The 57,671-nt window shown below is 67.7% G+C and carries 44 protein-coding genes, 1 rRNA gene and 1 riboswitch (1 of these 46 running past the window's edge); of the genes, 18 read left to right on the top strand and 27 right to left on the bottom strand.

Annotation, left to right across the window (positions count from 1 at the left end):
• Window positions 1-661 carry the 3' portion of a hypothetical protein gene (locus tag AC5P7I_RS19185; RefSeq protein ID WP_142235030.1) on the top strand. The gene continues 911 nt to the left of window position 1, outside the view, so only the last 661 of its 1,572 coding nucleotides appear in the window; the start codon falls outside the window, past its left edge; the stop codon is at window positions 659-661.
• Between the two features lie 32 nt (window positions 662-693).
• On the opposite strand, the gene AC5P7I_RS19180 is transcribed toward AC5P7I_RS19185, so the two are convergent.
• Window positions 694-1,587 carry a LysR family transcriptional regulator gene (locus tag AC5P7I_RS19180; protein WP_014648872.1) on the bottom strand — a complete coding sequence of 298 codons (894 nt, stop codon included), beginning with the start codon at window positions 1,585-1,587 and terminating at the stop codon, window positions 694-696.
• Between the two features lie 108 nt (window positions 1,588-1,695).
• Here AC5P7I_RS19180 and AC5P7I_RS19175 point away from each other — a divergent pair, with 108 nt between their 5' ends.
• The 5 genes from AC5P7I_RS19175 (at window position 1,696) to AC5P7I_RS19155 (ending at window position 8,391) form a co-directional block, all read left to right on the top strand.
• A complete protein-coding gene (locus AC5P7I_RS19175) occupies window positions 1,696-2,085 on the top strand; it encodes a RidA family protein (protein ID WP_014648873.1) in 390 nt (129 codons plus the stop codon).
• Between the two features lie 241 nt (window positions 2,086-2,326).
• A complete protein-coding gene (locus AC5P7I_RS19170) occupies window positions 2,327-2,659 on the top strand; it encodes a hypothetical protein (protein WP_014648874.1) in 333 nt (110 codons plus the stop codon).
• A 56-nt stretch (window positions 2,660-2,715) separates the two neighbouring features.
• Window positions 2,716-3,969, top strand: a complete 1,254-nt coding sequence (locus AC5P7I_RS19165; protein WP_262087749.1) for a TolC family protein — start codon at window positions 2,716-2,718, stop codon at window positions 3,967-3,969.
• On the top strand, window positions 3,966-5,171 hold the full coding sequence (locus AC5P7I_RS19160) for an efflux RND transporter periplasmic adaptor subunit (protein WP_262087748.1): 1,206 nt from the start codon (window positions 3,966-3,968) through the stop codon (window positions 5,169-5,171). The genes AC5P7I_RS19165 and AC5P7I_RS19160 overlap by 4 nt, the downstream gene beginning before the upstream one ends.
• Before the next feature lie 10 nt (window positions 5,172-5,181).
• On the top strand, window positions 5,182-8,391 hold the full coding sequence (locus AC5P7I_RS19155; RefSeq protein ID WP_262087747.1) for an efflux RND transporter permease subunit: 3,210 nt from the start codon (window positions 5,182-5,184) through the stop codon (window positions 8,389-8,391).
• Between the two features lie 95 nt (window positions 8,392-8,486).
• Here AC5P7I_RS19155 and AC5P7I_RS19150 read toward each other — a convergent pair whose 3' ends face one another.
• The 9 genes from AC5P7I_RS19150 to AC5P7I_RS19110 all read right to left on the bottom strand — a co-directional run bounded on the left by AC5P7I_RS19150 (window position 8,487) and on the right by AC5P7I_RS19110 (window position 16,615).
• A complete protein-coding gene (locus AC5P7I_RS19150; RefSeq protein WP_049442093.1) occupies window positions 8,487-10,259 on the bottom strand; it encodes a DUF885 domain-containing protein in 1,773 nt (590 codons plus the stop codon).
• A 213-nt stretch (window positions 10,260-10,472) separates the two neighbouring features.
• Window positions 10,473-10,820 (bottom strand): lipid-A-disaccharide synthase N-terminal domain-containing protein, encoded by a 348-nt coding sequence (locus tag AC5P7I_RS19145; RefSeq protein WP_014648879.1) that lies wholly within the window; start codon window positions 10,818-10,820, stop codon window positions 10,473-10,475.
• Window positions 10,820-11,542, bottom strand: a complete 723-nt coding sequence (locus tag AC5P7I_RS19140) for a glycosyltransferase family 2 protein (protein WP_005420380.1) — start codon at window positions 11,540-11,542, stop codon at window positions 10,820-10,822. Before AC5P7I_RS19140 ends, AC5P7I_RS19145 begins: the two co-directional genes overlap by 1 nt.
• A 90-nt stretch (window positions 11,543-11,632) precedes the next feature.
• Window positions 11,633-12,598, bottom strand: a complete 966-nt coding sequence (locus tag AC5P7I_RS19135; RefSeq protein WP_014648881.1) for an NAD-dependent epimerase/dehydratase family protein — start codon at window positions 12,596-12,598, stop codon at window positions 11,633-11,635.
• A gap of 45 nt (window positions 12,599-12,643) precedes the next feature.
• Window positions 12,644-13,378, bottom strand: coding sequence for a suppressor of fused domain protein (locus AC5P7I_RS19130; RefSeq protein ID WP_262087746.1), 735 nt, complete (start codon window positions 13,376-13,378; stop codon window positions 12,644-12,646).
• 126 nt (window positions 13,379-13,504) lie between these two features.
• Window positions 13,505-14,428, bottom strand: a complete 924-nt coding sequence (locus AC5P7I_RS19125) for a ParB/RepB/Spo0J family partition protein (protein ID WP_014648883.1) — start codon at window positions 14,426-14,428, stop codon at window positions 13,505-13,507.
• The gene (locus AC5P7I_RS19120) at window positions 14,428-15,225 is read right to left on the bottom strand and encodes a ParA family protein (RefSeq protein ID WP_014648884.1); all 798 of its coding nucleotides are present in this window, start codon (window positions 15,223-15,225) and stop codon (window positions 14,428-14,430) included. Before AC5P7I_RS19120 ends, AC5P7I_RS19125 begins: the two co-directional genes overlap by 1 nt.
• Before the next feature lie 112 nt (window positions 15,226-15,337).
• Window positions 15,338-15,976, bottom strand: a complete 639-nt coding sequence (gene rsmG / locus AC5P7I_RS19115) for a 16S rRNA (guanine(527)-N(7))-methyltransferase RsmG (protein ID WP_014648885.1) — start codon at window positions 15,974-15,976, stop codon at window positions 15,338-15,340.
• A 39-nt stretch (window positions 15,977-16,015) separates the two neighbouring features.
• A complete protein-coding gene (locus tag AC5P7I_RS19110; protein ID WP_046433275.1) occupies window positions 16,016-16,615 on the bottom strand; it encodes a 4'-phosphopantetheinyl transferase family protein in 600 nt (199 codons plus the stop codon).
• 84 nt (window positions 16,616-16,699) lie between these two features.
• Here AC5P7I_RS19110 and AC5P7I_RS19105 point away from each other — a divergent pair, with 84 nt between their 5' ends.
• Entirely contained in the window at window positions 16,700-16,951 is a 252-nt protein-coding gene (locus AC5P7I_RS19105; RefSeq protein WP_014648887.1) for a GlsB/YeaQ/YmgE family stress response membrane protein, read from the top strand.
• 72 nt (window positions 16,952-17,023) lie between these two features.
• On the opposite strand, the gene xth is transcribed toward AC5P7I_RS19105, so the two are convergent.
• From xth to AC5P7I_RS19085, 4 genes are all read right to left on the bottom strand, one after another.
• Window positions 17,024-17,791: an exodeoxyribonuclease III gene (gene xth / locus AC5P7I_RS19100; protein WP_053494539.1), complete on the bottom strand. Its 768-nt coding sequence runs from the start codon at window positions 17,789-17,791 to the stop codon at window positions 17,024-17,026.
• Between the two features lie 170 nt (window positions 17,792-17,961).
• On the bottom strand, window positions 17,962-19,371 hold the full coding sequence (locus tag AC5P7I_RS19095) for a coniferyl aldehyde dehydrogenase (RefSeq protein WP_262087745.1): 1,410 nt from the start codon (window positions 19,369-19,371) through the stop codon (window positions 17,962-17,964).
• A 198-nt stretch (window positions 19,372-19,569) separates the two neighbouring features.
• Window positions 19,570-21,234: an MFS transporter gene (locus AC5P7I_RS19090; protein ID WP_262087744.1), complete on the bottom strand. Its 1,665-nt coding sequence runs from the start codon at window positions 21,232-21,234 to the stop codon at window positions 19,570-19,572.
• Between the two features lie 193 nt (window positions 21,235-21,427).
• Window positions 21,428-22,855 carry a DcaP family trimeric outer membrane transporter gene (locus AC5P7I_RS19085; RefSeq protein ID WP_164076981.1) on the bottom strand — a complete coding sequence of 476 codons (1,428 nt, stop codon included), beginning with the start codon at window positions 22,853-22,855 and terminating at the stop codon, window positions 21,428-21,430.
• 245 nt (window positions 22,856-23,100) lie between these two features.
• On the opposite strand from AC5P7I_RS19085, the gene acs reads away from it, so the two are divergent.
• On the top strand, window positions 23,101-25,044 hold the full coding sequence (gene acs / locus AC5P7I_RS19080; RefSeq protein WP_164076980.1) for an acetate--CoA ligase: 1,944 nt from the start codon (window positions 23,101-23,103) through the stop codon (window positions 25,042-25,044).
• Between the two features lie 110 nt (window positions 25,045-25,154).
• Window positions 25,155-25,820, top strand: coding sequence for a response regulator transcription factor (locus tag AC5P7I_RS19075; RefSeq protein WP_006477308.1), 666 nt, complete (start codon window positions 25,155-25,157; stop codon window positions 25,818-25,820).
• Window positions 25,821-25,922: 102 nt separating this feature from the next.
• Here AC5P7I_RS19075 and AC5P7I_RS19070 read toward each other — a convergent pair whose 3' ends face one another.
• The 4 genes from AC5P7I_RS19070 to AC5P7I_RS19055 all read right to left on the bottom strand — a co-directional run bounded on the left by AC5P7I_RS19070 (window position 25,923) and on the right by AC5P7I_RS19055 (window position 33,258).
• A complete protein-coding gene (locus tag AC5P7I_RS19070; RefSeq protein WP_262087743.1) occupies window positions 25,923-26,378 on the bottom strand; it encodes an REP-associated tyrosine transposase in 456 nt (151 codons plus the stop codon).
• Window positions 26,379-26,524: 146 nt separating this feature from the next.
• On the bottom strand, window positions 26,525-27,100 hold the full coding sequence (locus AC5P7I_RS19065) for a manganese efflux pump MntP (protein ID WP_032957840.1): 576 nt from the start codon (window positions 27,098-27,100) through the stop codon (window positions 26,525-26,527).
• A gap of 88 nt (window positions 27,101-27,188) precedes the next feature.
• A riboswitch (yybP-ykoY riboswitch) is annotated at window positions 27,189-27,278 on the bottom strand.
• A gap of 140 nt (window positions 27,279-27,418) precedes the next feature.
• On the bottom strand, window positions 27,419-30,877 hold the full coding sequence (locus tag AC5P7I_RS19060) for a hybrid sensor histidine kinase/response regulator (RefSeq protein WP_014648893.1): 3,459 nt from the start codon (window positions 30,875-30,877) through the stop codon (window positions 27,419-27,421).
• Window positions 30,878-31,110: 233 nt separating this feature from the next.
• Window positions 31,111-33,258, bottom strand: a complete 2,148-nt coding sequence (locus AC5P7I_RS19055) for a S46 family peptidase (protein WP_262087742.1) — start codon at window positions 33,256-33,258, stop codon at window positions 31,111-31,113.
• Window positions 33,259-33,384: 126 nt separating this feature from the next.
• Here AC5P7I_RS19055 and AC5P7I_RS19050 point away from each other — a divergent pair, with 126 nt between their 5' ends.
• The 3 genes from AC5P7I_RS19050 to AC5P7I_RS19040 all read left to right on the top strand — a co-directional run bounded on the left by AC5P7I_RS19050 (window position 33,385) and on the right by AC5P7I_RS19040 (window position 37,768).
• Window positions 33,385-35,073: a molecular chaperone HscC gene (locus tag AC5P7I_RS19050; protein WP_032957843.1), complete on the top strand. Its 1,689-nt coding sequence runs from the start codon at window positions 33,385-33,387 to the stop codon at window positions 35,071-35,073.
• 305 nt (window positions 35,074-35,378) lie between these two features.
• Complete coding sequence (locus AC5P7I_RS19045) at window positions 35,379-36,524, top strand: heat-shock protein (protein WP_262219415.1); 1,146 nt, start codon at window positions 35,379-35,381, stop codon at window positions 36,522-36,524.
• Window positions 36,521-37,768, top strand: coding sequence for a J domain-containing protein (locus AC5P7I_RS19040; protein ID WP_032957845.1), 1,248 nt, complete (start codon window positions 36,521-36,523; stop codon window positions 37,766-37,768). Before AC5P7I_RS19045 ends, AC5P7I_RS19040 begins: the two co-directional genes overlap by 4 nt.
• A gap of 11 nt (window positions 37,769-37,779) precedes the next feature.
• Here the strand turns inward: AC5P7I_RS19040 and AC5P7I_RS19035 are convergent, their stop codons facing one another.
• From AC5P7I_RS19035 to glyQ, 4 genes are all read right to left on the bottom strand, one after another.
• Window positions 37,780-41,637, bottom strand: a complete 3,858-nt coding sequence (locus tag AC5P7I_RS19035; RefSeq protein ID WP_262087741.1) for a translocation/assembly module TamB domain-containing protein — start codon at window positions 41,635-41,637, stop codon at window positions 37,780-37,782.
• A complete protein-coding gene (locus AC5P7I_RS19030; RefSeq protein ID WP_262087863.1) occupies window positions 41,634-43,430 on the bottom strand; it encodes an autotransporter assembly complex protein TamA in 1,797 nt (598 codons plus the stop codon). The genes AC5P7I_RS19035 and AC5P7I_RS19030 overlap by 4 nt, the downstream gene beginning before the upstream one ends.
• Window positions 43,431-43,642: 212 nt before the next feature.
• Window positions 43,643-45,718, bottom strand: coding sequence for a glycine--tRNA ligase subunit beta (gene glyS, locus AC5P7I_RS19025; protein ID WP_262087740.1), 2,076 nt, complete (start codon window positions 45,716-45,718; stop codon window positions 43,643-43,645).
• Window positions 45,719-45,805: 87 nt separating this feature from the next.
• On the bottom strand, window positions 45,806-46,717 hold the full coding sequence (glyQ, locus tag AC5P7I_RS19020; protein ID WP_169411258.1) for a glycine--tRNA ligase subunit alpha: 912 nt from the start codon (window positions 46,715-46,717) through the stop codon (window positions 45,806-45,808).
• An 83-nt stretch (window positions 46,718-46,800) separates the two neighbouring features.
• Here glyQ and AC5P7I_RS19015 point away from each other — a divergent pair, with 83 nt between their 5' ends.
• Genes AC5P7I_RS19015 through AC5P7I_RS19005 form a run of 3 tightly spaced genes read left to right on the top strand, consistent with a single transcriptional unit; the run spans window position 46,801 to window position 50,315 of the window.
• Entirely contained in the window at window positions 46,801-48,636 is a 1,836-nt protein-coding gene (locus tag AC5P7I_RS19015) for a GspE/PulE family protein (protein WP_014648903.1), read from the top strand.
• A complete protein-coding gene (locus tag AC5P7I_RS19010; RefSeq protein WP_014648904.1) occupies window positions 48,608-49,354 on the top strand; it encodes a glutamine amidotransferase in 747 nt (248 codons plus the stop codon). The genes AC5P7I_RS19015 and AC5P7I_RS19010 overlap by 29 nt, the downstream gene beginning before the upstream one ends.
• A 49-nt stretch (window positions 49,355-49,403) precedes the next feature.
• Window positions 49,404-50,315, top strand: coding sequence for a BPSS1780 family membrane protein (locus AC5P7I_RS19005; RefSeq protein WP_014648905.1), 912 nt, complete (start codon window positions 49,404-49,406; stop codon window positions 50,313-50,315).
• Between the two features lie 85 nt (window positions 50,316-50,400).
• Here AC5P7I_RS19005 and tatC read toward each other — a convergent pair whose 3' ends face one another.
• From tatC to AC5P7I_RS18985, 4 genes are all read right to left on the bottom strand, one after another.
• Window positions 50,401-51,150, bottom strand: coding sequence for a twin-arginine translocase subunit TatC (tatC, locus tag AC5P7I_RS19000; RefSeq protein WP_005420449.1), 750 nt, complete (start codon window positions 51,148-51,150; stop codon window positions 50,401-50,403).
• On the bottom strand, window positions 51,147-51,605 hold the full coding sequence (gene tatB / locus AC5P7I_RS18995; protein ID WP_126411540.1) for a Sec-independent protein translocase protein TatB: 459 nt from the start codon (window positions 51,603-51,605) through the stop codon (window positions 51,147-51,149). Before tatB ends, tatC begins: the two co-directional genes overlap by 4 nt.
• Before the next feature lie 15 nt (window positions 51,606-51,620).
• Complete coding sequence (tatA, locus tag AC5P7I_RS18990; RefSeq protein ID WP_014648907.1) at window positions 51,621-51,848, bottom strand: Sec-independent protein translocase subunit TatA; 228 nt, start codon at window positions 51,846-51,848, stop codon at window positions 51,621-51,623.
• Window positions 51,849-51,923: 75 nt separating this feature from the next.
• Window positions 51,924-52,823, bottom strand: coding sequence for a lipid-binding SYLF domain-containing protein (locus tag AC5P7I_RS18985; RefSeq protein ID WP_111205393.1), 900 nt, complete (start codon window positions 52,821-52,823; stop codon window positions 51,924-51,926).
• A 165-nt stretch (window positions 52,824-52,988) separates the two neighbouring features.
• On the opposite strand from AC5P7I_RS18985, the gene hemH reads away from it, so the two are divergent.
• The 3 genes from hemH (at window position 52,989) to AC5P7I_RS18970 (ending at window position 57,198) form a co-directional block, all read left to right on the top strand.
• Window positions 52,989-53,951 (top strand): ferrochelatase, encoded by a 963-nt coding sequence (gene hemH, locus AC5P7I_RS18980; RefSeq protein ID WP_032957857.1) that lies wholly within the window; start codon window positions 52,989-52,991, stop codon window positions 53,949-53,951.
• Window positions 53,948-54,802 (top strand): alpha/beta fold hydrolase, encoded by an 855-nt coding sequence (locus tag AC5P7I_RS18975; RefSeq protein WP_032957858.1) that lies wholly within the window; start codon window positions 53,948-53,950, stop codon window positions 54,800-54,802. Before hemH ends, AC5P7I_RS18975 begins: the two co-directional genes overlap by 4 nt.
• Window positions 54,803-55,092: 290 nt before the next feature.
• Entirely contained in the window at window positions 55,093-57,198 is a 2,106-nt protein-coding gene (locus AC5P7I_RS18970; RefSeq protein ID WP_262087739.1) for a methyl-accepting chemotaxis protein, read from the top strand.
• 355 nt (window positions 57,199-57,553) lie between these two features.
• Here AC5P7I_RS18970 and rrf read toward each other — a convergent pair.
• Window positions 57,554-57,668 (bottom strand): 5S ribosomal RNA (gene rrf, locus AC5P7I_RS18965).
• Window positions 57,669-57,671: the final 3 nt, after the last annotated feature.

The following is a 57,671-nucleotide window of genomic DNA, read 5'->3' as shown; positions in this document are numbered from 1 at the left end:
CTATGTCAAAAATGGATGGCTTGCCACAATGAAACAAGAGGTGGAGGACGCAAACGGCTACGCTGCCGCGCTCGATCCTGACCTTCCCGAGCAGATACTCAACATACGTTTCCGGACGACGAACGTAAGGCGTATCGACGCTGGCAATCCAATTCCCAGCTGGCACCCTGCACATCGTTTGACGCGCTATTCGCTGTATGGAGTGGAGACACCGCTTCCCGAAAAGCCTGCAAGATGGGCAGGACGTAAGGGTGTACCCGAACTCCCGGACTCCGGTGAACGGCAGCGTAAGCTCCAAGCTGGAATGGCCACCTACTCTCCAGAACATCAGAAGATGCAACGGCTTTTGGAAGCTCGCTTGAAACTTCGCTATCCCGGTGCGGATATCGCCTTTGAGGAAGACTTCATTGACGTCAAGCTTCGAACGGATGACAAGCTCATACTCTATGAGGTCAAATCAGACCTCAGACCATTGAGCGCGATACGTCAGGCGCTCGGCCAGCTCCTCGAGTACGCGTATCACCCGAGACGGACGCACGATCTGGAGCCTTCATTGGTCATCGTGGGGCGTCGGCCATTGGTAGGAGAAGACAAGGACTTCTTTGAGCGCATACGCGCTCAGTTCGGCCTACCAATCAGTTACGAGTTCGTGGAGCTCTAGTCGCCATCAGCAATCGGGGGTGGTGTGCAGCGTCACCCCAGCGCTTCCACCACCCAATCGATGAACACCCGCAGCCGCTGGCTCATGTGCCGGTTCGGCGGGAACATCACATGCATCGGCATCGGCGGCAGCTGCCAGTCCGGCAACACCGGCAACAGCTCGCCGCGCGCCACGTGCGGCTCGGCCATGTAGCTGGGCAGCGCCACCACGCCCAACCCCGCCAACGCAGCGGCCAGATAGGCGTTTCCATCATCGAAGCCGACCGTATAGCGGCCCTGCACTTCAACGCGTTCATCGCCGCGCTGTGCAATGAACACGCGTGCGCGGCCACTGCGCGGGCTGAGGAAGCCAACCATGTGGTGATCGGGCCCTTGCAGCGCGCGCGGATCGGTCGGCAACCCGAAACGCTGCACATAGCCGGGGCTGGCGTGGAAGCCGATCGGCAGCGCCGCCAGCGGCCGCGCTACCAGCGCCGGGTCGGCCGGGGTGCCACCCCGGATCACGCAGTCGACGTTGTCGGCGATGACATCGACTTCGCGGTCACTCACGCCGATGTCCAGCTGGATCTCCGGGTAGCGCGCCTGGAAGTCCGGCAGCGCCGGCACCAGCCGCAGCCGCGCGTAGGGCCCGGGCACATCCACGCGCAGCCGCCCGCGCGGCTGGGTGGCCGCGTCGCCCAGCCCGCCCTCCACTTCTTCCAGCTCGGCCAGCAGGCGGGCGATGCGCGGGTAGTAGGCCGCGCCGTCAGCGGTCACACTGACCCGGCGCGTGGTGCGGTTGAGCAGGCGCAGCCGCAGGTGCGCCTCCAGCTGCTGCACCAGCTGGGTGGCCGTGGTGCGGCTGATCTGCAGGGTCTGCGCGGCGCGGGTGAAGCTGCCGGTTTCCACCACCCGGGCAAAGGCCCGCATCGCCTCGAAACGGTCCATGGCGGGCCATGATTGTTTGGAATTGACAATCAATCTAGGCCGATCATCGCGGTTTATCCAGACAGCGCTGACGGGGAGGATGGCGTTCTCTCCCACGGGATCTTCCCCATGTCACAGCGTGATGTCGTTTTCCCCGCCGGCCGCCAGGCCCTGTACGAGCGCAACCGCTACTCGCCTGCGATCCGTTCCAACGGCTTCCTGTTCGTATCCGGCCAGGTCGGCAGCCGTGAGGACGGCTCGCCCGAGCCAGACTTCGAAACGCAGGTGCGCCGCGCTTTCGAGAATCTCAATGCGGTGTTGGCTGCTGCCGGCTGCACGTTCGATGACGTGATCGACGTGACCGTGTTCCTGGTCGATCCAGAGAAGAACTTTGAGAAGGCCTGGGCAATCGTGCCGGAGTATTGGGGCGAGGCGCCGCACCCGACCCTGACCGGTATCGGCGTGACCTGGCTGTACGGGTTCCAGTTCGAGATCAAGGTGATCGCGAAGCTGCCGTGACACGGGTAGTGCCGGCCGCTGGCCGGCAACGCGGTGGGGTCGAAAAGCGTGTCGACCAAGGTCGACACCTACCAGAGCACATGTGCGCGGCGCACCCGAACGATGTGGTGGGGTCAGAGCCCTTTCCGGAGGAAAGGGATCCGACCCCGCGCCCGGCCCAGCTGAACGGGAGATTCCGACGAATTCCCGAAGCGTCCATTGATATTGTATCCGGCGAAAACCGCTTGCTAGCCTGCCGTCCATGCGCTGGATCACCCGCCACCTCCGTTCGACCCTGCTGATGCTGCTGATGGCGGCATTCGTGGTCGTGCCGGTGGCCGACGCGCTGGCCTGCACGGTGGAACCGCACGCCAGCACGGTGCATGTGGAGTCCGCACCGGATGCCGATGGCGATGCCGACGGCAAGCACGTCGGTGCCTGTGGCCACAACCACTGCCACCACTCCAATCTGAGCCTGCCGGCCAGTACCTTCGCCGCCTTCGGTGCGCCGCTTCCGGCGCGCTGGATGAATGCCGGCGACGCGGCGACCTATGCGGTCGCCCAGGATGAACTGACGCGTCCTCCCCGGGCGTGAGTTGAGCGCGTCCCGCATTCGCGGGCTTCGGTTCCCCTCACCTCCGGAAATTCTTCATGTCGACCCTGACACGTCGGCCGCTGCGTGCGGCCGGGCGGGTCGTCGCCGTGTTGCTGGGCCTGGCCCCGGCGGCATCGGTGATGGCGCAAGCCGCCCCTTCCTACGACACCCTGCTTGAACGCCTGGACCAGCTGCCCGGCACCCGCGTGGGTGCGGCGCTGGCCGAGGCCGCCGACGCGCGCGCCGACCAGGCCCGTGCGTTGCCCAACCCTTCCCTCTCTTACTCCGCCGAAAACGCCTGGGGCACCGGCTCCTATGGCGGCATGGGCAAGGCCGATACCGTGCTCACCCTGTCCCAGCCGCTGGAGGTCTGGGGCCAGCGTGGCGCGCGTGTCCGTGCCGCCCGTGCCGAGGCACAGGCCGCCAACCTGCGTGGTGCCCAAAGCCGCAGCGACGTGGCCAGCCAGCTGGCGGTGGTCTATGCACAGGCGGAAAGTGCACTGCGCCGCTACACCCTGGCCGAAGAAGCACTGAGCCTCACCCGCGCTGACGCCAACGCGGTCAACGCGATGGTCAAGCAGGGCCGCGAGCCGCAGCTGCGCGCCGTGCAGGCGCAGAGCGAAGTCGCCAACGCCAGCGCCGCGCTGGATGAGGCGCAGGCCTTCCGCGATGCCGCGCTGGCCCGCCTGGCCGGTGCCGCGCTGCTGGATGCGCCGGTGCAGTCGATCGGCGACAGCCTGCTCGACCGCGCGCCGCCGTTGCCACGCGGTGCCACCGATACCGCGCTGGCGGTGCGCATCGCCGAAGCCGAAGCGGATGCGGCGGGCAAGCTGGTCGACGTGGAGCGCAAGCGCGCCCTGCCCGACCTGAGCGTCACTGCCGCGCAGACCCGCTTCCGCGAGGGGGGCGAGCGCGCCTACAACCTCGGGGTCAGCCTCAGCATCCCGCTGTTCGACCGCAACCGCGGGGGCATACGCGCCGCCAATGCCGACCAGCGCGCGGCCGAGGCACGCCTGGACCAGCAGCGCCGCGACAGCGAGGCGGCACGCCTCTCCGCGGTGGCCGGTTTGAAGGCCGCCGGCAGCCGTACCCGCGCCGCCGATGAAAGCGTGGTCGCCGCCGAAGAGGCGTATCGCCTGGCCCGCATCGGCTTCGACGCCGGGCGCATCTCGCAGCTGGAACTGCGCAGCACGCGCAGCGCCCTCATCGCCGCCCGCGGCATCGCCGTGGATGCGCGCCTGTCGCGCGTCGGCGCGGAAATCGATCTTGCCCGCCTTGAAGGGCGCGCACCTTTTGTGGAGGTCCCATGACGCTCTCCCGTACTTTCCCGCTGATCGGCGGCGTGCTGCTGGCCGCGCTGCTGGCCGGCTGCGCTGGCAACGCGCAGACACCTGCCAATGAAGACCCGGCTGCGGCCAAGGCCGGCACCGACGATGGCCACGGCCATGCCGCCGACAGCAAGGAGGCCAAGGCCGAATCCACAAAGGCGCCCGCCGATGGCGATGAGGGTGTCGTGCAGCTGACTCCTGAGCAGATCAAGGCGTCCGGTATCGAAGTGGTCGCGGTCGGTCGTGGTGGCGGTAGCTCCACGCGCCTGTCCGGCCGGGTCGAACCGTCGGTCGGTGCACGCGCCTCGGTGGCCTCGACCGTGACCGGCCGCGTCGAACGCGTGCTGGTCGCACCGGGCACCGCGGTGAAGCAGAACCAGGCACTGGCCATCGTGGTCAGCGGCGAAGCGGCGGTGTTCCGCGCCAATGCGCTGGCCGCCTCGGCCGAAGCCGAGGCCGCGCGCCTGGCCTATGGTCGCGACAAGGCGCTGGTCGACCAGGGCGTGGTCGCCCGCCAGGAGATGGAAGCCTCGCGCGCACGGTCGCTGGCGGCACAGGCCCAGGCCGCTGCCGCGCAGGCCCAGGCCGCTGCCAACGGTGCGCCCGATGCCAGTGGCCGCGTGCGCATCACCAGCCCGGTGGCCGGCATCGTCGGCAACGTGCAGGTCACTCCGGGCGGTGTAGTCGCCGCCGGCAGTGCAGTCGCCGATGTCGCCGACCCGACAATGAACGAGCTGGTGTTCACCGCACCGCCGGCGCTGGCCGCACAGGTCACGCCCGGCATGACGCTGGAAGTGAGCGTGCCGGGTGGCAGCTTCACCGCCACCGTCACCGGTTCGGCCGCCGATGTGCGCCAGCAGGGCGGCGTCGCGGTGATCCGCGCCACCCCGGTGGATGCGTCGCTGCCGCCGGCCGGTTCGCCGGTCTCGGCCGTGGTGGTCACCGAAGGCCAGGACGGTTCGCTCAGCGTCCCGGCCGATGCAGTGCAGAACGTTGATGGCAGCAGCGCGGTGTTTGTCGCCGTCGAAGGTGGCTTCAAGGCGCAGCCGGTGCTGGCCGGGCGCCGTGCCGGTGACCGCATCGAGATCCTCGCTGGGCTGACCGGCAGCGAGCGCATCGTCGGTGCCAATGCCTTCCTGCTCAAGGCCGAGCTGGCCAAGGGCGAAGCCGAGCACGGCCACTGAGGAGGCGACCATGTTCAAGCTGATCATTGAAACAGCGGTGCGCCACCGCTGGCTGGTGGTGTTCATGGCCGCACTGATCGCCGCGGTGGGCCTGTTCCAGCTGGGCAAGCTGCCGATCGACGCGGTGCCGGACATCACCAACCGTCAGGTACAGATCAACACGGTGGCACCGGCGCTGACACCGGAGCAGATCGAGCGGCAGGTGACCTACCCGCTGGAAACCGCGCTGGCCGGCATTCCCGGCCTGACCACCACGCGTTCGCTGTCGCGCAATGGTTTCTCGCAGGTCACCGCGATCTTCACCGATGCCACCGACATCTACTTCGCCCGCCAGCAGGTGGCCGAACGCATGCGCGAGGCATCGGAAGACCTACCCGATGGTGCATCACCGATGCTGTCGCCGGTCACCACCGGCCTTGGCGAGGTGCTGATGTGGACGGTGGACTTCACCGCGTTCGATCCGGCCAAACTGGCCAAACCCGATGAAGCGGGCTGGCAGGCCGGCGAGGTCTACCGCACACCGGAAGGCAACCTGCTGCGTACGCCCGAAGAACGTGCGACCTACCTGCGCACCGTGCAGGACTGGATCATCGCGCCGCAGATGCGTTCCAGCCCGGGGCTGGCCGGCGTCGATACGGTCGGCGGCTACGTCAAGGAATACGGCGTGCATCCGGACAGCGCCAAACTGGCCGCGCATGGCCTCGGCCTGGCCGACCTGGTCACTGCGCTGCAGCGTTCCAACGTGCAGGCCGGTGCCGGCTTCGTACAGCGTGCCGGCGAGGGCCTGGTGGTACGTGCCGACGGCCTGGCGCTGACCACCGACGACCTGGCACAGGCCCCGGTGGCGACCCGCAATGGCGTGGTGGTACGCGTAGCCGATGTGGCCACGGTGGAACTGAGCCGCGCGCCGCGGCTGGGTGCGGCCAGCCGCAACGGCCATGAAGCCGTGCTGGGCACCGCGCTGATGATTGCCGGTGGCAACAGCCGCACCGTGGCCCAGGCAGCGGCCGCGCGCCTGGAACAGGTAAACAAGTCACTGCCGGCCGACATCGTGGCGGCACCGGTGCTGGACCGCAGCGTGCTGGTCAATTCCACCATCAAGACCGTCGCCAGGAACCTCACCGAGGGCGCGCTGCTGGTGGTGGTGGTGCTGTTCCTGCTGCTGGGCAACCTGCGTGCGGCAACGATCACCGCGCTGGTGATTCCGCTGTCGTTCCTGTTCGCAGTGATCGGTATGAACCGCTTCGGCATCAGTGGCAACCTGATGAGCCTGGGTGCGCTGGACTTCGGCATCCTGGTGGACGGTGCGGTGATCGTGGTCGAGTCGACACTGCTGATGCTGGGCCAGCGCCGCGCCGAACTGGGCCGTGCGCTGACCGCGATGGAACGCCTGCGCGTAGCCGCCGATTCGGCCATTAAGATGGCGCGCCCTGCGGCCTTCGGCCAGCTGATCATCCTGCTGGTGTTCGCGCCGATCCTCACGCTGGAGGGCGTGGAGGGCAAGACGTTCCACCCGATGGCGGCCACGTTCATGCTGGCCCTGGTCGGTGCCTTCCTGTTTTCCTTCACCTTCGTGCCGGCGATGGCCGCGCTGCTGGTGCGCGAGCCCAAGGTGAAGGACGGCGATGCGCACGCGGACGACGGCGAGCACGAAACCAGGCTGATCCGCGTGCTGCGTGCGCGCATCGAACCGGTGGTGCGCAAGGCCGTGGCGCACCCGCGCACGGTGCTGGCCGGTGCGGTGATGATGGTGGTGGTGGGCATCGGCGCGTTCTCGCTGCTGGGCCGCGAGTTCATGCCGACCCTGGATGAAGGCAACGTGGCGATGCAGGCCCTGCGCGTGCCATCGACCTCGCTGGAGCAGTCACTGGCAATGCAGCTGGCGCTGGAAAAGGCGATTGCCAAGCAGCCGGAAGTGGAAACCGTGTTCTCGCGCACCGGTACCGCCGAGGCGGCGATCGACCCGATGCCGACCAACATTTCCGACAGCGTGATCGTGTTGAAGCCACGCAAGGACTGGCCCGATCCGACGCTGGCCAAGGACGCACTGGTGGCGCGCTTCGAGAAACTGGCCGGGCAGCAGCTGGGCAACAGCTTCGAGTTCAGCCAGCCGATCGAGCTGCGCTTCAACGAACTGATTTCCGGCGTGCGTACCGACCTGGCCGTAATGATCTTCGGTGATGACTTCAGCCAGCTGCAGAAGGTGGCCGACCAGGTGGCGTTGAAGCTGCGTGCGGTGGATGGCGCGGCCGACGTGCGGGTAGAACAGATCTCCGGCCTGCCCACGCTCAACGTGGCGATCGACCACGTGGCGGCGGCACAGTACGGGTTGAGCGCTGCAGATGTGAGTGATGCGCTGTCCACCGGCATCGGCGGTACCACGGCCGGCAAGATCTTCGAAGGCGACCGCCGCTTCAACGTGGTGGTGCGCCTGGACGATGCCTCGCGCAACGATCCGGACCAGCTGGCCTCGCTGCCGATCGCCACGCCATCGGGGCTCGTGATTCCGTTGTCGTCGGTGGCGCGCATTACCGTGAGCGAAGGGCCGAACCAGATCAGCCGCAACAACGGCAGCCGCCGCGTGGTGGTGCAGGCCAACGTGCGCGGTCGCGATCTGGGCGGCTTCGTCGGCGAGGCGCAGGCCGCGGTGGCCGACGTGGCGCTGCCGCCGGGCGCCTACCTGACCTGGGGCGGTCAGTTCGAGAACCTGCAGCGCGCGGAGAAGCGGTTGGCAGCCGTGGTGCCGGTGGTGTTCCTGCTGATCGGCAGCCTGCTGTTCATGGCCCTGCGCAGCGGCAAGGAAGCCATTCTGGTGTTCAGCTGCGTGCCGTTGGCGCTGGTCGGTGGCATCCTCGCGCTGCTGCTGCGAGGCATGCCATTCTCGGTATCGGCGGCAGTTGGCTTCATCGCCGTCTCCGGCGTGGCCACGTTGAACGGCCTGGTGCTGATGCAGGCGATCCGCGAACGCCTGGATGCCGGCGACCTGCCGCTGCAGGCGGCGATCAACGGTGCCTCGAGCCGCATCCGCGCGGTGCTGACCACGGCGCTGGTGGCGATCGTCGGCTTCATCCCGATGGCGATTGCCAGCGGTTCCGGTGCGGAGGTGCAGAAGCCGCTGGCCACGGTGGTGATCGGTGGCCTGATCACCGCCACCGTGCTGACCCTGCTGGTGCTGCCGACCTTCGCAGCACGGGTGGCCAAGCCGCGGCCGGTGGGGTGAGGCGAGAGGGGGTCGGAGCCCTTTCCACAGGAAAGGGATCCGACCCCGTGACCGGGTCGGGTTGCCGGCCAGCGGCCGGCACTACCCTTGCACGGTCAGGCCTTCTTGCGCTCGGCGATGTAGGCCTGGATCTGCTGTTCCAGCACCGGCAGCGGCACCGAGCCCTGCTTGAGCAGGGTGTCGTGGAAGCCCTTGATGTCGAACTTGTCGCCCAGCTCCTTCTCGGCCTGCGCACGCAGGCGCACGATGGCGATCTCGCCCAGCTTGTAGCTCAGCGCCTGGCCAGGCCAGGAGATGTAGCGGTCCACCTCGGTGGTCACTTCATGCTCGCTCAGCGCGGTGTGGTCACGCAGGTAGGCCAACGCCTGCTCGCGGGTCCAGCCCTTGCTGTGCACGCCGGTGTCGATCACCAGGCGCGCGGCACGCCACATCTCGTAGGTCAGGCGGCCGAAGTCCTCGTACGGGGTTTCGTAGATGCCCATCTCCACGCCCAGTTTCTCGCAGTACAGCGCCCAGCCTTCGCCATAGGCGGAGATGTAGGCGTTGCGGCGGAACTCCGGCAGGTTCTTCTGCTCGGCGGCGATCGCGCCCTGCAGCGAGTGGCCCGGATCGGATTCATGCAGGGTCAGCGCCGGCAGGTTGTACAGCGGGCGCGACGGCAGGTTGTAGGTGTTGAGCCAGTAGGTGCCCATGCCACCGCGGCCGGCCGTCCAGAACGGTGCGATGTCCGGCGGCACCGGCACGATGGTGAAGCGCGCGCGCGGCAACGTCATGTACTTGCCCAGCTGGCCATCCGCCCGCTTGGAGATCCACGCGGCACGCGACAGCAGCTCTTCCGGTGTCTTTGCATAGAACTGCGGATCGGTACGCAGGAAGGTCAGGAACTCGGCAAAGCTGCCCTTGAACTTCACCTGCTTGATGATGTCGTTCATTTCCTTCTGGATGCGCGCGACCTCATCCAGGCCGATGCGGTGGATCTCGTCCGGCGACAGGTCCAGCGTGGTGTACTCGTGGATCTGCTGCCGGTAGTACGCCTTGCCATCGGGCATCGCTTCGGCGGCCAGGGTGGTACGCGCCTGCGGCACGTACTCGTTGACGAAGAAGGTGCGCAGCTGCTGGAACGCCGGCACCACCTTGCCGCTGATTGCTTCGCGCGCCTGCGCCTGCAGCCTGGCCTGCTCGGCGGCCGGGATGGTGGTGGGCAGCTTCTTGAACGGCGCGTACAGCGGCGACTCGGTCGGGTCCTTCAGCTCGGCGACGGTGGCGATGGACACTTCGCGGCCATCGAGCACCGCGCGCGGCACGCTGAAACCACGCTTCAAGCCGGCGCGCATGTTCTCGGTCTGCTGGCCGAAGTAGCGCGGTACATCATTCAGGCGTGCGATGTAGTTCTGGTAGTCCTGCACGGTCTTCATCTCGCGCCGGGCCATGAAGGACAGGTTGGACCAGAACGAGGAATCGGCGTTGAACGGCATCTCGTAGCCGCGCAGGCGCGTCTCTTCGGCCAGGTTGAACACCTGGTCGTGGTAGATCGCGTAGTTGACCTGGTTGTCGGCCGACAGGGTCTTCGGGTCGATCTTCTTCAGCGCGGCCAGGGTCTCATCCCACACCTTCAGGCGCGCCTGCTGCGCGGCCGGGCCGACGTCGGGCATGCGGGTGGCGTTGGCCGGGGCGTCCTCGTCCTCGCTGGCCTCGCCACCGCCCTGCTGGCGCCACTTCCATTCCTTCTCGTACAGCGCGCGGAAGGCGGCGTCGGCGGGCGATTCAGTGGCCACGCCGGACGGTGCGGCGGTGGCGGGCGGCGCGGCCAGGGCCACGGCAGGGGCGGACAGGGCGATCAGCAGGGCAACGGCAAGACGGGTTTTCACGAGCACAGGTTCCCGGGAAGGCAGACCCCGATCATGGCACCCCCCATCGCCCGTGGCATGGGACGAAGGTCCTGCCTGCGCAGCAGACCGGGGCCCCGGTAGCCAGGTACGCAGTAGACCCACGTCATGCGTGGATGCGCCGCGGATCCGGACGGGGTGATCCGGACGGGGTCAGAGCCCTTTCCCATGAAAAGGGATCCGACCCCCGGGGCCTCAGTGGCTGGCCTTGTCGCGCTTCCAGCCGCGGTGCTTGATGTCCAGGTGCAGGCTGTACAGCGCGGTGAACGCCGGGAACAGGTTCTGCAGCACGCCCACCGAGTCCTGCTTGGCCGAGAACAGGAAGTAGCTCAGCGTCATCAGGCTGCCGAGCACGCTCATGTACCAGAACAGGCGCGGGATCACCGGCTTGCCGGCGCGCTTGGACGCGACGAACTGGACCAGCCAGCGGCCGCCGAACATCAGCGCGCCGGTATAGCCGATCAGCTTCCAGCCGGTCACGTGCAGGCCGGTCCAGTACAGCCAGGTCAGCGGCTGGTCGAGCCAATGCAGCTCCAGATCCATCAGCGCTCCTCCACCGCGGTGCGCTTGCTGCGGGTGATCAGCCAGGCCACGCCACGCAGGTCGCGGATGCCGACCAGCGCGCGGCCGAGGTTGTTGTACTTGGACACGCCAGCGGTACGGTGGCGGTGGTTGACCGGCACGCTGGTGGTCTTCCAGCCGGCGCGCTGCATCAGCGCCGGCAGGTAGCGGTGCATGTGGTCGAAGTACGGCAGGTCGAGGAACGCGCTGCGTTCGAACAGCTTGATGCCGCAGCCGGTATCGGGCGTATCGTCGCGCAGCATGCGTGCACGGATGGCGTTGGCCCATTTGCTGGCCCAGCGCTTGCTGCCGCTGTCCTGGCGGTTGACGCGCCAGCCGGCGAACAGCTTCACCTGCGCCTCGGCGGCGTCGCGTGCGGCGAGCAGCTTGGGGATATCGGCCGGATCGTTCTGGCCATCGCCATCCAGGGTCGCGATCCACGGCGCGCGGGCGTGCTTGACGCCGGTGCGCACCGCGGTGCTCTGCCCGCTCTGGTTCACATGGTGCAGCACGCGCAGTTCCGGGGTGGTCGCCTTCAGTCCCTGCAGCACCGCCAGGGTGTCATCGCGCGAGTGATCGTCGATGTAGACGATTTCGAACGGCAGCCGGCCACGCAGCGCGGCGGTGATTTCGGCGACCAGCGGGGCGACATTGTCGCGCTCGTTGAATACCGGGACGACAACGGAAAGCTCGGGTTGGCTCATAAGGCACTCGGCCAAAGGGGGGACAAAGACCGCGCATTCTCCGCTGCCGAGGTTATCCGAAGATGAACCCCGCGGCGTGAGGATCCATCCTCAGGCGCGATCGCCAAAATACTCGCGGCACCACTGCACCACAGGCGGCAGGCCTTCTTCGATCGGGGTCACCGCATCGAAGCCGAAAGCGTCATGTGCGCGCCGGGTATCGGCCATCGTGCGCACCATGTCGCCGGGCTGCATGGGCTTGTACACCTTCTGCGCGGGGCGGCCGGCGGCCTGCTCGATCACGCTGATGAAGCGCTCCAGCTCGACCGGCGTATGGTTGCCGAGGTTGAACACCCGGTGCGGCACCGGGCCGTCGGCCGGGTGCGCGAGGGCGCCGAGGATACCGGACACAATGTCGGAGACATGTGTGAAATCGCGCTGCATGCGGCCTTCGTTGAACACGTCGATCGGCCGCCCGGCCAGCACCGCGCGGGAGAACAGCAGCGGTGCCATGTCCGGCCGGCCCCACGGGCCATACACGGTGAAGAAGCGCAGGCCGGTGGCATGCAGGCCGTACAGCTGCGCGTAGGTGTAGGCCATCAGCTCATTGGCCGCCTTGGTCGCCGCGTACAGCGAACGCGGCTGGTCTACGCGCTGGTCCTCGGAGAACGGCGGCGTGGCCGAATCGCCGTAGACCGAGCTGCTGGAGGCATACACCAGGTGCTGCACGCCGCGGTGGCGGCACAGTTCGAGCATGTTGACGAAGCCGACCAGGTTGCTGTCGACGTAGGCGTGCGGGTTTTCCAGCGAATAGCGCACGCCGGCCTGGGCGGCCAGATGGATCACCGCCGTCGGCTGCACTTCATCGAACAGCGCAGCCAGGCCCTCGCGGTCGGTCAGGTCCAGCGCGCGCAGGTCCAGCGACGGGCACAGCGCGGCCACGCGGTCGCGCTTGATCTGCGGGTCGTAGTAATCGTTGAAGTTGTCCAGGCCGACCACGGCCTGGCCGGCCTCCAGCAGTGCGCGGGCGGTGTAGGCACCGATGAAGCCGGCAGCGCCGGTGAGCAGGATGGTCATGGCAGGGGCCTGGAAACGAAGTTCAGGCCCCTGATGTTACCGGTCTCAGAACAAACCGAAACGCTTCTTCGCCACGTTGGTGCGGCCGGGTTCGATTACATCCTGGATCTTCTTCGCGTCGAAGCGGTCGAGCAGCGCCTCGGCGCCCTTCCTCAGCTTCAGGTCCATCTCTTCGGGGTACAGCGGGACCAGGCTCATGAAGCTGATGGTCTTGCCGTCGTCCAGTTCCAGCATGGCAAAGTCCTCCGGGGTGGTTACCGGCGGCAGCACGATGGCGCCGTCGAAGCCCACGCCCGGCGCATAGGGCTCGCTGGGATGGCCGTTGGGAATGGTGTGGCCGAAGCCCAGCCAAGTGTCGTACTCGTGCGGCAACCGCGCCATGCCCTTCAGCAGGCGCACCGGCCAGTAATTGCGCTCGTCCTCGAAGGCGTCCTGGGAGATGGGCCAGTCCGCCGGCAGGGTCACCATCAGTTCCATGTAGCGCGGCACGTCCGCGTCCACCTCGGCGGGCACGGTCATCGGCAGGTCGCTCATGCCGGAGGTGACCAGGCGCAGGTAAGGGCAGTGGTCATTGGCCGGCACCACGTGCACGTCGATGTGCACCAGGTCGGAGATGATCTCGTGGAAGACACCGGATACCGGGCCCAGATGGCGTTCGAGGTGGGCGCTGATCGCCTCGATGTGGCGTTCTTCGCCGGTGGCGAGCACGAAGTCCTTTTCGCGGCGATGTACCAGTATCTGGGTGCCGTCCGGGCTGACGTCCTCGTATTCGTTGCTCATGTCCTGCTCCCTGGATGAGGCCACGGACCGGAAGGCAGTGCATTCCCTCGGCGCGCGCGGCGGTACGTTCCCTGTCATTGGCGGGACACGGCAGGAACGGGCCGCGCCCCTGTCACTGCGCCGGGCTCAGCCCTGGCGCGTGCGCAGCTTTTCCAGCACGCCGTCCAGGGTATCCAGGTCGGTGTAGTGGATGATCAGCTTGCCCTTGCCACCGCGGCCATGATTGATCGCCACCTTGGCGCCCAATGCTTCGGACAGTTCGGTTTCCAGCGAGGCGATGTCGGCCTGCTGCACCTTCGGCGTGGCCGCCGGGCGGTTGCTCGGCACCTTGCCGGCGGCGAAGGCCTGCGCACGGCGCTCGACCTCGCGCACCGACCAGCCTTCATCGGCTGCTTCCTGGGCCAGCTTGCCGGCCAGCTCGGGAGCCAGGGTCAGCAGCGCGCGGGCGTGGCCCATTTCCAGGCGGCGGGTTTCCAGCAGCAGGCGGATCGCCACCGGCAGCTCCAGCAGGCGCAGCAGGTTGGACACCGCCGCGCGCGAGCGGCCGACGGCCTCGGCGGCCTCGGCATGGGTCAGGGTGAACTCGCTGATCAGGCGCTGCAGCGCCTCGGCTTCTTCCAGCGGGTTGAGGTCTTCGCGCTGGATGTTCTCGATCAGCGCCATCGCGATGACGGTGCGGTCTTCCAGCTCGCGCACCACCACCGGCACTTCGTCCAGGCCGGCCAGCTGCGATGCGCGCCAACGGCGTTCACCGGCGACGATTTCGTAGTTGCCTGCCGGCAGCTGGCGCACCAGGATCGGCTGGATCACGCCCTGCGACTTGATCGAGTCGGCCAGCTCGGACAGCTTGCCCTCGTCCATCTCGCGGCGCGGCTGGTACTTGCCCGGCTGCAGCTGGCCGACCGGCAACTTGCGCAGCACTTCACCCGGCAGCGGCTCGATCACCGCGGTGGTGGCCTGCACCTGGCTGACCGCGCCTTTCGGGCCCAACAGCGCATCCAGGCCACGGCCGAGGCCTCGCTTCTTGGCTGCCGGCTTGCTGCTGGTCATCAGACGATCTCCACGGCCTTGCCGGCCTTGTTGCGTTCGTTGTTGCGGCGGATGATCTCGCCGGCCAGGCCCAGGTAGGCCACGCCACCGCGCGAGGCGCGGTCGTAGCCGACGATGCTCTGGCCATGGCTGGGTGCCTCGGCCAGGCGCACGTTGCGCGGCACGATGGTGCGGAACACGCGGTCGCCGAAGTGCTCGGTGAGCTCGGCCGACACTGCGTTGGCCAGGTTGTTGCGCACGTCGAACATGGTGCGCAGCACGCCTTCGATCTCCAGCGCCGGGTTCAGGCTGGTGCGCAGCGCTTCGATGGTTTCCACCAGCGCGCTCAGGCCTTCCAGCGCGTAGTACTCGCACTGCATCGGCACGATCACCGAGTCGGCGGCGGCCAGCGCGTTGAGCGTCAGCAGCGACAGCGCCGGCGGGCAGTCGATCAGGATGTAGTCGTACTCGTCGCGGATCGGCGCCAGCGCGCGCTTCAGGCGCTGCTCGCGCTCGCTCTGGCCCATCAGCTGGATCTCGGCGGCGGTCAGATCGATATTGCCGGGCAGCAGGTCGTAACCCTCGGCAGTCTGCACGCGTACATCGGCAGCGCTGTTCTCGCCGAGCAGCAGGTCACAGGTGGAGGCGGCCAGCTCGCGTTTGTCCACGCCACTGCCCATGGTCGCATTGCCCTGCGAATCCAGGTCGACCAACAGCACGCGCTTGGGTGCGTTGGCCAGGGAAGCGGCCAGGTTGACGGCGGTCGTGGTCTTGCCGACGCCACCCTTCTGGTTGGCGATGGCGATGATGCGGGCCATGCGGGTGTGCCTCGTCGACGTGTGCTGGGACCGGTCATTATGCGTACAACCGGCCCCTTGCGGAAATCGTGGATCGCCAACCCGTTGTTCCACAAGGGGCTGGCGGCGGGAATCAGGGGCCTGTAACAGTGACCAGGTGGCGTTCGCCGGCCAGGCCGGGCACGCTCAACGGGGTCACCTCGCGCACCTGCCAGCCCGCCGGCAGGTCCGCGATCTCCTCATGCGGGTAGACGCCCTTCATGGCCAGCAGTACGCCGCCGGGGCGCAGCAGGTGGCCACCGACGCGGACGATGCCGGCCAGGGTGTCCATCGCGCGCGCGGTCAGCTGGTCGTAGCGGCCGGCCTCGTCCAGCGCCTCGGCGCGCGACTCGGCCACGCGGGCGTTGCCCAGGCCGAGCTGGCGCACGGCTTCGCGCATGAAGCGCGCCTTCTTGCCGTTGCTCTCGACCAGGGTGACCTGCAGGCCCGGGCAGGCGATCGCCAGCGGGATGCCGGGCAGCCCGGGGCCGGTGCCAAGGTCGGCCAGGCTGCCGTCGGCCACGAACGGCTGCATCGCCAGCGAGTCGAGCAGGTGGCGGGTGACCATCTCCTGCGGGTCGCGGATGGCGGTGAGGTTGTAGGTGCCGTTCCAGCGGTGCAGCAGGGCCAGGTAGCGCAGCAACGGCGGCGCCAGCGCGGCGTCCAGGCCCATGCTGGCCAGGCCCTGTTCCAGCGTGGCAGACACGCTGGCGGGAAGTGGGTGTTCGCTCATGCCGGCATTATCGCCGGTTTTGCGCGCCGATTCCCCGCTTCAGTGTGGATACCAGGCCAATGCGGCGCGGAACTGGCCGCTGGCCTGCCACTCGTGCAGGTGCCAGCGCGCGGCCTCGCCCAGTTCCGGGTCGCACCAGCGCAGGTGCAGGGCGCCATCGGGCCCGGGCGCCAGCTGCAGGCGGTGCAGGCCGAACGAGATGCCCTGCCCATGCGCCTTGAGGATAGCCTCCTTGACGCACCACACGCGGAAGAACCAGTGCTCGCGCCCGGCCTCATCCAGGCGTTCCAGCCAGGCCACCTCCTGCGGGTGGAAGAAGCGCCGCACGATTTCCAGCAGGCGCGGTCGCGGCCGCAGCAGCTCCAGGTCCACGCCCAGCCGCACGCCTTCGCCCAGCGCCACCAGCAGCACCTCGCCGCTGTGGCTCCAGCCGGTGCCGTAGTGGGCCAACGGGCCGCTCAGTTCCGGCCGGCCCTTGTCATCACGGACCAGCGGCAGCGTCTGCGGGTCGGCGCCCAATGCCTGCGCCAGCACCTGCCGCGCCTGCGGTTCACCACGCTGGCCCGGCACATGCGGGCGCCGCCAGACCGTCACCGGACCGAAGCGCCACGGGCCATCGAGGGTGGCTGGCAGGCTCATCCGCACACGCCCATCACGCAATTCCACGACGGGTTCACAGCCCTGCGCGTCAACTGGTCACAGTTCCCCACCGGAGGTTCGATCATGGGCATCATCATCTGGCTGATCGTCGGCGGCATCGTAGGCTGGCTGGCCAGCATCATCATGAAGCGCGATGCCCAGCAGGGCATCATCCTCAACATCGTGGTCGGCATCGTCGGCGCGCTGATTTCCGGCTGGCTGTTCGGCGGCGGCATCAACGAAGCGATCACCCTCCGCACCTTCCTGTTCTCGCTGATCGGTGCGGTGATCCTGCTGGCGATCGTCAACCTGTTCACCCGCAAGAGCATACGGTGATCTGAGGGTAGTGCCGGCCACTGGCCGGCAGATGTTCCAGAACGGGCCCGGCAATCTTCGGGCCCCGTTCGTTCAACCGATCTGCACCCAGGCCGGCGCATGGTCACTCGGGCGTTCCCAGGTGCGCGGCTCGCGGTCGATGCCCGAGGCCACCGCACTGCCCTTCAGCGCCTCTGAGACCAGGGTCAGGTCGATGCGCAGGCCCAGGTTGCGGCGGAAGCCGGCGGCACGGTAGTCCCACCAGCTGAAGGTACCCGCCTCGTCGTTGTGCAGGCGGAAGCCATCGTGCAGGCCCAGCTGCAGCAGCTTGTTCAATGCGCCGCGCTCGGCGGTGGAGGTCAGGATGTGGTTGTCGTTCCACACCGCCGGGTCGTGCACGTCGCGCGCGTCCGGGGCGATGTTGAAGTCGCCCATCACGATCAGCTTCGGGTGGCGCTGCAGCTCTTCGGCGATCCAGGCATGCACCGCTTCCAGCCAGCGCAGCTTGTAGTCGTACTTGTCGGTACCGATGTCCTGGCCGTTGACCACGTACAGGTTGATCACCCGCAGGTCGCCAAAGGTGCCGGCGATGACGCGCTTCTGCTCGTCCTCGAAACCGGGAATGCCGATCTGCACGTCCTGCGCCGGCTCACGCGACAGCAGCGCCACGCCGTTGTAGGTCTTCTGGCCGGCGAACACGCTGCGATAGCCTGCGGCGATCAGCGCCGAATCGGGGAACTTGTGGTCCTCCAGCTTGGTTTCCTGGATACCGACGATGTCCGGGCCGAACTCCCTGAGCCATTGCTCCAGGTGCGGCAGGCGGACATTGAGCGAATTGACGTTCCACGAGGCGATCTTCATGGGGGCATTCTACCCGGGTGGGCCACCCATGCCCGGTAGTCGCCAACCTTGGTTGGCGCCGAGGCCCCCATGTGCCAACCAAGGCTTGCACCCACCGGTAGTGCCGGCCGCTGGCCGGCAACCCCATGAACCGTCGGCAAGACCCTGCAGTTGCCAGCCAGCGGCCGGCACTACCGAAGCAGCAGCTTCAACAACCCCGCAATCCTCGAATACGGCGGCCGCAGCCGGTCGCTGGCCGCCCAGCGCGACTGCCACAGCACCGGCAGCCGCTTGCTCATCGCATCGAACCCGGCGCGGCCGTGGTACGCGCCCATGCCGCTGGCCCCTACCCCGCCAAACGGCAGGCCATCGGCGGCGAAGTGCAGCAGCGTGTCATTCACCGTAACCCCGCCGGCCACCACCTGGCCGAGAATGCGCTCCACCGCCGCGCGGTCGTGGCTGAAGGGATACAGCGCCAGCGGCCGGTCGCGGGACAGCACGTCCGCCAGCGCCGCCTCCAGGTCCGGGTAGGCCCGCACCGGAAGGATCGGGCCGAAGATCTCCTCGCGCATCAGGTCCAGGTCGTCCGGCGGGTCCAGCACCACGGTCGGCACCAGCAGGCGCTCGCGGTCGGCGCGCGCGTCATCCACCTGCGCCAACGGAATCACCGGCACCCCGCGTTGCCGCGCCTGTGCCAGATAGCCCTGCAGGCGCCGGTACTGACCTTCATTGATGATGCGGGTGTAGTCGTCGGCATCGCTGAAGTCGCCATAGCGCTCGCGCACCTGCTGCTGCAGCGCCTGTACGAATTCGCGCTGGCGAACGGTATCGATCAGCACGTAATCCGGCGCGATGCAGGTCTGGCCCGCGTTGAACCACTTGCCGGTGGCCAGCCGCGCAGCGGCTTTGTCCAGCGGGAAATCGCGACAGACAATCGCCGGCGACTTGCCGCCCAGCTCCAGTGTGACCGGTACCAGATGCTCAGCGGCGGCGGCCATCACCTTGCGGCCAACCGCCGTCGAGCCGGTGAACAGCAGATGGTCCAGCGGCAGCGACGACACCGCTGCGGCCACATCCGCCCCACCCTGCACCACCGCCACCCGATCGGGCGGGAACACGCTGGCCAGCAGATCGGCCAGGAACGCGCTGGTGCGCGGCGTGTGTTCGGAGGGCTTGAGCAGCACGTGGTTGCCGGCGGCAATCGCGGTGGCCAACGGCACCAGCGCCAGCGTGACCGGGTAGTTCCACGGTGAGATCACCCCGACCACGCCCAGCGGCGTCGGCCGCAGCTGCGCGCGCGCCGGCCACAGCTTCCAGCCGGCCGATACGCGCTGCGGCTTCGACCAGCGCCGCAGGTGGCGGCGCAGGTGGTCGATGGCCGACAGCACACTCATGCCATCGGCCAGTTTCGATTCAACGTGGGCGCGATGCCCGAAGTCCTCGGCGATGGCCTGGGCCATTTCGTCCAGGCGCGGCTTCAATGCCTCGCGCAGGCGGCGCAGGTCGGCTTCGCGCTGGTCGAGCGTCGGGCGCTGGGCCTGCCAGGCGCTGCGCAGGGTGTGCAGGAGGGCGGGAAGGTCTGCCGGCGTGGTGGTGGTCATGGGCCGACTATACGGGGTGCTGCGCAACGCAATGGTAGTGCCGGCCGCTGGCCGGCAAGGGCTTCATGTCCGCGGCGATTCAGGAGGTTGCCGGCCAGCGGCCGGCACTACCGGATGCGGGCCGAGTGGGCACGGCCCACAAGCAGAAAGGCCGCGGTCTGCACCGCGGCCTTTCCTTCACTGCATGGAACCCACCGGTTACTTGGTGATATCCACGTTCTTGGTTTCGCGCAGGAACAGGCCGCCGATCACCACCGACATCAGTGCGATCGCGATCGGGTACCACAGGCCGTAGTACAGGTTGCCGGTACCGGCCACCAGCGCGAACGAGATCGCCGGCAGGAAGCCACCGAACCAGCCGTTGCCGATGTGGTACGGCAGCGACATCGAGGTGTAGCGGATGCGGGTCGGGAACAGTTCGACCAGGTAGGCGGCGATCGGGCCATAGACCATGGTCACGTACAGCACCAGCAGCCACAGCATGAAGATGGTGCCGGCGATGTTGATGCGGGCGCCATCGGCCTTGGCCGGGTAGCCGGCGGTGGTCAGGGCGGTCTTCAGTTCCGCACCGAACGCATCGGCCTTGGCCTTGCCGTCTTCCTTGGTCAGGCCGGCGGCCTCATACGAGGTGACGCTGGCGCTGCCCACGTTCACCATCGCCAGCGAACCGGCGGCGGCGGGCTGCACGTCGTACGGCACACCGGCCTTGGTCAGCGCGGCGGTGGCCACGTCGCAGGAGCTGGTGAACTTGCGCAGGCCGACCGGATCGAACTGGAACGAGCAGGTAGCCGGATCGGCCACGACCAGGGCCGGCGAGCTGCTGCGGGCTTCTTCGATGGCCGGATTGGCGAAGTGGGTCAGGCCCTTGAAGATCGGGATGTAGGTGATGGCCGCCAGCAGGCAGCCGGCCAGGATGATCTTCTTGCGACCGATGCGGTCGGACAGCCAGCCGAAGAAGATGAAGAACGGCGTGCCCAGTGCCAGCGCAGCGGCGATCAGCAGGTAGGAGGTGGTGGCATCGACCTTCAGCATGCTGCTGAGGAAGAACAGCGCGTAGAACTGGCCGCCGTACCAGACCACCGCCTGGCCAGCCGCCGCACCGAGCAGGACCAGCAGCATCAGCTTCAGGTTGCCACCCTTCAGGCTGTCGCGGAACGGGGTCTTGGAGCCCTTGCCTTCAGCCTTCATCTGCTGGAACAGCGGCGATTCGCTCAGCTGCAGGCGGATCCATACCGAAATGCCCAGCAGCAGGATCGAGACCAGGAACGGGATGCGCCAGCCCCAGGCTTCGAAGGCCTCGTTGCCCAGCGTCATGCGGCAGGCCAGGATGATCAGTAGCGACAGGAACAGGCCGAGCGTGGCGGTGCACTGGATGAAGCTGGTGTACAGGCCGCGCTTGTCGTCCGGCGCGTGCTCGGCCACGTAGGTGGCGGCACCGCCGTACTCGCCGCCCATCGCCAGGCCCTGGGCCAGGCGCAGGATGATCAGGATCACCGGTGCGGCGAAACCGATCGAGGCGTAGTTGGGCAGCACGCCGACCAGGAAGGTCGAGATGCCCATGATCAGGATGGTGACCAGGAAGGTGTACTTGCGGCCGATGCGGTCGCCGAGGCTGCCGAAGAAGGCCGCGCCGAACGGACGCACGAAGAAGCCGGCAGCGAACGCCAGCAGGGCGAAGATCATGCCCGTGGTTTCATTGACGCCACTGAAGAACTGCTTGGCGATGATGGCCGCGAGCGAGCCGTACAGGAAGAAGTCATACCACTCGAAGACCGTGCCGAGGCTCGAGGCGAAGATGACTTTCTTGTGGCCCTTGGTCAGGGTGCCCGCCGCATGGTGCGGGCCTGGTGCAGTGCTGGACATAAGACGCTTCCCCTCCGAAGCAATCGTTGTGGGTGGGTGCCGACCGTTGGCCGGCACTCAATTCGGTAGGTGCCAACCTTGGTCGGCGCCCCATCTCGGTAGGTGCCGACCTTGGCCGGCGCCCCATCTCGGTAGGTGCCGACCTTGGCCGGCACCCCATCTCGGTAGGTGCCGGCCGCTGGCCGGCACGCTCTTAGAAGCTGTACTTCGTGGTGAACTGCAACCGGGTGATGTCACCCTTGTTGCCGTTCTCCACTTCGCGGCGGCCGTACATCAGCTCGGCGCCGATATCGACCTTGGGCAGCGGCGAATAGAAGATGTTGCCGCGGATGCTCTGCACGCTCTTGGTCACCAGCGGGCCGAGGATGCTGTCGTTGTCGTAGTCGCTGCGCGCGTAGATCAGGTTGGTGCGCAGCTTCGGCGAGAACGCATGCCGCCAGCCCACGTAGCCGGCCAGCACGCCGGTCGGGTTGAGCTCGTCGCGGGCCACGTCGTAGGCGCTGTCGGCGGTGATGCCCAGGCCGATGTAGCGGGCGATGCCTTCGCCGCCGGTCAGCTGGTAGTGCAGCGAATCGCTGCCACCCATCACCCACTTGCCGCCCAGGGTCAGGCCGCCAGCCACCTTGTCGGCCTTCGCGCCGGTGGCCTGGTTGTCCACCTTCAACTGGCGGACGATGCCACCGACACCAAAGGTGCCCCAGTCGCCCTTCCAGCCATAACGCATGGTCAGGTCGGGCAGGCTGCCACGGTCGGAGTTGGCGCTGGCGTTGGTCCAGGCCCCGGTGACCGGGTTGCGGGTACCGGTGAGGGTGGTGGTTTCCGGGTTTTCCAGTGCGACGCTGAAGCCGCCCTGGGTGTAGCGCACCTGGGCCTGGCGCACGAAGATCACGCCGTCGGTGGGGCCGACGAAGTCGACCGCCTCCGGCAGCGCGGCCGCGTCCATGAAGTTGGACCAGGTCTGGCCGGCCATCCAGTTGTTCCAGTACATGTAGGCGTGGCGCAGGGTCACGCCATAGGTATTGGTGGCGGTCTGGTTGCCCAGCGAGTTGCCGAAGAAGTCCATCTCGAAGAACGCACCGGCCTTGTTGCCCGATTCGCTCACGTTGTCGATGCCCAGGTTGAAGCGCGAGAACTTGGCGTGGGCGTTGAAGTCGGTGCCCGAACGCTTGCCGCTGCCGCCGGCGCCTTCCACCGGGGTCTGGCCCGGCAGGTACAGCGAACGGCCGGTGGCGTCGTCGGCCAGCTGGCCATCGCTGGTCTGGGTGGCCAGGAAGTCGGCCTTGATGAAGCCACCGATCTTGACCGTGGTGCCCGGCGCGGCGCCCGGGGTGATGGTGGTGACCTGGATCGGCTGCTTGCCCGCCGGCACCGAGGCGACCGGCTTCTGCCCGGCCTGCACCGTGCGCACTTCGGTCACCGCCTGCTGGGTCTGGCTGATCTGGGTCTGTTGTTGTTGCTGCGAAGACAGCAGCAGCTGGACCTGGCGCTCCAGTTCGGCAACGCGTGCTTCCAGTGCCTTCTCTTTGGCGGTCTCTGCGAACGCCATGCCCGGTGCGACCAGGGCGACCAACAGGCAGGCCGCCAAAGGTGTGCGCACGGCTTTCAACGTACGGTGGCTCATGTTGCCCTCTCTCCCAAGTGGCAAGGTGATGCCGCGCGTGGGGCACGGTCGAGCCGAGACTGCGGGGCGTTCGCGCACAGCGGCTATTGGCCATTGGTCGAACCCGGCCCTGCTGGGCGCTCACTTTCGACCATGGTCTAACCAGGGTGGTGACGCGGCCGGGGGTGGATGGGGCAAACTGAGGGGGATCGGTCGTTGCGATGCTGCGACCGCACATACAAAGTCAACGTGCAAGTGAGGGTGCCATGGCTGATATCTACCCCGTCGATCCGCAGTTCGCCGCCAAGGCACGCATCGACAAGACGTCGTACGAACAGCAGTACCAGGCGTCGGTGACCGACCCGGATGGTTTCTGGGGCAAGGCCGCCGAGCGCCTGCAATGGATGCGCAAGCCGACGAAGATCAAGAACGTCAGCTATGACCTGTCCGACTTCCACATCAAGTGGTTCGAAGATGGCGAGCTCAATGCCAGCGTGAACTGCCTGGATCGCCAGCTGGAAACGCGCGGCGACAAGACCGCCCTGCTGTTCGAGCCGGACGGCCCGGATGCACCGGCCCAGCACGTGACCTATCGCGAGCTGTACGAGCGCACCTGCCGCCTCGGCAACGCGCTGCGCAACCTCGGCGTCAAGAAGGGCGACCGCGTCACCATCTACCTGCCGATGATCGTCGACGCCGCGGTGGCCATGCTGGCCTGTGCGCGCATCGGTGCGATCCACTCGGTGGTGTTCGGTGGCTTCGCGCCGAATTCGATCGCCGACCGCGTCAGCGACTGCCAGAGCAAGCTGATCATCACCGCCGACGAGGGCCTGCGCGGTGGCCGCAGGATTCCGCTGAAGGCCAACGTTGATGCCGCGCTGAAGCTGCCGGGCACGAATACGGTTGAAACCGTGCTGGTGGTGCGCCACACCGGCGGCGCGGTGGACATGCAGGCCCCGCGCGACCGCTGGTTCCACGATGTGGTGGACAGCCAGCCGTCCACCTGCGAACCGGAACGCATGAACGCGGAAGACCCGCTGTTCATCCTCTACACCTCCGGTTCCACCGGCAAGCCCAAGGGCGTGCTGCACACCACCGGCGGTTACCTGCTGTACGCGGCCTACACCCATGAAGCGGTGTTCGACCTGCGCGAAGACGACGTCTACTGGTGCACCGCCGATGTCGGCTGGGTCACCGGCCACAGCTACATCGTGTACGGGCCGCTGGCCAACGGCGCGACCTCGCTGATGTTCGAAGGCGTGCCGAACTACCCGGACACCTCACGTTTCTGGAACGTCATCGACAAGCACAAGGTGACCATCTTCTACACCGCCCCGACCGCCATCCGTGCGCTGATGCGCGAAGGCGAGGAGCCGGTGAAGAAGACGTCGCGCACGTCGCTGCGCCTGCTCGGCAGCGTCGGCGAGCCGATCAATCCGGAAGCCTGGCGCTGGTACTACGAAGTGGTCGGCGACAGCCGCTGCCCGATCGTCGATACCTGGTGGCAGACCGAGACCGGCGGCATCCTGATCTCGCCGCTGGCCGGCGCGATGGACCTCAAGCCGGGGTCGGCCACCCTGCCCTTCTTCGGCGTGCAGCCGGCGCTGGTCAATGCCGATGGCGAGATCCAGGACGGCCCGACCGAGGGCAACCTGATCATCCGTGATTCCTGGCCGGGCCAGATGCGCACGGTGTACGGCGACCACCAGCGTTTCATCGATACCTATTTCCGCACCTACCCGGGCAGCTACTTCACCGGCGACGGTTGCCGCCGCGACGAAGACGGCTACTACTGGATCACTGGTCGCGTCGACGACGTGATCAACGTGTCCGGCCACCGCATCGGCACCGCTGAAGTGGAAAGCGCGCTGGTCTCGCACCCCAAGGTGGCCGAAGCGGCCGTGGTCGGCTTCCCGCACGACGTGAAGGGCCAGGGCATCTACGCCTACGTGACGCTGGTGGCCGAAGAGGCGCCGAGCGACGAGCTGCAGAAGGAACTGGTCGCCTGGGTGCGCAAGGAGATCGGCCCGATCGCCACGCCGGACCACCTGCAGTGGGCGCCGGGCCTGCCGAAGACCCGCTCGGGCAAGATCATGCGCCGCATCCTGCGCAAGATCGCCGAGAACGCGCCGGACCAGCTCGGCGATACCTCGACCCTGGCCGACCCGTCGGTGGTGGCCTCGCTGGTGGACGAGCGCAAGGTGCGCTGACGTACGGCCCGGGGCCGGATCCCGGGGTTGGATCCCGTTCCGCCAGGAACGGGCTCAGCCCCCCGGAGGATCTGGCCCCATGCAGTTTCCCCCCACGGTTCCCCCCGACCATGACCACCCTCCTGATTGCCGATGACCACCCGCTGTTCCGCGAAGCCCTGCGCGGGGCCGTGCAGCGGGTCATCCCCGGCGTGCAGTTGTTCGAGGCCGACAGCGTGGAAGCGCTGTATGCACTGGCCGACCAGCACAATGACGCCGACCTGGTCCTGATGGACCTCAACATGCCCGGTGCGCAGGGTTTCAACGCGCTGGTGCACATGCGCTCGCTGCACCCGCACCTGCCGGTGGTGGTGGTGTCCGCACGCGAAGAAGCCACGGTGATGCGCCGCGCGCTCGACCACGGCGCGCTGGGCTTCATTCCGAAGTCTGCGGACTCGGACACCATCGGCCACGCACTGGGCACCATCCTCGATGGCGAGACCTGGGCACCGCCGGAAGCGCACAACGTGCCGCCCACCGGCAGCGAAGAACGCGAAGTCGGCCAGCGCCTGCGCGAACTGACCCCACAGCAGTTCCGCGTGCTGCAGATGCTGGGCGCGGGCCGCTTGAACAAGCAGATCGCCTACGACCTCAACGTCTCCGAAGCGACGATCAAGGCCCACGTCACCGCCATCCTGCGCAAGCTGGGCGTGACCAACCGCACCCAGGCCGTGCTGATGGCCGGCAAGCTGGCGATCGACGACGACGCCATCGTGCTGCCGCCGGAAGAAGATTGATCGTAACGGACTGCGGAGCCGAGCATGTGCTCGGCTCCGCAGCCTTCATGATGCCCCTGTAGAGCCGAGCCCATGCTCGGCTGCTCTTGGCCTCAATACCGATTACCCCCAAAGCCGCCATCGACTCCATACATAGGGGTATTCCCCGATGCGCGTGGCCAGCCCAGCACGCACTGGATTGGCTGCAATGTACATCGCCTGCGTGCGCAGGCATTCGTCACTGCGCAGCGCATGATCGTAGAACCCCGCCTGCCAGATCGGTGCGTTCGCATCAACGCGCCTGGCGATGGATCTTCCACTCCGGGACTTCAGGATCTGCATGCAGCCGGCCAGCGTTCCGGTACGCAACTCGACCAACCAATGCAGGTGATCCGGCATGATCACCCAGGCGAGGGAGGAGGTCCGCCGCGTCCGCTCTACGGTGCGCAGCGCTTCGATCAGCAGATCGACATTGGCCTTGTCGTCGAACCAGGGACGGCGTGCGCGTGTCACAGCCGTGATCGCGTAGACATTGCCGGTCTGCGACCAGCGACCAAAGCGGAGTGCGGGACTGGCCATGCGAAGAGGCTATGGCACGCATGACAGCCTCTCCATCAGCGAAATGCCGTGCTGCATGTCGGCGAATGCTCCAATGTAGAGCCGAGCCCACGCTCGGCTGCCATGTGAAGCAGCCGAGCATGGGCTCGGCTCTACAGGGGCGGGCGTTACCCCACGCCGTGCAGGTGTTCGTACAGGATCGTTGCGCCGATGATCACCAGGATCACGCCACCGATGATCTCCGCACGCTTGCCGACCATGCTGCCCAGCACGCGGCCGAGCATGATGCCGACGGTGACCATGGTCAGCGTGCACAGGCCGATGACCGCGGCCATCACGCCGATATGTACATCCATGAAGGCCAGGCCGATGCCCACCGCCATCGCGTCGATGCTGGTGGCGAAACCGGTCAGCGCCAGCTTCCAGAAGCCGTGGTGTTGCGACGGATCTTCGTCGTCCTCAGCACTGTCGGGGCGCAGGCCGTTGTAGATCATGTGGATGCCCAGTGCGCCGAGCAGGCCGAAGGCGATCCAGTGGTCGAAGGCTTCGACGTATTGCAGGGCAGCCCGACCGAGCAGCCAGCCGATGATGGGCGTGATCGCCTCGATGACGCCGAAGATGATGCCGGCACGCAATGCATCGCGGAACACCGGCTTGCGCATGGCCGCACCCTTGCCGATTGCAGCGGCGAAGGCATCGGTGGACATGGCAAAGCCGATCAGGAGGATCGAAATGGGGGACATGGGCGGTGGCTGAGGTCGGGCTGGGACGGACGCACGGCCTGCGCTCGCGCCCAACCTGACGTTGCGCGCGCGGGCCGCTGGTCTCGCCAACCATCATGGTTGTCCACGCCACGGCGCACTGGCCGAGTATGTTGACGTGGACGATTCCTGCGAAGGAATCCGGCTACTCCCCAAGGGGACGCGAAGCTTAGCATCGCGATCCGCACGTGGCGCATTTCCAGCGAAACGCGCAGGCAGGGCTGGTTTGTATAGCGATGGCTATATCGGCGCCGCCATGCGTTCGGGAGCCGAGCACGGGCTCGGCTCTACAATTGCCGATCAGGCATCGCTATTGCCGGCATCGCGCAGCGCGCCCAGGAAGGCGCGCAGCGAGGCTGGCTTGATCGGCTTGGTCAGCACGCGGTAGCCGCGTTCGCGTGCCATCCGCTTCAGTTCGTCGCGGCCATCGGCGGTCAACAACGCACCCGGCAGCGGGTAACCGGCGGCTTCACGCAGCGCCACCAGCGCATCCAGGCCGTCCATGCGGTCGTGCAGGTGGTAGTCCACCAGCATCACCTGCGGCCGCTCGGCCACTTTCTCCAGCGCCTGATCCACCGTCGATGCCGTAATCACCTGCACCTGCCAGCGACCGAGCAGCGCGCGCATGCCGTCGAGGATCTCTTCGTCGTTGTCTACGCACAGCACGCGCAGGCCCGCCAGCGAATCGCTGCGCAGCGGCGCGGCTGCGGCCTGTACCGGCGCGGCCAGTTCGGTATAGCCCGGCAGCGGCGCCACCCGCGGCAGGATGATCGAGAACATCGAGCCCTTGCCAACCCGGCTGCGCGCATTGAGGCGATGGTCAAGCAGGCGGGAGATGCGCTGGCAGATCGACAGGCCCAGGCCCAACCCTTGTTCGCCCCAATCGAACGGCTGCTGGTAGCGGTGGAACTCGTCGAAGATCTGCCGCATGTGGTGCTCGGGAATGCCCGGGCCGGTATCCCATACCTGCAGCTCCACTTCGTTGCCACGCTGGCGCACCGCCAGCACGATGCGGCCCTGGCGGGTGTAGCGCAGCGCATTGGCCAGGAAGTTCTGCAGCACGCGGCGCAGCAGGCGGCGATCACTGCGCACCCAGGCCGGACGCGTGAACAGGTCCAGGCGCAGGCCACGGCCGGCGGCGACCGGCGTGTACTGCGCGGCCAGTTCGCGCATCAGCGCGCTCACGTCGAACTCGCCGATCACCGGGTGCAGGCCACCGGCATCCAGCCGCGACACGTCCAGCAGGCCATCAAGCAGTTCTTCGGCAGCACGCAGCGACGCATCCACGCGCTCGGCCAGGTGCTTCTGCTCGTCGCTCACATGGTCGCTGTCGCGCAGCGCCGAAGCAAACAGCCGTGCGGCGTTCAACGGCTGCAGCACGTCATGGCTGATCGCCGCCAGGAAGCGGGTCTTCGACTGCTGCGCGACCTCGGCCTCGTGCGAGCGCTCGGCCACGCGCTGTTCCAGCGTCTCGTTGGCCTCCAGCAGTGCTTTTTCCGCGTGCTTGTAGTCGGTGATGTCGTTGTAGCTGGTCACGTAACCGCCGCCGGGCAGCGCCTGGCCGCGCATCTCGATCACCTTGCCGTCGCTGCGGGTGCGCTCGAACACGTGCGGTGAGCCGGCGCGCATGTAGCCGATGCGGCGGTTGATCTGCACTTCGATATCGCCCTCGCCCAGCTCGCCGCGCTCGGCGTTGTAGCGGATCAGGTCGGCCACCGGGCGGCCCACGTAGAGCATGCCGTCGGGGTAGCCGAACATGTCCTGGTAGCGGCGGTTCCATGCGGTCAGGCGCATGTCCGGATCAACCACGCTGACCCCGGCGCTGATGTTCTCCAGCGTGGTCGACAGGATCTCGCGGTTGAAGCGCAGCTCCTGCCCCGCTTCGTCCAGCACCGCCACCACTTCGCCCAGGTCCATGCCCGAGCCACGCAGCAGGCTGGTCAGCAGCAGGCGCGCCGATGCCGCGCCGATCGAGGCCGCCAACAGACGCTCGGTGAACTGTACCCACGGCCGGTCCGCAGGCGCCGAGGATTGCAGCTCGCGGCCCAGCGACTGCGCCTGCTCGAAGAACGAACGCCGCGCGTGGCGCTCGCCGACCACGCGCGAGGCCAGTGCCAGCAGGTCGCCCACGTGCACGTGGCCGGGCCAGCCGCCGGCCACCGACGGGCGTTCGGCATACGGGTCGAGGAAGGGGGCAGCGCGCAGGCGCTCGTCGACGCCGGGTCGCCAGCGTGCGGACACCAGCATCATCGTCGCCGCATTGACCAGCAGCGACCAGAACGTGCCATGGGTCAGCGGATCCCAGCCGGTCATGCCGAACAGCTGCTGCGGGCGCAGCCACTCAATGCCGAACGGGCCGTGCTGCACCCAGGCGGCATCGACCCAGCCGGCCATGGTCATCGCCGGCAACAGCAGGGTGTACAGCCAGGTGGCGAAGCCGAGCAGCATGCCCACCTCGACGCCACGCCGGCTGGCACCGCGCCAGTACAGGCCGCCGATCAGGCCGGGCGCGAACTGCGCCACCGCTGCGAACGCCATCAGGCCGTACGAGGCCAGCGTGCTGTCATTGCTGCTGGTGCGGTAGTAGCTGTAGGCCATCAGCGCCAGCAGCAGGATCGCCAGGCGGCGGATCCACAGCACGCGCGAAGCGACGTCGGCGGCCTCCTGGTGGTCACCGCTCCGACGCAGCAGCACCGGCATCACCAGGTCGTTGCTGACCATGGTAGCCAGCGCGATGGACGACACGATGACCATGCCGGTGGCCGCCGAAAAGCCGCCCACGTAGGCGATCAGCGCCAGCGCATTGCGGCCCTCGGCCAGCGGCAGGGCCAGCACCATCGAGTCGTCGGCGACGCTGCCGCCGGTGCCGAACAGGGTCACGCCGGCGGTGGCGATCGGCAGCACCATGCCCGAGATCAGTACCAGGTAGCCGCCGAACATCCAGCGCGCGCGGCGCACGTCGCGCACATCGCCGCACTCGACCACGGCCACGTGGAACTGGCGCGGCAGGCAGATGATGGCCAGGAAACTGAGCAGCGTCTGCGAGATGAAGCCCACCGGCGGCAGGCCGGTGAACAGCGTATGCACCGACTCGACCACCGCGTCGGTGCGGTTGCTCAGCCACAGGTAGGCGAACACGCCCACGGCCAGCATCGCCAGCAGCTTGATCACCGATTCGAAGGCGATGGCCAGCATCATGCCGTGGTGGTGTTCGGTGGCATCGACCTGGCGGGTACCGAACAGGGTGGCGAACAGCGCCATCAGCAGCGCCACGTACAGCGCGGGATCGGTGAAGAAGCCGGTCGGGCCGGTGTTGCCGGTCAGCACCTGCAGGCTCATCGCCACCGCTTTGTACTGCAGCGCCAGGTACGGAATGATGCCGATCAGCGCGATGATCGCCACCAGCGCCGCCAGCCGCCGCGAGCGACCGAAGCGCGAGGAGATGAAGTCGGCGATGGAGACCACGTTCTGGCTGCGCGCGATCAGCGCCAGGCGCTCGATGATGCGCCAGCCGAACAGCAGCAGCAGCAGCGGGCCGATGTAGATGGGCAGGTAGCCCACGCCGTTACGCACGGCGGTGCCGACCGCGCCGTAGAAGGTCCACGACGAGCAGTACACGGCCAGTGCCAGGCTGTAGACCACCGGCCGCAGCCACGGCCGGTCGGGGTACATCGGCCGACGGTCGCCCCACCACGCCACGCCGAACAGCAGCGCGGCATAGGCAACCGAGACCAGCAGCAGGATCCAGCTGGAGACCACGCGTGCGTTTCCGTCAGGACAGGGGTCAGTAGATCACGACCGCTGGTCGTGCGGGTAGGTCACGAGGAAGGACCGCAAGGGTGGGGCATGGCAGTAGGTCACGATCGTTGATCCGTCTGGTGGGTCACGACCGTTGGTCGTGACGGGGACATCCGTGCCCACTAACAGTGGGCACCTACCGGGAATCAATGGGCACCCACCAGGAAGCGGTGGGCGCCTGCCAGGTACCGGCGTTATTGGGCCGGCACGCCCATTTCCTTCAGCAGCTCGGGCGCCGGGTAGACCTTGGCCAGCAGCCAGCGCAGGTAGCGCATGTCCACGTGCACGGCGCGCTTGTAGCGCGGGTCGAACCACCAGCTGGCGCTGACCGACTCCCAGTTGCTGTCGAAGTTCAGGCCGATCAGTTCGCCCCTGGCGTTGAGCACCGGCGAGCCGGAGTTGCCGCCCGTGGTGTCCAGGTTGGTCAGGAAGTTGACCGTCTGGGTCTTCAGTGCCGGATCGGCGGTGCTGCCGAAGTCACCCTTGGCGATCGCGGCCAGCAACGGCTTGGGTGCATCGAACGGGTAGGCGTTGGTGTTCTTCTCGACGATGCCGGCCACGGTGGTCACCGGCGAGTAGGTCACGCCATCGCGCGGGTGCAGCGCCTCGACCTTGCCGTAGCTGATGCGCAGGGTGCGGTTGGCATCCGGATACACCGCGCGGCCCTGCTTGGCACGCCAGGCGAACAGCGCCTGCATGTACGCCGGGCGCAGGCGCAGCTGCTCGCCTTCGCGGGTCTTGCTCTCGTTCTCGATGCGCAGCTGCGCGGCCACCAGCGGACCGGCCACGCTGATCAGCGGATCGGCGGCCAGTGCCTTGCCTTCGCGTGCGGCGGCAAAGCGCGACAGGCGCTGCGCTTCCTCACCCAGCTGGGTACCGGCATACAGGGTGTCCAGCGCCTTGGCCAGCTGCTGTGGGGTACGACCAAAGGCCGCGTCGAACTCGGCCACGCGCTGCGCGTCCGGCAGCTGCTGGTAGCGGGTCAGCAGGGTGGTCAGCAGAGCCTTCTCGACCTCCGGCGCGTAACGGCGCTGGACCTGCTTGAGCACCCCTTCGATCATCGCCTGGTCGCGCTGCTGGTAGCCGCTCTCGCGCTGCGCGTCCGGCTTGGCCGATTCGATGCGCAGGCGCTCCAGCAGCAGCGCCGAGCGCAGCAGCTGGCTCTGCGCGGCCATCTGCTCCAGCAGCAGGTCACGCTCGCCCACCGCCGCACCCTGCGACAGGTTGGCCAGCAGCGCCTTGATGTCGCCCTGGTACCTGCGGTCGGTGGCAGCCAGCATGGCCGTCTCGTCGGCGGCACGCTGGGCCTTCGCATCGCTGCGCAGCAGGCCTTCCAGTTCGCCGGCGGCGCGCTTGCGGTTGTTCTTCAGCGACTGCAGCTGCGAGGCGTAGCGGGTACGCGCCTGCGCGTCCTTGGCGCTGGCGGCCTCGATGGTGTCGATCATCTGCTGGAACACCGATACGCGGCGCGGCAGCACGGTATCGATCTGGCCGGCGAATTCGGCCGCGGTGCGGTGGCGGTAGGTGATGCCCGGGTAACCGGCCAGCATCGCGTAATCGCCTTCCTTCGGGCCTTCCACCGACATCTGCAGGTGTGCCGGCGCCTGGTAGGGCACGTTGTCCTTGCTGTAGGCGGCCGGCTTGCCGTCCTTGCCCACGTAGGCGCGCAGCAGGGTGAAGTCGCCGGTGTGGCGCGGCCACATGAAGTTGTCGATCTCATCGCCGTAGTTGCCGATCGCACGCGGCGGCGCATACACCAGGCGCACGTCGCTCAGTTCCAGCTGGGCAATGCGGTAGAAATCGGTGCCGTAGTACATGTTGGCCACCGAGCAGCGCACGCTGCCGTCCTTCTCGCACTCGGCCACGATCTGCTTGCTGGCTGCATCCACGGCATCGAAGTAGGCACGGCCGGTCTTGCCACGGGCCTGCGCCAGCACCTGGTCGGTCACCTTGTCGAAGCCGACGGTGACCAGCACGCGAAAGTCCGGGTTGGCCGGGCGCTCGTCGGCACGGTCGCTGGCGATGAAGCCACCAGCGATCAGGTCGTGCTCGGGCGAGCTGTTGTACTGGATCACGCCCATCGCCACGTGGTGGTTGGTCAGCAGCAGGCCGTCGGCGGACACGAACGAACCGGTGCCACCACCGGCGCGCACCACGGCGCTCAGCGGCGGCGCGGTGACGTTGGCCAGGTCGGCCGGATTGCCCTTGAAGCCAGCGGCCTGCAGCGGTTGGGCCAGGTCCGGCAGCTGCGTCGGCATCCACATGCCTTCATCGGCGTGGGCGCCGGTGGCGAGGGTCAGGCCCAGGGCCAGGGCGGTGGGAAGGGCTTTGCGTGATGACATGAGGCAATCCGGTACGACAGAACAGCCCGGGACCATAGCCCGTGGGGCGCTGTCGGGCAACGCCCGATAGTCAGGCCTGCGCCGCGCTCCTAGAATTGCCGTTTTCTGCACATCGGACGTTCGCAGATGATCGTCGGCATCGATCTTGGCACCACCCATTCCCTCATCGGCAGGCACACGGCAGCAGGGCCGCAGCTGTTCCCCAATGCCCATGGCGAGCTGTTGACCCCTTCGGTGGTCAGCCTCGTCGATGGTGCCGTACTGGTCGGCCAGCCGGCCCGTGACCGCCTGGTCAGCCATCCGCAGCAGACCGTGGCCCATTTCAAGCGCTGGATGGGCAGCGACCGTGAGACCCGGCTGGGTGAGCGCAGTTTCCGTCCCGAGGAGCTCTCGGCCATGGTGCTGCGCTCGCTGCTGGCCGACGCCGAAGCCGCCCTGGGCCACAAGGTGGAGGAAGCGGTGATCAGCGTGCCGGCCTACTTCTCCGACGCCCAGCGCAAGGCCACCCGGGCCGCCGGCGAACTGGCCGGCATCCGCGTCGAGCGCCTGATCAATGAACCCACGGCCGCTGCGCTGGCCTATGGTCTGCAGGAGCGTGACGGCGAAGGCCGCGTGCTGGTGCTGGACCTGGGCGGCGGCACCTTCGACGTCTCCATCCTGGAACTGTTCGATGGCGTGGTCGAAGTGCATGCCAGCGCCGGCGACAATTTCCTGGGCGGCGAGGATTTCCTGCAGGTACTCGTGCAGGCCTTCCACGCCGACCAGGGCACGTCCGCCAGCGACCTGTCCGCTGCCGAGCAGGCGCAGCTGCTGCGTCGGCTGGAACTGTTCAAGCGCGAACTCAGCCAGAGCGGCACTGCCAGCCTGCAGTTGCCCTTGGCCGGCAGCGAACGCCAGTGGCAGCTGGATGAAGCTCGCTACACCCAGCTCTGCGAGCCACTGCTGCTGCGCATGCGCGCGCCCATCGAGCGCGCGATCCGCGACGCCCGGCTCAAGCCCGAGGCGCTGGACGACATCATCCTGGTCGGCGGTGCGGTACGCATGCCGATGGTCAGCAGGCTTGCGACCCGCATGTTCGGCCGGCTGCCGCTGCGCCATGTCCATCCGGACCAGGCGATTGCCTTGGGTGCCGCCGTTGCAGCGGGATTGAAGGCGCGCGACGAATCGCTGCGCGAAGTCGTGCTGACCGATGTCTGCCCCTACACGCTTGGCACGCAGGTGTCCCGCCAGGATGCTGCCGGTGGCGAGCGCAGCGGCTATTTCCACCCGATCATCCAGCGCAACAGCGTGGTGCCGGTCAGCCGCGAGGATCGCTTCTACCCGCTGCACGAGCGGCAAAGTGCCATCCGCATCGACGTGTTCCAGGGCGAGAGCCCGACGGTGGATCGCAACATCAAGCTCGGTGAGCTGACCGTGCCGCTGACCCATTCTGTCCCGATGCAGGAACGCAGCGTCACCGCCCGCTTCACCTACGACGTGAACGGGCTGCTGCAGGTGGAAGTCACCGAGGATGCCACCGGCAGGCGCCACGAGCTCATCCTGGAACAGAATCCCGGGCTGCTGTCACCCGAAGAGATCCAGCAGCGCCTGCGCGCGCTGGAAGCGCTGAAGATCCACCCGCGTGACGCCCAGCCCAACCTCGCGGTGATCGCCCGCACCGAGCGCCTGTACGAGGAACGCATCCATCACCGTGAACAGTTGCAGTCGTGGCTGAGCAGCTTCCGCCATGTGCTGGAGAGCCAGGATGCCGTTGCCGTCGAGCGTCATCGCCGTCAGCTGGACGAGGCACTCGACGCCCTCGAGCGCGATGCATGAGCTGGGCACTGCACGTCCTGGAGCTGGACCAAACGGCTGACGAGCGCGCGGTCAAGCGCGCCTATGCAAAGCGCCTGCGGGTGACTCGACCCGACGAGGATCCGGTCGCCTTCCAGCACCTGCATGAGGCCTATCAGGCGGCATTGGACTGGGTCCGCCAGGAAGCGCTGGCCGATATCGCGGACGAAGACGAACCGGCGGAGCATGCAACCGACATCGCACCTTGGCCGCCCGACGCAGACGTGGCATGGGCGCCGCCCGAAACGCGTTCGTACTCGCCTCCATGGCCACCTCGCGGCACGCCTGTGCTGCTGCGCACGGCACCAGTGGCGGAACTGGAGGGAGCGGTCCACGTATCGGGCCATGCGCACACGATCCTGCGCATGGCCCATCTGTCTTCCCCTGAAGACTTCGGCCCCTGGCTGGAGGCCACGCCGGTGCTGTGGTCGCTGCGCTACAAGCCATTGGTGGGCGACGCGCTGCTGGATGAACTGGCACGCAGTCACAACAGCGTCAGCGCAGCCAACATGGGTCTGCTGGCACGCTGCTTTGGCTGGGATGATGTACACGATGGCGTGGACCCGGACAGGCTGGCATCGATCCAGTCGCGCGGTCATCGACGCTGGGCCGCCGAGACCGGGAATGCGGCAGAGCTGTCGGCACTGCTTGAACAAGAGGGCAGCCTGCGGCTGGGGAGGGTCACCCTTGCGCGTTGCCTGCGCTACCTGTCGCAGCCATGGCACGCGCGACGATCCCTCTGGCAGGCGCAGCTGCCCGAGCACATCATTGAGGTCAACGCGCTGCTGGATGCGCTGGAACGCGGCGGCCAGGAGCCATTGCCCGCCGCCTGGGATCGGCAGCAGGTGCAGTTCTGGCGCAGCCTTGCCGACGTTTCCCGTCCCAACCGCTGGCGTTGCCAGGTCAATGCGCTGCGGGGCGGCCTGTTGGCTGCCCTGACGCTCGCGATTGCCGGTGGCTCGACTCTCATGAGTCTTGCCCAGCGTGACCTGCGCACCGCCGCCGCGCTCGGCATAGGCGGAGTGCTGCTCGGGGTCCTGCTCGCCCTGGCCGGCGCTCTGTGGGTCCATGTCCGTTGGGCGCTGCGCCAGCTGACGCTGGATCTGCCCCCTTCGCGCTGGGGATGGCTGCTGGCGTTGCCAGCGCCGCTGATCGCCCTCGCCAGCCTGATCCTGGTCCATGGCCTGGATCTGCGGCTGGAAGGTACGTTGCTGCTGTTCCCTGGCCTTGCTCTGGCGACGGCACGCTGGATCCGGCGCGAGGATGGCCGGGGATTCCGGCCGCGCAACCTGATTGGACCGGGCATCGGCATGTTCGTCCCCGAAGTGGGCTGCGCCCTGGTCCTGCTGCTATGGACCACCTGGTTCCTGCGTGACAGGTGCCGTCGCCTGTCGATCGACCTGCCTCCACCTGCTTCTGGAAACACCGTGTGAACCGGGCACTGGACGCTCTCGGGCTCGACGCCAGCGCCGACGAAAAGGCGATCAAGCGCGCCTACGCGCAGAGACTGCGCGCGGCACGCCCGGACGAAGACCCGGTGGCATTCCAGGCGCTGCACGAGGCTTACCAGCAGGCCCTGCTGTGGGCACGCAGCCGCACGCAATGGCAGGAGGAAAGCAGTGCAGAAGCGCTGTCGACGCCGCCTGCAGACAACAGCCCACCCGGCCCACCGGCGCCGTACGACAGCCATTCGCCGATGGACCACATGCCGGTGCTGCATCATCCATGCACGCCCGACACCGACATGCCGGACGATGTGGTGGAGCCATCATTGAACCTGCCCCGGTTTGCGCGCCTGCTGATCAACACCGCCGGCGACGCCGACCCGGCCAGCTTCGAGCACTGGCTGGCCCATCGCCCGGAGCTGTGGTCATTGGCCGACAGGCCGCGTATCGGTGACGTGGTACTGCAGCAGCTGCTGCACCAGGGCCAGCCGCTGTGCGAGTCCAACTTCGATCTGCTGGGTCGATACTTCTGCTGGGATGAGATCCGGGCTGATATCGATCCCTACCGGGTCCGCGCACGGCGCAACCTGCTGCATCGCCGCTGGCAGCTGCAGCCGCGCAACCACACGGCCCTCACCGCAGCCCTGGACCAACCGCATGACCGGGTGTCCGTAACCGAGGCCCATGCCCGCATGGAACGCTTGACCCGACCGTGGCACTGGCTGCAATCGCTGCTGTCGGCCAGCGTGCCCGGGCGTGCTGGCATCATGCGGCAAACGATGCAGCGTCTGGGAGTGCATGGTGTCCGTGACACGCTGGCGCCACTGGACACGGATCAGGTCGCCTTCTGGATGGCGGTATCCCAACCCGGGCACTTCAATCTCATGAAGATGCAGGTGGCCATTGTCCGCTGCCTGCTGGGCGCTCTCGTCGTGCTGGCCGTTCTGGCGGCGCTGGCATTGCTCGGTGATGCCGCTCGCCCTATCGCGATCAGCACGTCCAGCATGAAACACGTGGCAATTCATGCCTCGGTGGTCATCGTGTCTGGCGTCCTCATGCTGACGCCTTTCGTTGGAGGCACCCCATCGCGGACGGCGTCCGCGCCAGCGCCCGTCGAGCCACCGTCGGCGCTAGATGGGCACGGCATGCTCACGCACGGGCCTCGTCCGCGCAGGCCAGCCCCCTCCTTCGCCGTTGTCAGCCAGACCGATCCCGACACAGAGGGTGGTTGAGGGGCAGCGGGTTACTTCTCCCGCCGCCAGTTGATCGACCCGCGGTTTTCCACGGTGCTCGACTCCACTTCCACGTCGAACCCGCGGCGCAGCAGGTACTTCAGCGTGATCACCGAACCGGCACCGACCAGCGACACGCCGTAGCCGACGTACAGCTTGGGCGAGATGTACTTGCCGACACCGATCACCGAGCCGCCCAGCGCGCGCGACTGGCTCACGCCGGCGTCGTCCAGGCCCAGCTTGGCGCCCAGTTGCGAAGCCAGCAGGCCGCTGCCCGCCGAGAGCGCCGCCGAGGCCGCGTTGACCTGCTGCGCCTGGTCGCTGCTGGCACCGGTCAGGCTGCGTCCCAGCACCAGATAGGCCAGTGCCTCGGACTGCGACATTGCCGGATCGGACCACACGTCCGCGCGCGGCTGCTGCGCACGCCCGGTCACGTCGATGCCGGCGGTGACATCACCGATCCGGCGCTCGGCGCGGATGTTGATGCGCGGGTCGGACACCGCGTTGTAGTTCCAGGTGAGGTTGCCGCGGGTGATGGTCAGGTCCTGCCCATACGCCTTGTAGCGGCCGCTCACTTCCAGGCCGCCATTGGCGGTCATTTCACGGCCGGGCTTGGCCCAGACCTGCATCTTGCCGGTCAGCGCGCCCTTCAGGCCGAACCCGGTCATCTTCACCTTGTCGCCGAGGCTGACCGTCAGGTCCATGTCCAGCGGCGAGGTGCGCGACTCTTCCGGATCGGCCGGGTCCAGCACCACCACGTCTTCGGACACCGAGGTGCCACGGTCCAGGCGCTCCAGGTCGATGTCGGCCTCGGGCACGTGCACGGTGCCACGCAGCTCCATCGCCGCCTTGGCCAACGTGAAGTCGAGGTTGGGGTTGGCGACGATGCGCAGCTCGCTGGTGTTGGACAGCAGCACGTTCTCGCCGTGGATCTTCAGCTGCAGCGGCTGTGCATCGCCGAACCACGACAGGCCGCCGTCGACATACAGCGTGCCCTGGCCCGAGTTGGCCTGCGCGGTGATCTTGGCCGAACCGTCGGGCTGTGCCACGAAGCTGCCCTTGCCCTGGTCGAAGGTCAGGCCCAGCGCGGGGAATTCGCCCTTGAAGTTGCTCAGCTGCGCGTCGCCGCCCAGCGACGGCTGCCCGCGCGTACCGCGCAGGCTGACGTGGCCTTCGATCAGGCCGGTCGGGCGCACGATGTCCGGCGAGAACAGCTCCAGCCAGTACAGCCGCGACATGTTGAGGTAGAGCTCACCGTTCAGCGGTGCACTGGCTTCCCAGCCGGTCTGCATCTTCGCGTCGACGAAGCCATTGCCCTGGAAGCCCATGCCCAGGTAGCCCTTGATGCTGGCCGGGGTCATGTCGAGCTTCAGCGAGAACTGGTCATAGCGCACCAGCTCGCCGCGGGTGGTATCGCCCACGGTGTTGCGGTTCTCGCCCAGGCGCACGCCGCCTTCCTTCGAGCGCACTTCCACATGGCCTTCCCAGGCCGCGCCACGCGGGCGGATCTGCGCGTCCAGGCTGACGTCGCCGCGCAGGTAGATGCGGCGGCCGGACTGCGGCGGCAGCCACGGCTGCACCAGCGCCAGCGGCAGCGCGTCACTGCGCACCACCAGGCCTTCGCGCGGCCAGTTGGCCTGTGCGCACAGCGCGCCGCTGCTGGCGGCGGCCAGGCAGGCTTCGGACAGGGTGTAGGTGCTGCCGTTGATCGCGAACGCCGCCGGTGCACGCAGCGACCACGCATCACCCTTCACCGGTGCGATGCGCAGCGAGGCCAGCTCGCCACGCCACTGCGCCCCCTGCTGGCGCACGCTGCCCAGCAGCTCGATCGCACCCATCTCATTGCGGGTCTGCGCAGCCAGGCGCAGGTTGGACACACTGCCCTGCGCATCCACGTTCAAGCGCTCCAGCAGCATGCCGGCGTTGACCTGCTGGCCCTGCACCGCCAGCGTGCCGCTGTCGCCGCGCCACGGCAGGTGGCCCTTGATGCTCACGCTCTCGGCGCCGTAGCCCTCCCAGTTGAGGTTGTTGCCGACCAGGTCGGCGGTGATGTCCGGCGCATCGCGCGGCCCCTTCACCTGCACTTGGCCGCGCAGGCCGCCGTCGGCGCCCGGCAGCAGGTCACTCAGCTGCAGCGGTTCGAAACGTGCATCGATGTCGAGGCGGTCGCCGATCTTGCCCGACGCGGTCACCCGGCTGCTGCCCAGCGACAGCTTCAGGTCACCCTGGCCCTGCGCGCCCTGCAGCGCGAACTTGCCCTGTGCATCAAGGTTGCGCTGGCGCAGGATGCCCTTCAGCGACGGCAGGTCGACGGTGGCTTCCAGCGTGCCGGCCGTGCCCGGTGCGGCATTGGCCGGCGGCGGCAGCTGACGGCCCTTGGAGGCCAGGTTGCCGGACAGGCGGCCGTTCCAGCCCGGCACGAAATAGCCGGGGTCGAAGTCCTTAAGCGTGGCCTTGGCGTCCCAGTCCAGCTGCGGCGCCCAGGCCACCTGGCCTTCCACCTGCAGCTGCCCACCCGGCGTCTGCGCCTGCAGCTGGTGGATCGACGCGGCCTGGTCATTGCCGCGTACGTCGAACTGCAGCTGCGCCTTCTGCGCCTCGCGTTCGATCTCGGCACGGCCGATCGCCGCCCAGGCCTTCAGGGTACCGGCCAGGCCGAAGCGTGCTTCCTTCAGGGTGACCGGCACCGGTGCGCTGCCGGCCGTGTTCGGGTCGGGTGCCGGCACGTAGGTCAGATCGCGTGCGACCACCGAGAAATTGAGTTTCTGCTGATCGTCCTGGCTGAAGTCGGCGGTGCCTTCCAGCCGCGCTTCGCCACCGAGGCCCTTCACCAGCAGCGGTGAGACCTTCAGCACCTGGTCCTGCAGCGACACCACCGACGGTGCCAGTTCCAGCTCCTGGTCGCCCTGCTTCACCCTGCCGCGCAGGTTGGCATTGCCGCCCTTGCCGGCGGCGGTGAAGTCCAGCGACAACGGCGCAATCGCCGAGCTCGCCAATGCTGGCGACAACAGCGCCAGATCCAGCTCGTCACTGCGGATGCTGGCGCTCCAGCTCGGGTCGGTGCGGCCATCGAACACCAGCATCGCGTGCAGCGGCTTCGGCGCGCGCCCGGCTACGGCCACTTCCATGTGCGACAGGTCGCCACGTGCGACCAGGCCCACCGTAGCGGCGGTGCGCCCACGCGGTGCTGGCAGCACCGCCGTCACCGTCACATCGGTGTCGTAGTCCTCGGCCGGAATGTAACGGCCCTGGGCGGTGAAGTTGCCCATGTCGCTGTCCACCACCAGCTTGTGCGCCTGGAACTCGCCATTGGCGATCTCGATGCCGCCGCGCACCCGGCTGATGTCGATCACCGGTTCGTTGGCCTGGCTGATGCGGAAGCCGTCGATGGCGATGGCATCGGCCTGGATCGCCAGCGGCATCTCGATCTGCGGCAGCGAATCCGGCCACGATGGCAGCTTGAACGGCTCGTCACTCCTGGCCAGGTTCAGCGTGGCGTTGGTCAGCTCCAGCTTGTCCAGCAGCAGCTTGCGGCCCAGCAGCGGGCGCAGGTCCGGCTCCAGGTGCGCGCGCTCGGCGTGGAAATGGATGTCGTCGTAGCGGAAGTCGACGTTGTACAGGGTCAGCGGACCGGCCACCGGGCCGTCCACCTTGTCCCAGGTGAAGCTGGCGCCCGCCGGCAGTCGCGCCACCACCTGTGCCAGCAGCACATCGCGGCCGGCCACGGTCTGCAGCAGCCAGTACACCGCCAGCAACGCCAGCAGCACCAGGCCGATCACGCCCACGCCGGACCACGCCCAGAAGCGGCGGCGGCGGTAGAAACGCACGCGCGGCGGCGGCGTGTTCGGGGTGGGTGCGGGCGTGCTCACAGGTCCGCTCCGATGTTGAGGTACAGCTGGAACTGTGAATCCGGGTTGTTCAGGCCATGCGCGATATCCACGCGCACCGGGCCCACCGGCGATTTCCAGCGCACGCCGAAGCCGACGCCGGTGTGCAGGTCAATGGTGTTGTCGAAGGCGCTGCCGGTATCGACGAACACCGCCGCGCCCCACGGGCCGCCATTGAAGTAGTGCTCGTACTCGGCCGAGCCGATCACCAGGTTCTTGGCGCCCAGCGCGTATTTGTCGGGTTTGGGTGTGCGCGGGCCGACTTCGCGGTAGGCGTAACCGCGGATGCTGCGGTCACCGCCGGCGAAGTAGCGCAGGCTCGGTGGCATCGCCACCAGGTCGCTGGTCCACGTGGTGCCGCCTTCACCGCGCAGGATCAGGCGGTTGCTTTCACCCACCGGGATGTACCAGCGCAGCACGGCGTTGGCCTGCACGAAGCTGGTATCCGAGCCGGCGCCTTCCACGCCGACACGCACCGTCGCCGCGCCGCTGATGCCCTTGCGCGGGAACATCTCGTCGTCGACGTTGACGTAGTCGGCAACCATCTGCGGGTACACCAGCGTCGAGGTGTTGTAGACGGCGTCGGTGAATTCGGTGCCGGACGCGTAGCGCCAGCGCTCGCGCAGTGCGTTGATCGAGGCGATCGCGGTCCAGTGCTCGTTGATCTCGCCGCTGCGGCTGGCGATCAGCTTGAAGTTGCGCAGGTCGATGTAATCGGTCTGCTCGTCGTACGCGCTGGCGGCGAAGGTGTACCAGCCGTCGAGCCAGTTGAAGGCCGGAATGCGGTAACTGGTGACCAGGCTCTTGCGCTTCTGCGCATAGTCCAGCTGCGTGTTCATCTTGTGGCCGCGGTTGTTCAGGAAGCGCCGCTCGATGCCACCGCGCACACCCGGGCCGCTCTCGCTGCCGTAGCTCAGGCCGGCGGTATAGATGGTGCGCTTGGCGCGCGTCAGCTTCACGTCCACCGGCACTTCGCCGTTCTCGTCGGCCTGGTCCGGGCGCGGCTGGATGTCGATCACGCTGAAGTAGTCCAGCTTGGTCAGCGACTCGCGCAGCCGGTCCAGCTTGCCCTCGTGGTAGTAGCTGCCCTGGTCCCAGTAGACCAGTGGATCGAACAGCTTGTCGACGAAGTAGTCCTGCTGGAAGCGCACCGGGCCCATGTTGTAGCGGCGGCCGCTGTCCCAGGTCAGGTCGATGTCGGCGGCGTTGTCGGCGCGGGTGATCTGCACCTGGCGCTGGGTGTAGTCGGCGTCGAAGTAGCCGCGCTCGGCCAGGCGCCGGGTGATGGTGATCTTGCTGGCTTCGTACTGGGTGTGCTCGAAGCGCTGGCCCTTGCGCGGCTTGAACGCGGCCAGGTCATCCTGCAGGTACTGGTCGTACATCGCCGGGCCGGTGATGTCGATGTGCTCGCGGCGCACGGTCACCGGGGTGCCCTTGTCGACATGGATCAGCACGCGCACGTGTTCGTCCTCGCGCGGTGCCTCGACCTTGATCACCGGGTTGTAGTACCCGAACGGTTCCAGTGCCTGGCGGGTCTGCCGCTCGGCCTGCGACAGCAGGTACTCCAGGCGTGATTCGCCCTGTTCCTTGCCGATCGTGTCGTACAGCGACAGCGATTCCTGGATGTTCTCGATGATTGCGGCGTCGTCGCCCTTGTCCAATCCCTTGATGTCCACCTTGTCGATGGTGCCGCGCGCGTGGGCCACGGAAGTGGCGGCCAACGACAGGACCATCAGCGGCAGGGCGTATTTCTTTGGCTGCATGCGGGACAGCATACCGACCGAAGGTGACGATGCGAAATGCATCACGTCATTCGGGATCGGTTGTTAAGTGGCGGTCAAAATACGCACCTTTGTGGCGATCATCGTGAATGCAGGCGAGGATGCCGGCATCGTGCGCGATGCCGGCAATGACCCCGATGGACATCCACCGGCGATGCGGTGCGCGGGGTAATGCCGGCCAGCGGCCGGCACTACCGATACGGGCATCAGCTCGACAGATGCTCGATCGCCGCGACCTTGCCCAGGCGCTCGCCCAGCATCGTCAGCAGCGCCAGGCGGTTGCCACGCAGCGCCAGATCGTCCGCATTGACCATCACCCCGTCGAAGAACGCGTCGACCTGCGGGCGCAGGCGCGCCAGGCGTGCCAGCACGGCCACGTAGTCCTTCTGGTGCAGGCTGGCGCCGGTGTCGTCGATGGCGGCGGTGACCGCTTCGGCCAGCGCGCGCTCGGCGTCTTCCTGCAGCAGCGCCGGGTCGATCTGCGCCGGAATGTCGCCCTCGGCCTTGCGCAGGATGTTGCGGATGCGCTTGTTGGCCGCAGCCAGTGCTTCGGCTTCCGGCAGTGCGGCGAAGGTGCCGATCGCATCCAGGCGGCGGTCGAAGTCGTATAGCGAGGCCGGCTTCAGTTCGGCCACCGCGTTGAAGTGCGTGGCCGGCACGCCCTTGTCGCCGTAATAGCCCTTCAGGCGGTCGAGAATGAAGTCGTACAGCTCGCCGACATCGGCCTGCACGTTGCGCGCGGCCAGGCCGGCGTTGGCGCTGGCCAGCAGCGCGCGCAGGTCCAGCTCGAAGCCGCTTTCGATGATCGTGCGGGCCAGGCCCAGCGCATTGCGGCGCAGCGCGAACGGGTCCTTGTTGCCGGTCGGCTTCAGGCCCGCGGCGAAACCACCGGCCAGCGTGTCGACGCGTTCGGCGATGGCCAGCACCTTGCCCAGCGGCGACAGCGCGATGTCATCACCGCCGAAGCGCGGCTGGTAGGCCTCGTCGATGGCCAGCGCCACCTCGGTCGATTCGCCACCGGCCACGGCGTAGTGGCGGCCGGCGATGCCCTGCAGCTCCGGGAACTCGTTGACCATGCGCGACTGCAGGTCGTTCTTGGCCAATTCGGCAGCCCGCCTGGCCTGCACGGCATCGGCACCCACCTGGGGTGCGATCACTTCGGCCAGGGCGGCCACGCGCGCCACCTTGTCGGCCACGCTGCCCAGCTTGGCCTGGTAGGTCACCGTCTTCAGGCCGTCGCCCATCGACGCCAGGCCCTGCTTCAGGTCCTCGTCGAAGAAGAACTTGGCGTCGGCAAAGCGCGGGCGGATCACCCGCTCGTAGCCCTTGGCCACTTCGGCCACGTCCTTCGATTCGATGTTGGCGATGCCGATGAACTTCTCGGTCAGCGTGCCTGCGGCATCCAGCACCGGGAAGAACTTCTGGTTGATCTCCATCGTTTCGATCAGCGCTTCCTGCGGCACTGCCAGGAACGCGCGTTCGAAGCTGCACAGCACCGCCGACGGCCACTCGACCAGGTTCACCACCTGCTCCAGGTTGTCGTCGGTGATGCGGGCGCTGCCACCGGCCCTGGCCGCGGCGGCCTCGACCTCGGCGACGATGCGCGCACGGCGCTCGCGCGGGTCGACCAGCACGAAGGCGGCGCGCAGGGCTTCAACATAGTCCTGCGGCTGGGCCAGCGACACGGGCTGGTCGTGGTGGAAGCGATGGCCACGGCTGACACGGCCGGCCTGCAGGCCGAACAGTTCGGCCTCCACCACCTCGGTACCGTGCAGCAGCACCAGCCAGTGCGCCGGGCGGGCAAAGCCCCAGGTGTGGCCGCCCCAGCGCATCGGCTTGGGAATCGGCATCGCTGCAATCGCCTCGCGCAGGATCTCCGGCAGCAGGCTGGCGGTGCGTGCGCCCGGGGTCACCGCGCGGTGCACGAAGCGCTCACCCTTGTTGTCGGTGGTCTTCTCCAGCGCGGTCCAGTCGATCCCGGCCTTGGCGGCGAAGCCCTGCAACGCCTTGGTCGGCTGGCCTTCGGCGTCCAGTGCGATGTTCAGGTACGGGCCCAGCACTTCGCTGTGCTGTTCCGGCTGTTCCCGGCCCACGCCCGGCAGCAGCACGGCCAGGCGGCGGGGGGTCGACAGCGGGCGTGCATCACCCAGTTCCAGCGCGACGCCGCGCGTGCGCAGGCCTTCGACAACACCGTCGAAGAACGCCTGGGCCAGGCCCGGCAGCGCCTTGACCGGCAGCTCCTCGGTGCCCAGTTCGATCAGCAGGGGGGACAGTTGGCTCATCGGTTCGATCCTGTGGTGGGGGCGCAGCGCGCGACGCGTCCGGCGCCCCGGGTAGTTGATGAAAAGCGGGTGGGTGCCGACGGCCCGTCAGGCCTTCTTCGCGCCCGGGAAGCCCAGCTTCTCGCGCTGCTCGTAGTACGCCTTGGCCACCGCCTGGGCCAGCGCGCGCACGCGCAGGATGTAGCGCTGGCGCTCGGTCACGCTGATCGCGCGGCGTGCATCGAGCAGGTTGAAGGTGTGGCTGGCCTTCATCACCTGCTCGTAGGCCGGCAGCGGCAGGCCCGCCTCGACCAGCTTCTGCGCTTCACGCTCGCAGGCATCGAAGCGGTGGAACATTTCGTCCACGTCGGCGTATTCGAAGTTGTAGGTGCTCTGCTCGACTTCGTTCTGGTGGTAGACGTCGCCATAGGTCACCGGTTGCCCGTCCGGGCCGTAGGTCCAGACCAGGTCGTAGACGTTGTCGCAGTTCTGCAGGTACATGCACAGGCGTTCGAGACCGTAGGTGATCTCGCCCAGCACCGGGCGGCACTCCAGGCCACCGGCCTGCTGGAAGTAGGTGAACTGGGTCACTTCCATGCCGTTGAGCCAGACTTCCCAGCCCAGGCCCCAGGCGCCCAGCGTCGGCGATTCCCAGTTGTCCTCGACGAAACGCAGGTCGTGCACCAGCGGGTCGATGCCCAGCGCCTTCAGCGAATCCAGGTACAGCTGCTGGATGTTGTCCGGCGCCGGCTTCATCGCCACCTGGTACTGGTAGTAGCGCTGCAGGCGGTTCGGGTTCTCGCCATAGCGGCCGTCGGTCGGGCGGCGCGAGGGCTGCACGTAGGCCGCGTTCCAGCGTTCCGGACCGATCGCACGCAGGAAGGTGGCCGGATGGAAGGTACCGGCGCCCACCTCCAGGTCGAGCGGCTGGATGAGCACGCAGCCCTGCTGGGCCCAGAACTGGTTCAGGGTCTGGATCAGGCCCTGGAAGGTGATCGGAACGGTCGGGGTCGCGGACATGCGTACGAGTCTTGGCCGGCAAGGGGGTGCGTTAGTATAACGGCCGACCTGCGGGGCATTCCGTACCCGGGAGGAGCAGGCAGATGGAACATCGGCTGCCGGTGGGCACGCCCGGCGAGCCAGGCGACATCCCGCTGCCGTGGGGCCGCCTGCATTTCGAACAGGTCTGCGCAGCGCTGCTGGCCGATGGCCTGGTGGCCGAGCACGACGTCGAGCGCATGCGGTTTTCCGCACAGGGCGCGCGCAACGCCAGTGAAGTGCACCCGCTGGTGTTGCTGTCCAACCTCAAGCTGGCCGCCCGCGACGGTGGCGAACTGACCCTGGAACGCCTGACCGAATGGCTGGCCCGGCGCACCGGCAGCCGCTACCTGCGCATCGATCCGACCCGGGTCGACGTCGCTGCGGTCACCGCGCTGGTCTCCCATGCCTACGCCCGCCGCCACCGCTTCCTGCCGCTGGCGGTGGATGCCGAACGGGTGCTGGTGGCCACCAGCGAGCCGCTGGTGCAGGAGTGGCGCCGCGACCTGCAGCACCTGACCCGCCGCAGCATCGAGCTGGCGGTGGTCAATCCGCTCGACCTGCACCGCTACACCATGGAGTTCTACGGGGTGACCCGCTCGGTGCGTGGCGCGCGCGGCGATGTCCGCGGCGAAGCCAGCACCACCCTGCCCAGCTTCGAGCAGCTGGTCGAGCTGGGCCGTACCGGCGACGTCAATGCCGACGACCAGCACATCGTGCACATCGTCGACTGGCTGCTGCAATATGCCTACGAACAGCGCGCCTCGGACATCCACCTGGAACCGCGCCGCGAGATGGGGCGCATGCGCTTTCGCATCGATGGCGTGCTGCACAAGGTCTTCGAGGTGCCACCGGCGGTGATGACCGCCGTGGTCAGCCGCATCAAGGTGCTCGGCCGCATGGACCTGGCCGAACGCCGGCGCCCGCAGGACGGCCGCATCAAGACCCGCTCGCCGGGCGGCCGCGAGGTCGAGATGCGCCTGTCGACCATGCCCACCGCCTTCGGCGAGAAGTGCGTGATGCGCATCTTCGACCCGGATGCCGCCTTCAAGAGCATCGACCAGCTGGGTTTCAGCCCGCAGGAGGCCGCCGGCTGGAATGCACTGGTCGAACGCCCGCACGGCATCGTGCTGGTCACCGGCCCGACCGGCTCAGGCAAGACCACCACCCTGTATTCCACGCTGAAGCGGCTGGCCACGCCGGACGTGAACGTGTGCACCGTGGAGGACCCGATCGAGATGATCGCGCCCGAGTTCAACCAGATGCAGGTGCAGGCCAACATCGACCTGGACTTCGCCAGCGGCGTGCGCACCCTGCTGCGGCAGGACCCGGACATCATCATGATCGGCGAGATCCGCGATCTGGAAACCGCGCAGATGGCGGTGCAGGCCTCGCTGACCGGCCATCTGGTGCTGTCCACGCTGCATACCAACGACGCGCCGTCGGCGGTCACCCGCCTGCTCGACCTGGGCGTGCCGCACTACCTGCTGGCCAGCACCCTCAACGGCATCCTCGCCCAGCGCCTGGTGCGCACCCTGTGCCCGCACTGCAAGCAGCCGCACACCCTTGGTGCTGCCGACTGGGCGGTGCTGGCTGATAGCCAAGCTGCATATCCAGATGCCGCCACGCCCTGTCGGCCGGTTGGTTGCCTAGAGTGCCGGCGCACCGGATTCCTCGGCCGCATCGGCCTGTATGAGTTGCTGCCATTGGGCTCGCGGCTGCGTGGGCAGATCCGCGCCGACATGGATCTGGCCGGTTTCACCCGTGCCGCGCGGGCTGAAGGGCTGCGAACCCTGCGCCAGGCCGGGCTTGAAAAGGTGGCGCAGGGGCTGACTACAATCGAGGAAGTCCTGTCAGTCCTGCCGCCCCCGGATGAACCCAGCCCCGTTCCTGATCCTTGAAACCGGCCGCCCGGTGCCGTCGCTGCGCCGCTACGGGCGCTTCCCGCACTGGATCCGGGTGGCCGCCGGGCTGGAAGAGCACGAGACGGTGGTGGTCGATGTCGAACACGGGGATGCCCTGCCCGACCCGCATGCCTTCGCCGGCGTGCTGGTGACCGGCTCGGCCGCCTTCGTCACCGACCACGCCGAATGGAGTGAGCGCAGTGCCGCATGGCTGCGCCAGGCCGCCCACGACGACTTGCCCGTGTTCGGTATCTGCTACGGGCACCAGCTGCTGGCGCACGCGCTGGGTGGCGAGGTGGCCTACAACCCGGCCGGGCGCGAGTCGGGCACGATCGAACTGGAGCTGCAGCCGCAGGCCGCGCAGGACCCGCTGTTCCAGGGCCTGCCGCAGCACTTCGCCGCCCACGCCACCCACCTGCAGACCGTGTTGCGCGCGCCTGACGGTGCCGAAGTACTGGCACGCTCGCCGCTGGATGGCTGCCATGCCTTCCGCTGGGGGCGCCAGGCCTGGGGCGTGCAGTTCCACCCCGAGTTCGCCACCCACCACATGCGCGGCTACGTGCGTGCCCGCGCCGACTGCATCGGCCGCCATGGCGGCTGTGCCCGCAGCATCGAGCGCGCGGTCAGCGCCGCACCGCTGGCGCGCCAGCTGCTGCGCCGCTTCGTTCGCCAGGCGCGGCTGTCTTCAGCCCAGCCGGCGGCAAAACAGGGATAATCGGCGGCACGGGCAAGCGCCCGGCCCCTCCTGTCCTTCCCGGATGTCCATGAAAGAGATTCGCAAGCTGCCGGCCTCGGCGGGCGCCCAGTGGTTGCTGGATACGTTCTCGCTGTATCGGCGTGCGCCGCTGCAGCTGGCCCGGATCGGTCTGACCTGGCTGCTGGTGAGCTGGGTGGTCACCCTGTTGTCGACGCTGATTCCCGGCGCCGCCGGCATGGCCGTGCAGCTGATGACCCTGGCCATCTCGCCGATCATGTTCGGCGGCATGCTGTACGCCGTGGGTGAGATCGACGAAGGTCGCCCGGGCCTGGCCTCGCACCTGCTGCAGCCGATCCGCGACCACCGCGTCAGCCACCTGCTGGTGCCGCTGGCGATCCAGGTGCTGGCGGTGCTGCTGCTGGGCGCGCTGCTGTTCCTGATGATCGGCCGCGAAGGCTTCACCGCCTTCAGCGAGGTCATGACCAAGATGGAAGAGATCAGCCGCAGTGGCCAGCAGATCAAGCCGGACGATGCTGCGGCGCTGGTGGCCAACCTGCCGGCCAAGCGCATCGCACTGTGGATGCTGCTGGTGTTCCTGAGCGCGGTCGCACTGTCGCTGGCAATGTTCACCCAGCCGGCGCTGGTGGTGTTCGACAAGCAGAGCGGCATGCACGCGCTGCGCCTGAGCCTGCAGGGCTGCATCGAGAACATCGGCGCAATGATCGTGTTCGCCGTGCTCGGCCTGATCGCCGCGTTCTGCATCTACATCCTGTTCGTGATCGTGATCCAGATCGCGATGCTGATCGGCGGCCCGCTGGCCGCCGCCTTCATCGCCCAGCTGGTGCTGACCACGGTGCTGATGCCGCTGTATGTCGGCGCGGTCTACGCCGCGTGGAAGCAGATGTTCGTGCACCGTGGCAGCCGCGCCGCACCGCCGATCCCGACCACGCCGACCTCGAGCGACATCTTCCACGCCTGATGAAAAAAGGGGACGGAGGGGATTAAGTCGTTAGCTGCACACACTGGGCATAAACGACTTAATCCCCTCCGCCCCCTTTTTTCTTTCAGGCGGCGGGCTTCTTGACTGCCGACGACGGCACCAGCCAGCGTGCGGCGTGGATGCCCAGCTCATAGAGCAGGCACATCGGGATCGCCAGCATCAGCTGCGAAACCACGTCCGGCGGGGTCAGCACCGCCGCCAGCACGAAGATGCCGACGATCGCGTAGCCGCGGCCTTCCTTGAACTGCTGCGGCGTCACCCAGCCCAGCAGCACCAGGATCACCATCGCCACCGGCAGTTCGAAGCTGCCGCCGAAGGCGAAGAAGATCGCCAGCACGAAATCCAGGTAGGCATTTGCATCCGGGGTGATCGCAATCACGTCCGGGCTGAAGGTGGTGAGGAAGTGGAACACCGCCGGCAGCACCAGGAAGTAGGCAAAGGCACAGCCGGTGTAGAACAGCAGCACCGAGGACACCAGCAGCGGCACCGCCAGGCGCTTCTCGCGCGCATACAGGCCGGGCGCGACGAAGGCCCACAGCTGGTACAGCAGCCACGGCACCGCCACGAACAGGGCAACGAAGAAGGTCAGCTTCAACGGCGCGAAGAAGGCGCCGGCCGGATTGGTGGCAATCATCGTCTGCCCGTTCGGCAGCTGCGAGACCAGCGGCTCGGCCAACGCGTTGTACAGCTTCTGGGTGAACGGCAGCAGCGCCAGCAGCACCACGCCCAGGCCCAGCAATGCGCGCACCAGGCGACCGCGCAGTTCCACCAGATGTTCGACCAGCGAGCTCTCGCCGAAATCCTGTTCACTCATGGCTGGCGCTCCGTGCGCGGCGGCGGCGGCGCACCGGCTTCAGGGGGTGTCACCGGCGTCGGCTCGGGAGCGACGCCCTCCTGTACCGGTGCATCGGCACGGGTCAGGCCGCTCATATGCGGCGGCAGATCCGCAGGCGCCGGTGCGCGTACCTCCTGCGCCAGCGTATCGCCCTGCTGCTGCGCCTCCTGCGCTTCGCGACGGATCGCTTCGCCGCGGGCACGCAGCTGGTTCTCGGTGTCCTGCATGCCCTGGCGCACGTCCTGCATCTGCCGCTTGATCTCCTCGGCCTGCAGTTCGCGCTCCAGTTCCTGTTTCACCGAATCCCATTGATTGCGGGCGCGACGCACCCACAGGCCCGCAAAGCGGGCCGCCTTGGGCAGGCGCTCGGGACCGAGCACCACCAGGGCGACCACGGCGATCACCAGCAGTTCGCTGAAGCCGATATCAAACACCGCGACCGCTCCGGATCAGCGAGGGGTGCGGTCGTGCTCGTCCTGCGCGGTGCGCGAGGCGTCCTGGCTGCGCGACTCGTCGCCCAGCTGCGCGTTCGGCTTGTCGTCGTCGCGCATGCCCTTCTTGAATTCCTTGACCGCCGAACCGAGGTCCTTGGCGCCACTGGTCAGGCGCTTGGTGCCGAACACCAGCAGGACGATGGCCAGCACGACCAACCAATGCCAGATGCTGAAACTGCCCATAAAGACGCTCGTTACGTTAGTGATCAGGCTGTCGAGCATAGCGCACCGGGTGTTAGCCGGCGCGCGTGACGAAAGTCAGTTTCCGCCCAGCGTTTCCGTGCGGATTTCGCCGTCATTGACCGGCTGGAAGCCCTGCTGCTGCGGCGGCGGGTTCTGCGGAACGTTCTGCAGCGGCGCGGTGGTGGCTTCGGCCGGGGCCGCCGGTGCTGCCTGAACGGGCACAGACACGGGGGCGGCAGCCGGCGCCGGCGCCGGACGCGGTGCATTGCCACCGTTGCCGTTGCGGTTGTTGCGGGCGGCGTAGGTGGCCTCTTCCAGGCGATCGCGGAAGGCGACCACGTCCATCGACGGCGAACCGACGGCGCGACCTTCGAAGATCATGCGCGGCGTGGTGTTGCTGCCGTAGGCGTCCAGATTGGCGGCATCGTCGATCTGCAGCACCGCGCCATCCAGCGCGACACCGGCGAACAGGCCGCGCGCGCGCGACCACGACCAGATCTCGGCCTTCAGCTGGCCGTCGGTGGCGGCGGCGGCATTGCGGCCGACCGGACCGGCGGCAACGCCGGCATCGGCGCCAAGCGTGAACTTGCCATTGACCAGGTTGTCCAGGCTGCGGTCGTTGCGGAACACCAGCACCACGTCCGAAGACTGCACGCCGGCCTGGAAGCCGATGCTGCCACCGGTCAGCTTGACGAATACCGGGCTGGACCAGGCGCCATTGGGCATGCGCACCGACATCAGCCCGTGGCCGCGACGACCGCCAATGACCAGGCCGGCCTTGATCGTGTCGGGAATGACGATGACCGCGCGGCCTTCGTCGAGCAACTTGTCCGGAATTCCCTGTTCAGGGATTTCCTGGATCTCCGCCAGCACGCGCACGGCATTGCGGGCGCGCTGGTCTTCCTGCGGTCCGGCCATGGCCTGGCTGGACAGCAGGCTGGCGGCGATCAGCAGGGCTTGGATCGGGCGACGCATGGCAGGCTCCAGAAGTCAGTCCATAGGAAGATATAGCAAGTGACTGAAATTAGTAGTGTTGTCATGAATCACCAATGAGCGCTCCCCGCTCACATAGATGCGCGCTATGCCAGCAATCCGAACCCTGCATCCCGGTGCGACACCGGATCGGCGACAATGCACCCCATGCTCGACGCACCCGATACCGCCGTGCTGGCGGTCAACCTAGGCACGCCCGATACGCCGACGGCCCCCGCCGTACGCCGATACTTGGCCGAATTCCTGTCCGACCGCCGCGTGGTCGCGATCCCGCCACTGCTGTGGCAGCCGCTGCTGCGCGGACTGATCCTGCCGCTGCGCAGCAGCCGTTCGGCGGCCAAGTACGCCCAGGTCTGGCTGCCGGATGGCTCACCGCTGATGGTCCATACCCGGCAGCTGGCGCAGGCGATGCAGGCCCTGCTGCCAACCCTGAAAGTGCGCCACGCAATGCGCTATGGCGAACCGGCCCTGGCCCACGAGCTCGACCGTCTCGCCGGCGAAGGCGCACGCCGCATCGTGGTGCTGCCGCTGTACCCGCAGTACTCCACCACCACCACCGCCTCGGTCGAGGACCGCGTCGACGCCTGGCAGCGGCGCAACCCGGGCGTGACCGTCAGTCTGGTACGCGACTACTCGGTCGACCCGGGCTGGGTCGAGGCCGTTGCCGGCTCGATCCGCCGCTACTGGGAACAGCACGGCCGCAGCCAGAAACTGATGTTCTCCTTCCACGGCATTCCGCAGCGCCTGGCCGACGCGGGTGATCCGTATCCGCAGCGCTGCGAGGCCAGCGCCCAGGCCATCGCCAACGCGCTGGGCCTGGGCAAGGACGACTGGCAGATGGGTTACCAGTCGCGCTTCGGCCGCGAGCGCTGGCTGCAGCCTTACGCTGAGCCGAGCCTGTGGGCGTTGGCCGAATCCGGTGTGAAGCAGATCGACGTGGTCTGCCCCGGCTTCGCCACCGATTGCCTGGAAACGCTGGAAGAAGTCGCGATGGGCTTCACCGAAACGCTGGCCGAACGTGGCGCGACGATGCGCTACATCCCCTGCCTCAATGCCGAACCGGAACACGCGCGCGCCCTGGCACGACTGGCCGTGGCCTCGCTGGCATGAGTCTGCAACCCTTTGAACTCGAGGTGGGCGGCACCCGCGTCGCCGGCCTGCGCAACAGCGGCGACGGCCCGCGCGTGCTGGCCCTGCATGGCTGGCTCGACAATGCCGCCAGCTTCGTGCCGCTGGCGCCGCACCTGGCGTCGCTGCAGCTGGTGGCGATCGACCTGCCCGGCCATGGCCACAGCGCGCACCTGCCGGCCGGTGCCAGCTACACCACGGCGGCCGCGATCTGCCACGTGCTTGATGTGGCCGACGCCCTGGGCTGGGACCGCTTCAGCCTGCTCGGCCATTCGATGGGCGCCGGCATCGCCAGCCTCACCGCCTCGGTCAGCGACCGCGTCGAACGCCTGGTGGCGATCGAAGCTCTCGGCGGCCTGCGCGGCCCCGAAGAAGAGACCGCCCATCGCCTGCGCGAGCATGTGAACGCCACCCGTGCGTTGGCGCGCAAGCAGCTGCGCGTGTTCCCCGACCTGGCCGCGCCGATCCGCGCACGGATGATGACCAACCAGCTCAGCGAACCGTGCGCACGACTGCTGGTCGAGCGCGGCGTGGAACCGGTCGAAGGCGGGTATCGCTGGTGCAGCGATCCGCGCCTGATGCTGCCCACCGCGATCCGCCTCAGCGAGGGCCAGATCGACAACCTGCTGCAGGCCATCGCCTGCCCGACACAGGTGATCTATGCCACGCCGGCGCAGTCGTATTATCCCGAGCCGATGCGCAGCGATCGCCTGCAGCACCTGCGGGATGGCCGGCTGGCAGTGTTTCCCGGCAACCATCACCTGCACATGGAAGATCCGGAACAGATCGCAGGCGTGATCCTGCACTTCTTCAGCAACGACAACGCCGGCTGAGCGCAGGCGTCCGCGCGCTTCACTCCGCGCGTTTGCGGCCGATACATCAGTTGCGGGCCCCTGCGCCCGCTGCACGCGGGCCCGGTCGGTCCTGCGGCATGTGTCTGGTTCTGCAAGGAAGTCCGCATGCCCGCTCTGCTGCACCGTCACCCACAGGATGTGGCCGCGGTGTCCCGTCTCCGCGTCGCTGATCGCGCCGCATCCCTCGAATTCCCGGCACCCGCCCTCGTCACGCCCTGCTGCGTGCGTTGCGGCGTGCTCGTTGTCGTCTGCTGACCCAGGAGCCTCCGATGTCCATTGCATCCGCCCGTCCCCCCGATACCGCCCGCCTGTCGCACCTGCAACAGCTCGCCCGCGGTGCTGACCGCCGCCTGCTGACCGGCAGCGCGGCACTGGCCGTGACCGGGCTGGTGCTGGCCCTGCGCGGTCCGCACGGTGTGGCCGCCGCGTTGGCCGCGGGCGCTGTGCTGCCCGCCTTGTGGCTGGCCGGTCCGCTGGCAGGCCGCGGCATCGCCCGCAACGCCCTGGCAATCCTGGTGGCGCTGCAGCTGGCCCTGTTGTCCGCGATCACCGGCCTGTCGCCGGCGTTGCCGATCGCCCTGCTGCTGGGCGTGCTGCTGGGCCATCGCGATCGTCTGCCGGTGTGGCTGGCCGGTAGCATCGGCACGCTTGCACTGCTGGCCCCGCTGCCGGCCGGTGCTGCGGTGGGGCCGGCGCTGCTGCAGGCCGCGATGCTGGCCGGCCTGACCCTGTTCCTTGGCCAGGTCGCACTGCGGCTCCGCCAGCAGACCGAAGCACTTGGCCACGGTCCCCGCCGGCTGGCCGCGCTGGCGCGCGACATCGCCACCGGCGCCGATCTTGGTGCACATGCTGACACCACCGCCTACGCACCAGGTTCGCTGGCCCATGCGCTGGCCGGCACCGCACGCCATGTACAGGCCCAGCGTGGACGCGAAGCGGAGGCACACGCCGAGAACGCGCAGATCCGCCAGGCCCTCGATGCCTCGCGCACCGCGATGATGATTGCCGACAACGATCACGTGATCCGCTACGTGAACCGCTCGGTGGTGGCCCTGCTGCGCAACCAGCAGGCAACGTTGCGCCAGGCCTTCCCCGATTTCGATGCCGAGCGCCTGGTCGGTAGCAGCATTCATCGCTTCCACGTCAACCCGGACCGGATCCGCGCCATCCTCAATGGCCTGCAGGTCAGCCACAACGGCAAGGTACAGATCGGCCCGGTGCACTTCGCACAGGTGGTTACTCCGGTCTTCGACGCACAGGGCGTGCGCCTGGGCTTTGCCGTGGAGTGGCATGACCGTACCCATGAGCTCGCCTTGGAGAACGCCGTCGCCGGCATCGTCGCGGCCGCCGCCGCCGGCGACCTCGACCAGCGCCTGCAGGCAACCGAAGGTGCCAGCTTCCTCGATGGCCTCACCGGTGGCATCAACCAGCTGCTGGATACGTTGGGCAGTACGGTTGACGAGGTGCGGCAGATGCTCTCGGCGCTGGCCAGCGGCGATCTCGATCGACGCATGCATGGCGAGTATCACGGCGCCTTTGCCGCGATCCAGCGCGATGCCAACGCCACCGCCGGCCAGCTGGCGCGCATGGTGGGCCGTATCCAGCAGTGCGCGTCCTCGATCAGCACCGCTGCCAGCGAAATCGCTGCGGGCAATGGCGCGCTGTCCGAGCGCAGCGAGCGCCAGGCAGCGCACCTGCAGGAAACCGCCGCTTCGATGGAAGAGCTGACTGCCACCGTGCGCCAGAACGCTGCCCATGCGCGCGAGGCGAGCCAGCTGGCGATCACCACCCAGAGCGCCGCCAGCGACGGCAACGTCGCCATGCAGCGGGTCGTCGACACCATGCAGGCGATCGAGGGAGCCTCGAAGCGGATCGGCGACATCACTGGCGTGATCGATGGCATCGCCTTCCAGACCAATATCCTCGCGCTCAACGCGGCAGTGGAGGCCGCCCGTGCCGGCGAGCAGGGCCGTGGCTTCGCGGTGGTGGCCAGCGAGGTGCGCGTGCTGGCGCAGCGCTCCGCCGCTGCGGCTCAAGAAATCAAGAAGCTGATCGATGAGGCAGGTCGCCAGGTGGGCGAAGGCGCCCAGCTGGTGGCCGATGCGGGCCAGCGGATGCAGGGCATTGTCGGGGGCGTTGAGAATGTCAGCCACCTGATGCACGAGATCTCGGCGGCCTCGCAGGAGCAGTCGGTCGGCATCGAGCAGATCAACCAGACCGTGGTGCAGATGGACCAGGCGACGCAGCAGAATGCCGCGCTTGTGGAGGAAGCCACCGCGGCCGCACGCGAGCTGCAATTGCAGGCGGGTACGCTTACCGAGGCGGTATCGGTGTTCCGCCAGCAGGAACCGCACGAGGTCTCGCGGGCCGCCTGATCCGGGCCTGCAGTTCCATCCCGGTCAAGACGGCGCCCGCAGGGCGCCGTTTTTTTTGCCTGCTTTTGCGTGATGGGTCAGGAAAAGAGGCCGCTTCCGGACCTGCCTTGGGGAGCGGCCAACCCTGGCTGGCGCCGCATCCACACACGGCGTGGATCTACTGTGCGCCCGCATGCCCTCGGTAGTCGCCAACCTTGGTTGGCGCTGGGGCTGCCCGCGGAGAATATCCACGCATGGCGTGCATCTACCGGCCGGTGTGCAGCTATGGCGGTGCCGGCCGGCGGCCGGCACTACCCGCATGTTCTGCGCACAAAGAAAAACCCCGCTGCGCAAGCAGCGGGGTTTTGGGTGTAAACCCTGGCGATGACCTACTCTCGCATGGCTTGAGCCACACTACCATCGGCGCAGCTGCGTTTCACTTCCGAGTTCGGGATGGGATCGGGTGGTTCCACAGCGCTAATTTCACCAGGGAG

It is taken from the genome of Stenotrophomonas sp. YJH_SMC_138 (genome assembly GCF_059369855.1).
Note: the sequence above shows the minus strand (reverse complement) of the source record. Positions and strands in the feature narration are given on the sequence as shown.

What these genes read in the sequence shown, in the direction of transcription:
- AC5P7I_RS19130 (WP_262087746.1), bottom strand. Translation starts at nt 13,378, where the DNA reads ATGAGCAACGAATACGAGGACGTCAGCCCGGACGGCACCCAGATACTG.
- AC5P7I_RS19170 (WP_014648874.1), top strand. Translation starts at nt 2,327, where the DNA reads ATGCGCTGGATCACCCGCCACCTCCGTTCGACCCTGCTGATGCTGCTG.
- xth (WP_053494539.1), bottom strand. Translation starts at nt 17,791, where the DNA reads ATGAAGATCGCCTCGTGGAACGTCAATTCGCTCAATGTCCGCCTGCCG.
- AC5P7I_RS19055 (WP_262087742.1), bottom strand. Translation starts at nt 33,258, where the DNA reads ATGTCATCACGCAAAGCCCTTCCCACCGCCCTGGCCCTGGGCCTGACC.
- AC5P7I_RS19165 (WP_262087749.1), top strand. Translation starts at nt 2,716, where the DNA reads ATGTCGACCCTGACACGTCGGCCGCTGCGTGCGGCCGGGCGGGTCGTC.
- tatA (WP_014648907.1), bottom strand. Translation starts at nt 51,848, where the DNA reads ATGGGCAGTTTCAGCATCTGGCATTGGTTGGTCGTGCTGGCCATCGTC.
- glyS (WP_262087740.1), bottom strand. Translation starts at nt 45,718, where the DNA reads ATGAGCCAACTGTCCCCCCTGCTGATCGAACTGGGCACCGAGGAGCTG.
- AC5P7I_RS19030 (WP_262087863.1), bottom strand. Translation starts at nt 43,430, where the DNA reads ATGCTGTCCCGCATGCAGCCAAAGAAATACGCCCTGCCGCTGATGGTC.
- AC5P7I_RS19095 (WP_262087745.1), bottom strand. Translation starts at nt 19,371, where the DNA reads ATGACCACCACCACGCCGGCAGACCTTCCCGCCCTCCTGCACACCCTG.
- tatC (WP_005420449.1), bottom strand. Translation starts at nt 51,150, where the DNA reads ATGAGTGAACAGGATTTCGGCGAGAGCTCGCTGGTCGAACATCTGGTG.
- AC5P7I_RS19110 (WP_046433275.1), bottom strand. Translation starts at nt 16,615, where the DNA reads ATGAGCCTGCCAGCCACCCTCGATGGCCCGTGGCGCTTCGGTCCGGTG.
- AC5P7I_RS19075 (WP_006477308.1), top strand. Translation starts at nt 25,155, where the DNA reads ATGACCACCCTCCTGATTGCCGATGACCACCCGCTGTTCCGCGAAGCC.
- AC5P7I_RS19120 (WP_014648884.1), bottom strand. Translation starts at nt 15,225, where the DNA reads ATGGCCCGCATCATCGCCATCGCCAACCAGAAGGGTGGCGTCGGCAAG.
- AC5P7I_RS19085 (WP_164076981.1), bottom strand. Translation starts at nt 22,855, where the DNA reads ATGAGCCACCGTACGTTGAAAGCCGTGCGCACACCTTTGGCGGCCTGC.
- AC5P7I_RS19065 (WP_032957840.1), bottom strand. Translation starts at nt 27,100, where the DNA reads ATGTCCCCCATTTCGATCCTCCTGATCGGCTTTGCCATGTCCACCGAT.
- AC5P7I_RS19005 (WP_014648905.1), top strand. Translation starts at nt 49,404, where the DNA reads ATGAAAGAGATTCGCAAGCTGCCGGCCTCGGCGGGCGCCCAGTGGTTG.
- AC5P7I_RS19160 (WP_262087748.1), top strand. Translation starts at nt 3,966, where the DNA reads ATGACGCTCTCCCGTACTTTCCCGCTGATCGGCGGCGTGCTGCTGGCC.
- AC5P7I_RS19070 (WP_262087743.1), bottom strand. Translation starts at nt 26,378, where the DNA reads ATGGCCAGTCCCGCACTCCGCTTTGGTCGCTGGTCGCAGACCGGCAAT.
- AC5P7I_RS19175 (WP_014648873.1), top strand. Translation starts at nt 1,696, where the DNA reads ATGTCACAGCGTGATGTCGTTTTCCCCGCCGGCCGCCAGGCCCTGTAC.
- AC5P7I_RS19145 (WP_014648879.1), bottom strand. Translation starts at nt 10,820, where the DNA reads ATGGATCTGGAGCTGCATTGGCTCGACCAGCCGCTGACCTGGCTGTAC.
- AC5P7I_RS19015 (WP_014648903.1), top strand. Translation starts at nt 46,801, where the DNA reads ATGGAACATCGGCTGCCGGTGGGCACGCCCGGCGAGCCAGGCGACATC.
- hemH (WP_032957857.1), top strand. Translation starts at nt 52,989, where the DNA reads ATGCTCGACGCACCCGATACCGCCGTGCTGGCGGTCAACCTAGGCACG.
- AC5P7I_RS19105 (WP_014648887.1), top strand. Translation starts at nt 16,700, where the DNA reads ATGGGCATCATCATCTGGCTGATCGTCGGCGGCATCGTAGGCTGGCTG.
- rsmG (WP_014648885.1), bottom strand. Translation starts at nt 15,976, where the DNA reads ATGAGCGAACACCCACTTCCCGCCAGCGTGTCTGCCACGCTGGAACAG.
- AC5P7I_RS18985 (WP_111205393.1), bottom strand. Translation starts at nt 52,823, where the DNA reads ATGCGTCGCCCGATCCAAGCCCTGCTGATCGCCGCCAGCCTGCTGTCC.
- AC5P7I_RS19180 (WP_014648872.1), bottom strand. Translation starts at nt 1,587, where the DNA reads ATGGACCGTTTCGAGGCGATGCGGGCCTTTGCCCGGGTGGTGGAAACC.
- AC5P7I_RS19090 (WP_262087744.1), bottom strand. Translation starts at nt 21,234, where the DNA reads ATGTCCAGCACTGCACCAGGCCCGCACCATGCGGCGGGCACCCTGACC.
- glyQ (WP_169411258.1), bottom strand. Translation starts at nt 46,717, where the DNA reads ATGTCCGCGACCCCGACCGTTCCGATCACCTTCCAGGGCCTGATCCAG.
- AC5P7I_RS19155 (WP_262087747.1), top strand. Translation starts at nt 5,182, where the DNA reads ATGTTCAAGCTGATCATTGAAACAGCGGTGCGCCACCGCTGGCTGGTG.
- AC5P7I_RS18975 (WP_032957858.1), top strand. Translation starts at nt 53,948, where the DNA reads ATGAGTCTGCAACCCTTTGAACTCGAGGTGGGCGGCACCCGCGTCGCC.
- AC5P7I_RS18970 (WP_262087739.1), top strand. Translation starts at nt 55,093, where the DNA reads ATGTCCATTGCATCCGCCCGTCCCCCCGATACCGCCCGCCTGTCGCAC.
- AC5P7I_RS19125 (WP_014648883.1), bottom strand. Translation starts at nt 14,428, where the DNA reads ATGACCAGCAGCAAGCCGGCAGCCAAGAAGCGAGGCCTCGGCCGTGGC.
- acs (WP_164076980.1), top strand. Translation starts at nt 23,101, where the DNA reads ATGGCTGATATCTACCCCGTCGATCCGCAGTTCGCCGCCAAGGCACGC.
- AC5P7I_RS19135 (WP_014648881.1), bottom strand. Translation starts at nt 12,598, where the DNA reads ATGACCATCCTGCTCACCGGCGCTGCCGGCTTCATCGGTGCCTACACC.
- AC5P7I_RS19010 (WP_014648904.1), top strand. Translation starts at nt 48,608, where the DNA reads ATGAACCCAGCCCCGTTCCTGATCCTTGAAACCGGCCGCCCGGTGCCG.
- AC5P7I_RS19050 (WP_032957843.1), top strand. Translation starts at nt 33,385, where the DNA reads ATGATCGTCGGCATCGATCTTGGCACCACCCATTCCCTCATCGGCAGG.
- AC5P7I_RS19140 (WP_005420380.1), bottom strand. Translation starts at nt 11,542, where the DNA reads ATGAGCCAACCCGAGCTTTCCGTTGTCGTCCCGGTATTCAACGAGCGC.